At 42.5% G+C, this 54,512-nt stretch carries 42 protein-coding genes (1 of these 42 running past the window's edge); 22 read left to right on the top strand and 20 right to left on the bottom strand.

Translation table 11 applies throughout. The features are described from left to right. The 7 genes from ACS8FB_RS10970 to ACS8FB_RS10940 form a co-directional block, all read left to right on the top strand. Positions 1-3,437: pilus assembly protein (locus tag ACS8FB_RS10970; protein WP_459113002.1), on the top strand; the 3,437-nt coding region annotated here is incomplete at its 5' end. Position 3,438: 1 nt separating this feature from the next. Next, positions 3,439-3,945 carry a type IV pilin protein gene (locus ACS8FB_RS10965; protein ID WP_439262906.1) on the top strand — a complete coding sequence of 169 codons (507 nt, stop codon included), beginning with the start codon at positions 3,439-3,441 and terminating at the stop codon, positions 3,943-3,945. Next, positions 3,942-4,457, top strand: a complete 516-nt coding sequence (locus ACS8FB_RS10960) for a type IV pilin protein (RefSeq protein WP_439262904.1) — start codon at positions 3,942-3,944, stop codon at positions 4,455-4,457. The genes ACS8FB_RS10965 and ACS8FB_RS10960 overlap by 4 nt, the downstream gene beginning before the upstream one ends. Positions 4,458-4,989: 532 nt before the next feature. Further along, positions 4,990-5,436, top strand: coding sequence for a pilin (locus tag ACS8FB_RS10955; protein WP_439262902.1), 447 nt, complete (start codon positions 4,990-4,992; stop codon positions 5,434-5,436). A 132-nt stretch (positions 5,437-5,568) separates the two neighbouring features. Beyond that, positions 5,569-5,982 carry a pilin gene (locus ACS8FB_RS10950; protein ID WP_299189542.1) on the top strand — a complete coding sequence of 138 codons (414 nt, stop codon included), beginning with the start codon at positions 5,569-5,571 and terminating at the stop codon, positions 5,980-5,982. 69 nt (positions 5,983-6,051) lie between these two features. Further along, positions 6,052-6,840: a TfpX/TfpZ family type IV pilin accessory protein gene (gene tfpZ / locus ACS8FB_RS10945; RefSeq protein ID WP_439262900.1), complete on the top strand. Its 789-nt coding sequence runs from the start codon at positions 6,052-6,054 to the stop codon at positions 6,838-6,840. Between the two features lie 365 nt (positions 6,841-7,205). Next, positions 7,206-8,693, top strand: a complete 1,488-nt coding sequence (locus ACS8FB_RS10940; protein ID WP_439262898.1) for a fused MFS/spermidine synthase — start codon at positions 7,206-7,208, stop codon at positions 8,691-8,693. A gap of 64 nt (positions 8,694-8,757) precedes the next feature. On the opposite strand, the gene fdxA is transcribed toward ACS8FB_RS10940, so the two are convergent. Continuing rightward, complete coding sequence (gene fdxA / locus ACS8FB_RS10935) at positions 8,758-9,081, bottom strand: ferredoxin FdxA (protein ID WP_058368024.1); 324 nt, start codon at positions 9,079-9,081, stop codon at positions 8,758-8,760. Between the two features lie 96 nt (positions 9,082-9,177). Further along, positions 9,178-12,426, bottom strand: a complete 3,249-nt coding sequence (gene mutS, locus ACS8FB_RS10930) for a DNA mismatch repair protein MutS (RefSeq protein WP_439262896.1) — start codon at positions 12,424-12,426, stop codon at positions 9,178-9,180. 465 nt (positions 12,427-12,891) lie between these two features. Here mutS and secA point away from each other — a divergent pair, with 465 nt between their 5' ends. After that, positions 12,892-15,714: a preprotein translocase subunit SecA gene (secA, locus tag ACS8FB_RS10925; RefSeq protein ID WP_439262894.1), complete on the top strand. Its 2,823-nt coding sequence runs from the start codon at positions 12,892-12,894 to the stop codon at positions 15,712-15,714. 220 nt (positions 15,715-15,934) lie between these two features. Next, complete coding sequence (locus ACS8FB_RS10920; protein ID WP_439262892.1) at positions 15,935-16,468, top strand: hypothetical protein; 534 nt, start codon at positions 15,935-15,937, stop codon at positions 16,466-16,468. A gap of 123 nt (positions 16,469-16,591) precedes the next feature. Here ACS8FB_RS10920 and ACS8FB_RS10915 read toward each other — a convergent pair whose 3' ends face one another. The 5 genes from ACS8FB_RS10915 to ACS8FB_RS10895 all read right to left on the bottom strand — a co-directional run bounded on the left by ACS8FB_RS10915 (position 16,592) and on the right by ACS8FB_RS10895 (position 22,550). Further along, entirely contained in the window at positions 16,592-17,236 is a 645-nt protein-coding gene (locus ACS8FB_RS10915) for a YsnF/AvaK domain-containing protein (protein WP_439262891.1), read from the bottom strand. A 194-nt stretch (positions 17,237-17,430) separates the two neighbouring features. Beyond that, a complete protein-coding gene (locus tag ACS8FB_RS10910; RefSeq protein WP_439262889.1) occupies positions 17,431-18,279 on the bottom strand; it encodes a DUF2382 domain-containing protein in 849 nt (282 codons plus the stop codon). 533 nt (positions 18,280-18,812) lie between these two features. Beyond that, positions 18,813-19,994: a thiolase family protein gene (locus ACS8FB_RS10905; protein ID WP_439262887.1), complete on the bottom strand. Its 1,182-nt coding sequence runs from the start codon at positions 19,992-19,994 to the stop codon at positions 18,813-18,815. A gap of 163 nt (positions 19,995-20,157) precedes the next feature. Further along, positions 20,158-21,504 carry a homoserine dehydrogenase gene (locus ACS8FB_RS10900; protein ID WP_439262885.1) on the bottom strand — a complete coding sequence of 449 codons (1,347 nt, stop codon included), beginning with the start codon at positions 21,502-21,504 and terminating at the stop codon, positions 20,158-20,160. Positions 21,505-21,683: 179 nt separating this feature from the next. Next, positions 21,684-22,550 carry a DsbC family protein gene (locus tag ACS8FB_RS10895; RefSeq protein WP_439262884.1) on the bottom strand — a complete coding sequence of 289 codons (867 nt, stop codon included), beginning with the start codon at positions 22,548-22,550 and terminating at the stop codon, positions 21,684-21,686. Positions 22,551-22,956: 406 nt separating this feature from the next. Between ACS8FB_RS10895 and ACS8FB_RS10890 the strand changes: the two genes are divergently transcribed. Further along, a complete protein-coding gene (locus ACS8FB_RS10890; protein ID WP_299185740.1) occupies positions 22,957-23,877 on the top strand; it encodes a DUF808 domain-containing protein in 921 nt (306 codons plus the stop codon). A gap of 150 nt (positions 23,878-24,027) precedes the next feature. Here ACS8FB_RS10890 and ACS8FB_RS10885 read toward each other — a convergent pair whose 3' ends face one another. Beyond that, positions 24,028-28,014, bottom strand: coding sequence for an Rne/Rng family ribonuclease (locus ACS8FB_RS10885; protein WP_439262882.1), 3,987 nt, complete (start codon positions 28,012-28,014; stop codon positions 24,028-24,030). Positions 28,015-29,159: 1,145 nt separating this feature from the next. Between ACS8FB_RS10885 and ACS8FB_RS10880 the strand changes: the two genes are divergently transcribed. Together ACS8FB_RS10880 and ACS8FB_RS10875 are read left to right on the top strand one after the other, a co-directional pair. Further along, a complete protein-coding gene (locus ACS8FB_RS10880) occupies positions 29,160-30,185 on the top strand; it encodes an RluA family pseudouridine synthase (RefSeq protein ID WP_439262880.1) in 1,026 nt (341 codons plus the stop codon). Between the two features lie 86 nt (positions 30,186-30,271). Then, positions 30,272-30,940 carry an HAD family hydrolase gene (locus tag ACS8FB_RS10875; RefSeq protein ID WP_439262878.1) on the top strand — a complete coding sequence of 223 codons (669 nt, stop codon included), beginning with the start codon at positions 30,272-30,274 and terminating at the stop codon, positions 30,938-30,940. An 89-nt stretch (positions 30,941-31,029) separates the two neighbouring features. Here ACS8FB_RS10875 and yihA read toward each other — a convergent pair whose 3' ends face one another. Further along, on the bottom strand, positions 31,030-31,782 hold the full coding sequence (gene yihA, locus ACS8FB_RS10870) for a ribosome biogenesis GTP-binding protein YihA/YsxC (RefSeq protein WP_439262876.1): 753 nt from the start codon (positions 31,780-31,782) through the stop codon (positions 31,030-31,032). 388 nt (positions 31,783-32,170) lie between these two features. Here yihA and ACS8FB_RS10865 point away from each other — a divergent pair, with 388 nt between their 5' ends. From ACS8FB_RS10865 to ACS8FB_RS10850, 4 genes are all read left to right on the top strand, one after another. Next, positions 32,171-32,506 (top strand): c-type cytochrome, encoded by a 336-nt coding sequence (locus ACS8FB_RS10865; RefSeq protein ID WP_299218281.1) that lies wholly within the window; start codon positions 32,171-32,173, stop codon positions 32,504-32,506. 347 nt (positions 32,507-32,853) lie between these two features. Further along, a complete protein-coding gene (locus ACS8FB_RS10860; protein WP_439262873.1) occupies positions 32,854-33,522 on the top strand; it encodes a c-type cytochrome in 669 nt (222 codons plus the stop codon). Between the two features lie 161 nt (positions 33,523-33,683). Continuing rightward, entirely contained in the window at positions 33,684-34,826 is a 1,143-nt protein-coding gene (locus ACS8FB_RS10855; protein WP_439262871.1) for a hypothetical protein, read from the top strand. Continuing rightward, positions 34,814-35,182 carry an RnfH family protein gene (locus tag ACS8FB_RS10850; protein ID WP_439262869.1) on the top strand — a complete coding sequence of 123 codons (369 nt, stop codon included), beginning with the start codon at positions 34,814-34,816 and terminating at the stop codon, positions 35,180-35,182. The genes ACS8FB_RS10855 and ACS8FB_RS10850 overlap by 13 nt, the downstream gene beginning before the upstream one ends. Before the next feature lie 4 nt (positions 35,183-35,186). On the opposite strand, the gene ACS8FB_RS10845 is transcribed toward ACS8FB_RS10850, so the two are convergent. After that, positions 35,187-35,621 (bottom strand): outer membrane protein assembly factor BamE, encoded by a 435-nt coding sequence (locus tag ACS8FB_RS10845; RefSeq protein ID WP_439262867.1) that lies wholly within the window; start codon positions 35,619-35,621, stop codon positions 35,187-35,189. Positions 35,622-35,904: 283 nt separating this feature from the next. Between ACS8FB_RS10845 and fur the strand changes: the two genes are divergently transcribed. Further along, complete coding sequence (gene fur / locus ACS8FB_RS10840; RefSeq protein WP_068034202.1) at positions 35,905-36,339, top strand: ferric iron uptake transcriptional regulator; 435 nt, start codon at positions 35,905-35,907, stop codon at positions 36,337-36,339. Positions 36,340-36,431: 92 nt separating this feature from the next. On the opposite strand, the gene ACS8FB_RS10835 is transcribed toward fur, so the two are convergent. Continuing rightward, positions 36,432-37,553, bottom strand: a complete 1,122-nt coding sequence (locus ACS8FB_RS10835) for a PilT/PilU family type 4a pilus ATPase (protein ID WP_299218269.1) — start codon at positions 37,551-37,553, stop codon at positions 36,432-36,434. 84 nt (positions 37,554-37,637) lie between these two features. Then, positions 37,638-38,693, bottom strand: a complete 1,056-nt coding sequence (locus ACS8FB_RS10830) for a type IV pilus twitching motility protein PilT (RefSeq protein WP_299218267.1) — start codon at positions 38,691-38,693, stop codon at positions 37,638-37,640. A 331-nt stretch (positions 38,694-39,024) separates the two neighbouring features. Between ACS8FB_RS10830 and ACS8FB_RS10825 the strand changes: the two genes are divergently transcribed. Continuing rightward, the gene (locus ACS8FB_RS10825; protein WP_439262865.1) at positions 39,025-39,750 is read left to right on the top strand and encodes a YggS family pyridoxal phosphate-dependent enzyme; all 726 of its coding nucleotides are present in this window, start codon (positions 39,025-39,027) and stop codon (positions 39,748-39,750) included. An 81-nt stretch (positions 39,751-39,831) separates the two neighbouring features. Here ACS8FB_RS10825 and paeA read toward each other — a convergent pair whose 3' ends face one another. Both paeA and ACS8FB_RS10815 read right to left on the bottom strand, forming a co-directional pair. Continuing rightward, positions 39,832-41,106 (bottom strand): polyamine export protein PaeA, encoded by a 1,275-nt coding sequence (gene paeA / locus ACS8FB_RS10820; RefSeq protein ID WP_439262863.1) that lies wholly within the window; start codon positions 41,104-41,106, stop codon positions 39,832-39,834. 274 nt (positions 41,107-41,380) lie between these two features. Beyond that, positions 41,381-43,102 (bottom strand): NAD+ synthase, encoded by a 1,722-nt coding sequence (locus tag ACS8FB_RS10815; protein WP_439262861.1) that lies wholly within the window; start codon positions 43,100-43,102, stop codon positions 41,381-41,383. A 759-nt stretch (positions 43,103-43,861) separates the two neighbouring features. Here ACS8FB_RS10815 and ACS8FB_RS10810 point away from each other — a divergent pair. From ACS8FB_RS10810 to epmA, 3 genes are all read left to right on the top strand, one after another. Beyond that, positions 43,862-45,007, top strand: a complete 1,146-nt coding sequence (locus ACS8FB_RS10810; protein ID WP_439262859.1) for an AI-2E family transporter — start codon at positions 43,862-43,864, stop codon at positions 45,005-45,007. 104 nt (positions 45,008-45,111) lie between these two features. Further along, complete coding sequence (locus ACS8FB_RS10805) at positions 45,112-46,239, top strand: 4-phosphoerythronate dehydrogenase (RefSeq protein ID WP_439262921.1); 1,128 nt, start codon at positions 45,112-45,114, stop codon at positions 46,237-46,239. A gap of 55 nt (positions 46,240-46,294) precedes the next feature. Continuing rightward, positions 46,295-47,317, top strand: a complete 1,023-nt coding sequence (gene epmA / locus ACS8FB_RS10800; RefSeq protein WP_439262857.1) for an EF-P lysine aminoacylase EpmA — start codon at positions 46,295-46,297, stop codon at positions 47,315-47,317. A 193-nt stretch (positions 47,318-47,510) separates the two neighbouring features. On the opposite strand, the gene ACS8FB_RS10795 is transcribed toward epmA, so the two are convergent. The 6 genes from ACS8FB_RS10795 to ACS8FB_RS10770 form a co-directional block, all read right to left on the bottom strand. Further along, the gene (locus tag ACS8FB_RS10795) at positions 47,511-48,149 is read right to left on the bottom strand and encodes an NAD(P)H-binding protein (protein WP_439262855.1); all 639 of its coding nucleotides are present in this window, start codon (positions 48,147-48,149) and stop codon (positions 47,511-47,513) included. Positions 48,150-48,380: 231 nt separating this feature from the next. Beyond that, positions 48,381-48,830: a YaiI/YqxD family protein gene (locus tag ACS8FB_RS10790; protein ID WP_439262853.1), complete on the bottom strand. Its 450-nt coding sequence runs from the start codon at positions 48,828-48,830 to the stop codon at positions 48,381-48,383. After that, positions 48,830-50,233, bottom strand: a complete 1,404-nt coding sequence (locus ACS8FB_RS10785; RefSeq protein ID WP_439262852.1) for a 5-(carboxyamino)imidazole ribonucleotide synthase — start codon at positions 50,231-50,233, stop codon at positions 48,830-48,832. Before ACS8FB_RS10785 ends, ACS8FB_RS10790 begins: the two co-directional genes overlap by 1 nt. A 176-nt stretch (positions 50,234-50,409) precedes the next feature. Further along, the gene (gene purE, locus ACS8FB_RS10780; RefSeq protein ID WP_439262851.1) at positions 50,410-50,958 is read right to left on the bottom strand and encodes a 5-(carboxyamino)imidazole ribonucleotide mutase; all 549 of its coding nucleotides are present in this window, start codon (positions 50,956-50,958) and stop codon (positions 50,410-50,412) included. A gap of 109 nt (positions 50,959-51,067) precedes the next feature. Next, on the bottom strand, positions 51,068-52,012 hold the full coding sequence (locus ACS8FB_RS10775) for a metallophosphoesterase (RefSeq protein ID WP_439262850.1): 945 nt from the start codon (positions 52,010-52,012) through the stop codon (positions 51,068-51,070). Positions 52,013-52,209: 197 nt separating this feature from the next. Next, positions 52,210-52,818 (bottom strand): rhomboid family intramembrane serine protease, encoded by a 609-nt coding sequence (locus tag ACS8FB_RS10770; RefSeq protein WP_439262848.1) that lies wholly within the window; start codon positions 52,816-52,818, stop codon positions 52,210-52,212. 791 nt (positions 52,819-53,609) lie between these two features. Here ACS8FB_RS10770 and ACS8FB_RS10765 point away from each other — a divergent pair. Then, positions 53,610-54,512: the 5' portion of a hypothetical protein gene (locus ACS8FB_RS10765; protein WP_439262847.1), read on the top strand. Its footprint extends 609 nt past the window's final position; 903 of the gene's 1,512 nt are visible here — the first part of the coding sequence; its start codon is at positions 53,610-53,612; the stop codon falls past the right edge of the window.

Below are 54,512 nucleotides of genomic sequence, written 5' to 3'. Positions count from 1 at the left end.
ATAAAGATAAAGATAAAGATAAAGATAAAGATAAAGATAAAGATAAAGATAAAGATAAAGATAAAGATAAAGATAAATATGTATTGTATGGGTGTGAAGACAGAAGCTCGAATCTTACTACAAAACTAGGTTATACCTACTACCCCTGTAAGTCAGGCGAATACGATGATGAAAAGGAATATGATAAAGAAAGTGATATAGAGCTTGATAAGATTGGTATCTATAATGGTGACACCTATGTGACGTACGAAGAGAACGGTAGAACTTATTACCTTAAATTAGTGGAAGAGGATGGAAGCGGGAGTTCAATAGGTGGCTTCGACCAATCCTCTGATGATACAAAACTAAAGCCAGGACTATCAAAGTACGACTCTCCTATTAAGGGCGAAGCTAGCCAATGTGATGGCTATGGTGTTTACTTTCTAACTGATGGTGAGCCTAATACATCGACTAACGATACTATTAATTTGATGGAAAATAGCCTAGTTGGTAGTTCACTCACCATGGGCAACTCGTGCAATTCTAGTCTACCAAGTACAGGTACCTATAAGGCGGCTGCTAGATGGGAGTGTATCGGTGAATACTCTAAAGCATTGTATAACGAGAATAATTCCAAAAATACTCTTATTGCCACTGCAACAGTAGGTTTTGGCAACGTATTTAAACAACTAACAGAAAAAGGCAAGATTACCAGAACCATTACACGTCCGAGTGGCGCTGTTGAAACTGTACAGGTTTATCAATGTGATGCCAACGGTATCAGTCAGGATGCAAAAAATTTATGCAAGCTTGGCGAAAAAGGTGAAGGCTACGGTGAAGGTGGCTTTTATTACACAGAAGAGTCTGTAGATATCGCTAATAGTGTGCGCAAGTTTATTGAAGATGTGAGTAAGGCTGAGATTGATCCAATATCATCAGGGACAATGTCTGTACCTCTTGATAGTTTGGGAGGGTTGAAGTCTCGTCAGTATGCTTATCTACCTATCCTTGAGCCTGTTCCTAAGTCTCCACTATTATGGAATGGCAATCTAAAAAAATACAAAGTCAAAAATGGTACGTTAGTGGGCAGTAATAATGAATTTGTCTTTTCTGATAGTACAGGCTTGTTTGCAAAAAACACGCAAGATTTGTGGAACACGATCAATGATACCAACCGTCCTGATACACTAAAACCAGACAGAGGCGCCCCGCAAGTGGGCGGCGCTTATCAAAAAATATTCGAAAACGCAGTAGCGCCGTTGATAGGGGATAGGAACTTATTCGTTGATAATGGCAATAGTTTGATAAACTTAAAAGTCAGTCAAGATAAAAAGCCTTTGAACTTTAATCCGTTAGTTGGTTATAGCAATGCTCAAAAACTAACGCTGCTTCATTTTATGGGTTATAGCGAACCTACTAATACGACCGTGGTAGATGGTACGGCGCTAAAGTCTTCTCAGGACAAATGGTTGAAGAATACTGGCGGCGTACTGCATTCTATACCGCAGCTGATTACTCAAAAGGTAGAAGTTAAAGCTTCAGGTGAGTTTGATAATGATACTCGAAAAGACTACCTCATCTATGGCTCTATGGATGGGGCACTACATATGCTCGATGACAAGACGGGCAAAGAGGTGTTTACCTTTGTACCAAAACAAATCCTTGACCTACAACCAGACGCCCTGACAGGTATTGGAACCGCCAAAGATGGCAGCTATCCTTATGGTGTTGACGCCCCTTGGCTAACTTATGTCTCCTACACCACAAAGTCTACGACTACGGGTACAGGAGAGTCTGCAACCACCACCAACACTTATGAATCTGATCAGAGCTTCGCTTTAGGCGGTCTACGCATGGGTGGGTCAATGTATTATGCTTTGGATGTCACAGATGTCAGTAAACCCAAGATTATTTATGGGATTGGTTCTAATTATGCCAATCGTCTAAAGGGTGATACAACTGCTCTAGGTGGTACTAGAGATAATGTTACTAGCCCAGCTATCGGAGTTGGTACCTCTGCAGAGTTAAGAGCTTATGCACGTATGGGACAGACATGGGGTAAGCCTACACTTGGTTATGTAAAAAGCGGTGGCAAAAAGGTTATGGTCAGCTTTTTACCTGGTGGCTACGATGCCTGTTATGAAGATCCAACATTCAAATTAAATACGACGAATCTAACAGATATCCAATGCAGTAATAAAACGTCCGCTCAAGGCAACGCTGTGTATATGGTGCAGATGGGAGAGGTCAAGACCAAATCAAACAATGAAGAGACGGTAGATGCCTCTAAAAATAATGGCAAACTATTATGGTGGGCGAGCAATCAAGGTGCTTCAAGCGATAGTACCTCTCGCACTTCTTCATTGCAGTATTCTCGCTCTGCTGATTTAAAACACAGCGTCGTCACCCAAATCCGAGCGTTGGATCGTAACTATGATGGTCTCATCGATCATATTTACTATGCTGACTTGGGCGGGCAAGTTTGGCGTGTTGATATCAACAATGATGAAGATACCGATAACTTCAAAGTAGATCGAGTGGTAAAGGTATTAGATGTCAGCGACCAAGTGGCAGAGGGTGATGCGCCACCGCGTATCTATGAGCGTCCGTTGATTACTTTTTATAATGGTAAATATGCTTACAAAGAGGCTGATAATAACGGTGGTAACTATAGCGGTGTACAGGCCATGATAACGGTAGGTACAGGCGATCGCAGTAGTCCAGTAGAGGCGATAAGAAGTAAGCCCGATGCGCTTTATAACTTTATAGATAAAGACCTGACACGTAGTGATCTGTTTTATTATGGAACAAAGACAGCGCCAACGATAAGCTTACGCACACCCATTATTAAGGTTGCAGGAACGAGTAACAGAAACGACAAACTGCAAAAGCTCACGTTTTCTAGCTCAGACATCGGCACGGCAGGTATCAAGAGCAACATGGAAAATGGCGTGGTGCAAGGTTGGTATATGCCGTTTACCCATTGGTTAGGGGAAGAAGCGGGTGTCAATGACAAATATAAGATTAAGATGTTCAATGAGCCTGATGCTATCGGAGGCGTGTTGTTATCGTCGTCTTACAACCCTGACGAAGGTCAAGAGATTCAGGCCTGTAGTGCAGGCGTTAGAGGTGAGACCCAGCGTGAACGTACGTGTCTGCCTTATGGTAATTGCCTCGATGCCTATGGTACTGATGTATCGACCTCACGCGCATACTTCAACGCCGGCTCAGGTATCGTAGATAATATTATCAGTCAATATAATGATACGTCTGTCTTTAGTAGCTTAGTTAATCGCTGTGAAGGTGATGAGTGTGAGCCTGAGCTCATCTGTCCAGATGGTAATTGTGGTAACGACAATCCTCCTGTGTTTGATGAGTGCGTCGGACCTACCTGCGGGGTCAATAGTGGTATCAATACCGATAAACGTATCAATCCATTGAGCTGGATGGAACATTAAAATGCTAATGAGAGCCAACAGCGGTTTTACTCGGCAGATAGGCTTTACGTTAATAGAGCTTATGATCGTGGTCTCTATTATCGGCATACTAGCGGCCATCGCTGTACCCAGTTACCGCGCCTATGTCGTGCGTAATGCTGAGGCAGATACGCAGCGTAAGATGCTATCGCTCGCAACTGAGCTTGAGCAATGGCGCGCCAAAGCGCTAACTTATAAAGGCTTCGAACCAAAGGCAGATACGATCGCAAGTTCGACAGGTGCGATCAGCTGGCCTGCCAACAATCCTCGTTATACGATTCGCCTTGGACATATCGCAGGCAGTCCAGCAGCGTTTAGTCCCTTACATGAAGGTAGTGAGCGTGCTATGGGCTGGGTCATGATGGCGACACCTATCAATATGACAGGCGCAGATAACTTTATGCTAAGTAGCCAAGGCGTACGCTGCGCGAATAATATCGCATTTGATATTACAGATACCGATTGCGGAGCAGGGGAGACAACGTGGTGATATATTCATTGAACAAGCCAGCGAGCAAGACATACTTGTCACCGAACGAACACTTGCCCCAAAAAGGCTTTACCTTGATAGAGCTGATGATCGTCGTCGCTATTATCGGGGTACTAGCGGCCATTGCTTTTCCTAGCTATCAAGGCTATGTCGAGAGAACCAATCGAGCGGATATGATGAGCGAGATGCAGCAAATAGCCACCCGCATTGAGTCCAATAAAATAAACTATAAACGTTATGACAGAATACCGCTGTCCTCGGTGTTGTCAGGCACTGTCGCGGCTGATGGTAGTGCAAACTTCCCTATCGCTGGCACGGCACTATATACCGTTACCGTAACGCCAAACAGTTCAACGACCTTGGGTGATAGTGATTGGACGGTGACTGCAACGCCTGTGACTGGGCAGCGTATGGTAAATGACGGCAGGCTTACGCTTAATCATGAAGGTAATAAGTGCCGTATTGACACCAATAACGTAGCAACCTGCGGCACTGGTAAAGAATGGGACTAAAGCTTTACTATCTTCTTATCATTCTTGCTATCACTGTCTGACCCCTCCTGACACAAAATGTCATCTCTCCAATTTAGACCAGCTTACCTTTTTTGGAGAGTGACAATTTGCTGCAACAATTTAGTAACATTATTATAGAGATAAAAACGGTGACAAAAATTGTTACCGTTACTTAATACTTATTTACCTATTAGATCTATTTTAATTTAGCTTACTACTCGTTTTTTAGTAATCAGCAGTCTTGAATAGTTTTTATTATTTAATAATATTTGACGATATTTTTACCGTTGAATCGTTAAATAAAACCGCTTATCTTAAGCTCAGATAATGACACACCGAGTGTGAGAAAAATAATTAAATCTCAACCCCTCTTCTTTAAAAAGTTGGCACAGTACCTGCAACATTCCTGTTAAGAGTCATATTAAGACAGCATGCGCTATATGGTAGCGTGCATTTTATATCACTGACGGCAGGTATCTACGCCCAACCAATATATGGCGACGCTGTCAACTTATTATCTAAAGGAGTTCTTATGAACGCTACTACACAAAAAGGTTTTACCCTAATCGAGCTAATGATCGTTATCGCTATTATCGGTATCTTGGCTGCAATCGCGCTACCTGCTTATCAGACTTATACTAAAAAAGCTCGCTTCTCAGAAGTGGTATTGGCAGCATCTTCAGTAAAAGGTAAGGTTGATACTTGCTATCAGACACGTGGTCAATCAGTAGCTGCAAGTTTAGTTTCGACTGGAACCCCTCCTGGAGCATGTTCTACCGCTCTACTAGTAGGTGCAGACTTAACGGGTGCAGCAGCAGGTAATCAAGTAGCCAAAGTTGAATATGAAGATGGTGTGGTTACGGCTACTGGTCACGCTACGACTGTAGATGGCGCGACTTATATTCTCACAGCTGCTGACTCTTCTGGTTCATTAACTTGGACAGAAGGCGGCTCTTGCATTACTACTGGCCTATGCTAGACTAAAAACTGTATTTTCAGTTTAGTATGATTATAGCTACATCAAAAATGGCCCTGCATGCTAAGACATAGCAGGGCTGTTTTTTGTCTGAAATATATTGATGATTATCAAAACAGCTATGAGGAAATATCTATGAATACTCAGAAAGGATTTACCTTGATAGAGCTAATGATTGTTATCGCTATCATAGGTATTTTGGCTGCTATTGCTTTGCCATCGTATCAAGCCTATACCAAAAAAGCTAAATTTACCGAAGTTATATTGGCTGCTGCTACAGTAAAAAGTAATATTGAAGCCTGCTATCAAGGTAGAGGAAATCACACATTGACCAACTGCGACAGTATCGCTAAAGTCAGTATTAATGCGTCAGGCGTGACCAATGCTAATAATGTCAACTCAATTAGTATTACTCCTGTGACAGCACTAGTGACTGCCACTGGTGAAGCTAGCGTAGATAGTGCGACCTATACACTATTGCCAAATGCAAACAACGATACGTTGACTTGGAAAGCAGGCGGTACGTGTATCGCTGCTGGTCTATGCTAATGCTTATATTATCATCTTACCAGTAACTATATTTTGCTCATGTTTATATACCATTAGGAAGCTATTTAGATGTCACCACAACCCATCCGTATTTGGGCAGATTCCTTCAAAGCCGCTGCTATTCACCTGTCTTTGAGCTTCCTTATAGCGGGTGCTTTAGCGATTTTATTATTTAAGTTTTGGTATCCTGTACCATTGGCCGAAGCGACTGGTGTATTTGCCATATTTGCTATTGTATTCTTTGTAGACTTAATCATTGGACCTTTATTGACCCTGATAGTATATAAAAAAAACAAAAAATCATTAGTGTTTGACTTAGCTACGATTGCGATTATTCAGATAGCAGCACTTTCCTATGGTATTTACAGCCTATCGCAAGCAAGGCCTGTGTGGCTGACGTTTTACAATAATAGGTTTGAGACCGTCAAACTCAATGATATAGAAAAAAGTTATTTAGAGAACGCTCCTGAACAATACACTCGTTTTTCTTGGAGTGGACCTAAATGGGTCGCCGCCAAGCCTACAGGTACGTTTCAACAAATTAAAGACTTAAAATTTGGCAATAAATTAGGTGCTAAGATAGCGCATCAGCCTGCCTTATACTATCCAATCGAACAAGCCTATCCTGAAATAAAAACTAAGGCTTACGACTTAACTAAATTGGAAGCCGCCAATAATATAACAGAAATCGATAAGCACACTAGTTTATATCCTAATGTAGCAGGCTGGTTACCATTATGGGGGCAACAACAACATATGGTTGTCTTTATTGACGAAAAAGGCAAACCGCTCAAAATTGTTAATCTGCGTCCTTGGACAGAAGAGCAAATGAATACAGTACTGACATCCACTTTATAATACTGTAATTATTGAAAAACCACCTAATAGAATTGCTATCAGGTGTTTTTTTGGGTAATACAAAAACTTGTCAGTTATTTCTCAAGATACTGAATCTTACTTGCTACGTTAGCCCATTTATCAACAAATAGAATGCGTTTTTGACATTGTTAAAATATCACTTCATCTGGTCGTTATGATAATAAAGACTATTTAAATTGATCTTTCTTAACTCATATGCCTTACTTCAAAAAGCTAAACCTCACATTTGGCTTTTTTTATTTATAAATCATCATAGATAATCAACCACAGCTACCATCCCATCTAATAATAAGAATAGTGTAAAATCCTTGCATATACGCTCACCACATTAATGAGTCAGATTTATGCAAAAAAAAGTCTTAATGATATGTTTGGTCATTGCGCTACTTGAAGGGTTTGCTGGACTTGGTATCGAGATTTATGCCATTCGTATATCAGCGACTTATATCGGCTCATCCATCTCTATCACTGGGGTGATATTGGCGATGGTACTGATCGCTATCGCGGTCGGCTACTGGTATGGTGGGCGCTTATCACAAGCGGCGCGAACCCCAAGGCGAGCACTGTTGCAGGCCGGATACGTGTTGTCATTGTCCGCCATCTCCCATGCGATCGCCTGTATCATTCAGTTGCCCCTACTGGCAGCCATGACATCCAGTACCGACAGCCCTATCATCGCTGCCATCGGTGTCGGATTGCTGTTTGGGGTAGGGCTAGCATTCGGCTCGACTGCCATTCCTCTTATTACCCAGTTTTTGTCATTGAAATACAAAAATGACGACGGTGTTGACGCGGGCAAAAACGCTGGCACGATGGTAGCGATTACCACGGTAGGTAGCGTACTTGGCTCAACCGTGACGCCGATTTTTTTGTTGCCTTATATTGGGCTTATGAGTAGCTTGGCGCTATTTATAGCATCATTGGCATTTAGTGCATGGCTCTGTACCAAGCTTGCCATCCAAATAGAGAACGACGAGCCTATCAAGGCGTCTGATCATGTCACCAACTATTTGCTCTTTACCTCGGCACTAGTCATGACGGTGGCGTTTATTATGATGAACAGAGTGGATACTGGCTATCAAACCGCGACGGGGGCTTGGTTTATCAAAGATACGCTGGCGGGTAGAGACTTGGCAGTCACTATCACTGACAAGCCAGGACAGTCGACGAGTAGCTGCTGGGTATACGCCACCCAAAAAAACTGCCATTGGTATGGTGAGATTGCCGTAGAAGCCATTGGACAAACCAAGCCCGAAACCTTGGTGTTTTTGGGCGGGGCAGGTATGGGCACACCAAGTGAAGTGGCACATTACAATCCTGAAATGGCGCTTACCGTTATAGACATCGACAAAGACTTGCCAAAGATTATCGAAAAGCACTTTTTAAAAGCACCCATCGCGGCAAATATTGAGTTTATAGGTGATGATGCTCGAGGTTATTTGACCCGAAATAAACAAGCCCGTTATGATTTTATGCTCATTGATGCCTTTCAAGGTCAACATGTTGCGAGTAATCTGTACACGCTTGAAGCGTTGACACAATTCAAAGCCAACAGCAACGATATCATGGCAAACATCATTGGCATACCGCGAAAGGAGCATGGCTATACCCAAACCATTCTCAAAAACTGGCAAGAAGTATTTGGAGATACTGCCCACGTGCTGACCAAATACGGCAGCGTCAATCTACAAAATATCATGCTATGTAACTTTGCCTGTCCCGGTAGTCAAAAGCTGGCTCAAGCTGAATTTTTTAATGCGCAGCAACCGGTGCATACCGATGATTTGCCTAGGTTGGATAGGTATTATTATCGGTCTATAAAGAGTCTATAAAAAAACCATTTAACGTTATCACAGCGTTAAATGGTTTTTAGATTTAAAAAGCAGTATTAAAAATCTACTTCTCTAAATACTGAATCTTACCCTCGACACCGTCCCACTTTTCAGCGTCTGGCATAGGCGGCTTCATCTCCGTGATGTTTGGCCACTTTTGCGCCAGCTCCTCGTTCAGCTGGATGAATATTTCTTGCCCTTTAGGCACTTCATCTTCTGAGAAGATCGCATTGGCTGGGCATTCAGGCTCGCATAGTGCGCAGTCGATGCACTCATCAGGATCAATGACAAGGAAGTTTGGCCCTTCATAAAAGCAGTCCACAGGGCAGACTTCCACACAGTCAGTATGTTTACAAAGAATACAATTATCTGCAACGACGAAGGTCATATTGAGGTCTACCTGTTATTGATTCGGCTAATGCCTGAATAGAATAATGAAAATAATGCATATTTTAGCGCTTTTAAACGATTTTAACAAACCCCTTTAGCGACTGATGCGTTGTCTAAGATCGTACAATAAGTCATGAGCTTGCTTAGGCGTTAGACTGTCAGGATCAGTATTTATCAGCTCGTCATATAAGCTAAGCAATTGTTTTTGTTGTTTATTATCTGATAGATAACTCGCCTGTGCATTGGTTTCTACAGTCGCCTCAGTTATATCACTTTGATCGAATGGCTGGGCTTTATCATTTGCCGACTTAGCTAATTCATTTTTGTCATCAGTGCTTTTGGTCTGCTCAGACTTTAAGTTGTCGATAAGATAACGCTTGGCGTCACTTAGCACTTGCGTCGGTATGCCTGCCATCTTGGCAACATGCAACCCAAAGCTGGAGCTTGCCGCGCCCTCACGGATTTGATGTAGCAGTAATAGCTGCCCATCAACGTCGCTTGCCGCGACATGCACATTGCGAATCTTGTCGTTTTTATTTGTCAGCTCATCGTTTGATAGTTCGTTGTCTGCCTGCTTATTATTTGCCAGCTCGTTGTTTGCCTGCTTATTATTTGCTAGGGCAGTCAGCTCAAAATAATGAGTGGCAAACAAGGTCAAGCAACCAATCTCAAGTAGCCTGTTGACACAGGCGTGCGCGATAGCAAGGCCATCAGTGGTTGCCGTACCGCGTCCGACTTCGTCCATAAGCACCAGTGATTTATCCGTCGCCAAGTTTAAAATATTGGCCGTCTCAATCATCTCGACCATAAAGGTTGACTTGCCACCAGCCAGATCGTCAGCTGAACCAATACGGGTAAAGATACGGTCAATATCTCCGATAAGGGCATGTTCAGCCGGTACAAAGCTGCCGCAATGAGCGAGCAAGACGATCAGGGCAGTCTGGCGCATATAGGTTGATTTGCCGCCCATATTAGGGCCAGTAATGATTAATAAGCGTTCGGGATGCTCATCGCTGCCAAGCGCGCAGTCGTTGGCAACGAAATGACTAAGATGCTCAGTTGGGGCGTTTCGATGGTGCGTATTGGCTGGATTTAATGCCGCTTCGACGACGACGTGACGACCTTGACGGATATCAATGCTGGTTTGGTTTTGCGCTTGATCTGACAGTTGGCTTTGAGCCTGACTTTGAGTAGCGCCGTCAAAGTTTAGCTGGTTTTGCTGACTCTGTTGGTTTCGTTGGCTACCTTGTAAGCCAGCGTCTTTTTTTGCGTTTTTACTATTTATATCGTTATTTGATACGCCATTATGCATGACTGGACGTTGCCAGTTATGAGTCATAGCCAGCTGCGCCCAGTTACTCAGCACGTCTATCTGAGCGATGGCAGCGCTTAACTGTTGTAGTTCGGTCAGATGGTCGCCAAGCGTGGTCAGCAGTTGCTGATACAGCTGTTTTTCCCGCGCCAGTGCCAAGGTTTGTGCGCTTAGATATTCGGTTTCGACTGCCTTTAATTCATCAGTGATAAAGCGTTCAGCGTTTTTGAGGGTTTGGCGACGGACAAAGTGGCTGGGCGCATTTTGGGCCTGCATCTTGGGTAGCTCAAAATAAAAGCCGCTGACTTTGTTAAAGCCGACTTTTAGACTTGGTAGCTGACACTCTTGCCGCGTGCGTTCTGCCATCTCATCAAGGGTCGCTTGGATATTGTCATGCAAGTGGGTCAAGCGATCAAAGTCTGCATCATAACCCGCTGCAAGCATACCGCCATCACGAATATGAGCAGGGGGCTCTACGACAATAGCGCGCTCGATAAGGTCGGCGACCGCTTGTACGGCTGGCAGCTGAGCGGGTAGTTGCTGCATCAGCATTGGTAGTAATCCTGTGTGCTCAGGATGGATGCCCGCTTCGGTCAGTAGCGTCGTTAGCTGATTGCTACTGGCAATCCCATCGGCAAGCTTACGTAGGTCGCGCGGTTTGGCGCTCATCAGGCCGATACGACTGCTAATACGCTCGATATCACCAATGGCATTGAGGGTGTCGCGTAAGTGTGTGACTAAGTGTGTGATTAACATCGCATTTTTATTGGATGAATGGTTTTTTACTCTGTCTACGTCTATTAGGCTGGCTATCGCATCCAAACGCTGGTTGATACGGGTATGTAAGCGTAATGGACGCTTCATTTGCTGTACCAATAACCGTCGTCCCATGGGCGTTTTGCAATGATTAAGTACCGATATTAGAGACGTTCCATTAGCACTGACAGGGCTAAATAGCTCAAGATTTTGTTGGCTATTGGCATCGATAATCAGATAGTCGTCACTGTGTTCAACGATAAGCTGGTTGACCTGCGGCACTTGGCGCTGCTGCGTTTGGCGTGCATAATGTATCAGCGCAGCACAGCTAGATTGACTGAGGGGCGCATCACTAATACCCAAACCATCTAAGCGCTGTACGTCAAACTGCTGACACAGCGTTGCGGTCGCGTGCTCACGGTGGAAGTCATTGGCCGCCACTTCGATGATAGGGCAGTCGAGATGACTACGTAACCACAGTAGCCAGTCTTCACTGGTGGCTTCACTGATGATACACTCACTAGGGGCAAAGCGTGCCAAGACAGTGAGCATTTGCGCTTGTAGCGTTGCTATATCACTATTCTCTCCAGTTGCAACGCTTGTACTACTATCCACACTTAGGGTTTGAGTGGTGAGCGTCCCTGCCGTCAAGTCCAGTTGACTGATTGCAGCTTGGATAGGCAGTTTACGATCTTTTGCCTTTGGATTCGGTGTGGCGATGTCGATGGCGACGACAGTAGGCGTCTGATTGGGCGCGATAAGTGCATCATCGGTTATCGTCCCAGCAGTCAGCGTCTTGACCACTTCGCGGCGCATGATGGTGGGCGGCTTAGCCTTAGCGGCTTTAGTGCTACCTTTATTGTGTAGCGTATTATCTTTTTTGCTTTTTTCGCCGATGCTTGGATAAGAGTTGCTATCGGCTGCCTCATCGATTTGCTCACAGACCACCACCGTTTGCCCAGCGGCAATGAGCCGTGCCATGTAGCTATCTGCAGCATGAAAGGGTACACCTGCCATCGCGATAGTGTTGCCGGCTTTGTCAGTGCCGCGGCGCGTTAAAGTAATGTCCAATATCTGCGCGGCACGCTTGGCATCATCAAAAAACAGCTCATAAAAATCGCCCATTCGATAGAGCAACAAGGCATTTGGGTAGCGCGCTTTCATGGTCAGATACTGCACCATCATTGGCGTATGATGGGCCAAATCGTAGACAGCATCGCCTATGGTTAGGGTTTCGGTATTGGTATGGTTTGCATCAAGTGGTTTAGCAGACATTCATAATCTCTTATATTGCTTGGCTTAAATATTGCTGATAAAACGCATAGAGTTGGGTGCATGGTAGGTAGATAACAGCGCTTGGCGATAGCCAAATAAGTACCATTTTAACATGAGCTGCCACGTTTCCGCGCTGGCAAATATCCGCCAGTTGCCCTTGTATTCATCAGCGCCATAACCATATATAATGACGGCACATTTTATTGGCGATGCTTCATCAGATAGTACTGGGTCGGATGATGATAGGACGGCGATTAAAGCTTTGGCTACTATAGTCGATGTATTTTATAAGAGCATAGTGCTATTAAAACATGGGTTTTTAGTACGAAGACACGCTTGCAAGCAATGCACAACGACGATTTATATCTATCATAAGTGACTATTTACTTATCGTCACTTATCGATTTTGTGTTGTGCTGACTATATTTACGCTAATTATCGAATATTTCCATAGGTTAAAAAATTATGTTATCAAAGATTGTAGGCAGTGTGGTTGGCACCAAAAATGACCGCGAACTAAAACGTATGCGTAAGGTGGTCACCAAGATTAATGCCCAAGAGGCTGGCGTGCAAGCTCTGTCTGATGAACAATTACAACAAAAAACAGAAGCGTTCAAAGCGCGCTTTCAAAAAGGTGAGAGCTTAGATGCGCTATTGCCTGAAGCGTTTGCCGTCTGCCGTGAAGCGTCACTGCGGGTCAATGGCATGCGTCACTATGATGTGCAGCTGATCGGTGGTATCACCTTGCACGAAGGCAAAATCGCTGAGATGAAGACCGGTGAGGGTAAAACCTTGATGGCGACCTTGGCGATTTATCTAAATGCTATTAGTAGTAAAGGTGTCCACGTGGTCACGGTCAACGATTACTTGGCCGCTCGTGATGCGGACTTGAACCGTCCACTATTTAACTTTTTGGGACTGACGGTTGGAGTGATTTACTCACAGCAACCAGCACAAGAAAAGGTCGATGCTTATCAAGCGGACATCACCTACGGTACCAATAACGAATACGGTTTTGATTATCTGCGTGACAATATGGTCTTTAGTCTCAGCGAGAAAAAGCAGCGCCCGCTGAACTTTTGTATCATTGATGAGATTGACTCTATCTTAATCGATGAGGCGCGTACGCCTTTGATCATCTCAGGTCAAGCAGAAGATTCATCAAGGATGTATGCACTGATTAATACTATTATTCCGGTGCTTGTGCGCTCAAAAGATGAAGAAGCCAATAAGAATAATGAAGATGAAGATTTTTGGATTGATGAAAAAAACCGTCAAATCGAAATCAGCGAAAAAGGCTACGAAAAGATTGAGAGTTTCTTAATCGAAGTAGGCGAGCTTGGTGAAAACGAGAGTCTGTATAGTCCAAGCCGTTTACCATTATTAGCTCACGTACAAGCGGCTATTCGCGCCCATCACATATTTGTCAAAAACGTGCACTATATCGTCGATGAAGGCGAAGTGGTCATCGTTGATGAAAATACGGGTCGTACGATGCCAGGCCGTCGCTGGTCAGAAGGTCTGCATCAGGCGGTTGAAGCCAAAGAAAACGTTGAGATTCAAGCCGAAAACCAGACGCTTGCGACCACAACTTTCCAGAACTTTTTCCGTTTATACGACAAGCTATCAGGCATGACTGGTACGGCCGATACCGAAGCGGCAGAATTTAAGTCGACGTACGATTTGGAAGTGATTGTCATCCCAACCCATAAGCCTATTGCGCGGGTTGATATGGATGATCAGATTTTCTTAACCAAACTCGGCAAATATAAAGGCATTATTCGCGAGATTAAAGAGATACAAGATAAGGGCGCGCCCGTCCTAGTCGGTACCGCGACGATTGAAGCCAGTGAAGAGCTGTCTTATTTGCTGGATCAAGAAGGCGTGAAACATAACGTCCTAAATGCCAAGCAGCATGAGCGTGAAGCTGACATCATCGCGCAGGCGGGTAGCCCAAAATCCGTGACTATTGCAACCAACATGGCAGGCCGTGGTACCGATATCATCTTGGGTGGTAACTGGCAGTCATTTATTGAAGACATAGACTCAGTCAGTGCTGATGAGATGCAACGCCTAAAAGCCCAATGGCAAATCAAGCACGATCAAGTGGTCGCCGCGGGTGGTTTGCATATTATCGGCTCTGAGCGCCACGAGTCTCGTCGTATCGATAACCAGCTACGTGGCCGTGCCGGTCGTCAGGGTGACCCTGGTATGTCGCGCTTTTTCTTATCGCTTGAAGACGATCTCATGCGTATCTTTGCTGGTGATCGCGTGGTCAATATGATGCGTGCTATGGGTCTCAAAGAAGACGAAGCTATCGAACATAAGATGGTGTCAAAGTCGATTGAAAACGCTCAGGGTAAGGTTGAGAGCCGAGATTTCGATGCGCGTAAAAACTTGCTAAAGTATGATGACGTGGCCAATGAGCAGCGTAAAGTTATTTATGCTCAGCGTGATGATTTGCTCGATGATATGGATTTACTGGATGCCATCGAAGTGATGCATCATGAAGTCTATAATGCCATGATTAATCAATTTATCCCGCCAGGTTCTGTCGACGATCAGTGGAATGTTGATGGATTAGAAGATGAGCTTGAAGAAGAGTTCAAAGTCTACATGCCACTCAATGATTGGCTCGATGAAGACCGTCGTCTTGATGAAGAAGGCTTGCGAGCAAAAATTATCGAAACAGCACTAGCGCATTATCATGGTCGCCGTGAACAAATGGGTGAGCAAAGCGCCGCCCAGCTTGAGCGTCACTTTATGCTCCAAAGCCTTGATAAGCATTGGAAAGAGCATTTAACACAGATGGATCAGCTACGTAAAGGCATTCACTTGCGTGGCTATGCACAAAAGAACCCTGAGCAAGAATATAAGCGTGAGTCCTTTGAGCTGTTTCAGATGATGCTAGGTGCTATCAAATCAGAGACAGTGCAAGATCTATCACGTGTCCATATTCCAACTAAAGAAGAGTTAGAAGCACTAGAAGCGCAGCAACGTGCAGATGCTGAGCGCATGAAAATGCAGTTCGAGCATAACGATGTCGATAACTTATCAGGTGAACCGCAACCAACGCCGCGCCCTCAAAACCAAGGTGAACGGGCAAACGGTCAGGTGCGTGTCAATCTTGCTGGAGGCGTAGCAGCAGGCGTAAGTGCAGGAGTCAGTATTCCTGATAATGCAAGTGACGCTGAACCAAACCCGTATGCCGGTATGAATATCAGCCGTAACGCGCCTTGTCCTTGTGGTTCTAGTCTAAAATATAAACAATGCCATGGAAAAATCTAACACCAAAAATTATACCTAATTGCGTATTTTAATTACCTATCCCTGTTAGCAGCGATAGGTATTTTTATGCAAAAACATTGGCTACCTAACGTAGGCTATGGATAGGCCCGTATGATTATCAAATAAGAATTTTGATAATTTGTCATGACTGTTTACAAATTCAACATAGGCGAATATAGGCGGACACGCTATAGTATTTACCATAACAATCTGGGAGACAATGATGAATCTAGGACAATTAAAACAATTACGTATGACGGCTTTGATGACAGGTTTACTCGCTAGTGCGATTAGCATCAGTGCTTGTCAGCAGCAGCAAGAGCCAGAGCCGAGCCTAGAGGATAGCATCAACGCTGAAGAGTCAGTACCAATGTCAGCTGATCCAGCAGACCCTAGTGATACCGTCGTCGCGACTGAGGATGCTTCGTTAAATGAAGTGCAGGATGATACGATTGCCAATGTTAATACTGATCTGACTCAAATAACTTATTTGTGTACACCTGCTTTAAAAGTTGAAGCGACTTATAAAGATGAAACCAATCAAGTGGTTATCGGTACTGATATGGGTACAGTTACATTGATGCAAACCAATGAAGGCACCAACCCTGAAGTATTTGAAGTTGATACAGCTATGGATGGTGGTCAAGGCTTTACTCAGTGGCGCGTGGCACACGAAGAGCGTGCAACAGGCGTCATGCGTACAGCAGGCGAGGACGAAACGGATATCAGTACTTACGAGTGTAATAAGACCTAGGCATTAATAGCCGTATACTTTAATTCTGACATAAAAAAAGCAACGTTCACGTTGCTTTTTTTATATTCTAACTTTCAACTTTAACACGCTTATTTTTAATAAATAAGTTTGCTTCGGGTAGGACTAGTCTTTACGAACACGAGAAGTTTCGTGCTCTAAAAACCCTTCCTCGGTTACATCTAGTTCTTCATGTTGTAGCTCAACTTGGATACTGTCTGTATGCGTATGCGTGGTCTTATTGACTTCGATTTCTTGAATAGCATAAGTATCTTTTGTAATGGTTGCTACTTGACGTGATAAAACGATCTCGATAGGAGAATCGCCAACCTCTATTTGTTTACCATTGATAGTGACTACCGCCTTACTATCTAATGAGGGTTCAACATGGCGCAAAATGTCTTTTTCATCATAGTTACCTGATAGCAGATCTTGGCTTTCAGCATCGTTGTACTCAGTGCGAATTGTGACATACTCTTCTACTAGCTCAATTGGCACTTCAATAGACTTGGTACGGGTATGCTTAGTCACTGTCACTTTACCGACGTCTAGGCGCTCCTTGTTGATGACTGGACGCTCTTCTAGTAGTTCTAGACGGTTACTAATAGCACTGCTATCCGTAGTATGCGGCGCTGCCAGTTTATTCTCTCCTGCATGATCCTCTAGCTTTGCCGTAGACGCTGTTGGCGGTGTCGTGCCCGCTCGTTGGTTTTCGCTTTTGTTTGCACTGTATTTATTATGGGTCTCTTTTTCATGGTTAGTATTCATCATTACGTTCCTTATTATTGGCAAGTATTTTACTAGTATGATTAGATAACGATATATAAGCCTATTATTCATGGGAAAGACATAAAAAAAGGCCAGAGACAAACTCTGACCTTAATTCGCTAAGGATGATTACTTAGCTATATATTCACGCTACCTAATCGCAGTTATCATATTAGGATAAACGATAGATCAGAATATTACATACCACGTGCGCTACGTACATCTTCAGCAGTGATACCATCACGGTCTACGATGTTACCTTCACGGTCAACAACATTACCATCACGGTCAATATCTAGCTCTTCACGCTGAATAGTTTCTACAATAGTTTCAGTGTGACGCTCAGTGGTCTTACCGACATTAACTTCTTCTGAAACATAAGTCTCTTTGTTAACACGAGCACGTTCAGCTTCTAGTTCAACTTCGATAGTCTCGTTATCAGTCACGTCACCAATGCGACGCTCTGATGGACGATCTACAGTAGTACGTTGAATGTTAGCATGCTCTTCTTCAAGATCAACTTCCACGTTACGCTCTTCAGTCACAACATGCTTGCCGACTTTTACTAGGCCTGCAACGATACGATCTTTATTTACTGTCAGACGCTCTTCTAGTAGTTCTAGCGTGTTTGGTGCATCATAAGCATGGTCTGCAACTTCCATACGCTCTTCTGCTGGTACAGTGTCAGCTACAAATGCTTGACGATCTTTTTCGTACTGCTCTTTATAGCTATACTGATAGTCATGATCATACTCTTCCATGGCATCAGCTTGTGCTTTGGTTAAACTATCAAAGAATACATCATCACCAACAATACGCGCTAAACCCGCTGGTACTAAAACTTCTTTTGAGCTAAACCAGCCGCCTGCGTCAACGATTAGATAGCGAATACGGCCAGTAGTATCTTCTACTAGTGCGCCATCGATCTTACCGATTTTTTCTTCATTGACACCGTAAGCAGTTTTGCCTGTTGGGTCATAATAGTCATCACCAATAAGGTCACGATGAGTTGCTTGGATGTCTTGTAAGCGAATTAGTTGGCTCATTATTGTCTTCCTTTTATATGAGTAAATGGTTATTTATAAATAAAATAGTAGCGTCAAAAAATAACGCCAATGATAAATATGTCGTTGAATAAGTCAGAATACACCGACTCTTCCTCTACTTCATTATTTGCAGTTATAAGTAGTGAATTCAGTCAGTAACGATAAAGAATCATGCTTATCATTGTTGACTGACAACTAAACAGTGACTGCATCAACTTGTAACTATCGTAACATCGCGATTTTACTTGAGATATAGAAGCAAGGTAGCAAAATGTGCAACTGACGTAATTGCATGTAATAGGCTGTAAGTGTCATAACATCAATTGGGTATAAGTTAACGCATTTTTACACACATAAATATTAACCATATTGTTGTATGCCATGCACACAAAAAAAACCGTACTATTGATTAATAGTACGGTTATGGAGTTATCAGTATCAAAATGATAAGTATTACACAGTCATCTGACTAGATGCATTGTGACGACATATCCAATAGCGTCATAATAAAAGCTTTTGACAATGTCTTTTGATTAAGACAACTCAATAGCTACTGCTACCGCTTCACCGCCACCGATACATAAGGTTGCAATACCTTTTTTGCCACCAGTGCGCTGTAATGAGTTGATAAGCGTGATCAGGATACGAGCGCCTGAGCAACCTACAGGATGACCTAAAGCGCAAGCACCACCTTCGATATTGACTTTGGCATGGTCAATACTCACTGCATCCATAGTCGCCATGGTGACCATCGCAAAGGCTTCGTTGATCTCCCAAAGATCGACGTCTTCAACTGACCAATCTGCGTTAGCCAATACTTTTTCGATCGCACCAATCGGAGCAATGGTAAACTCACTTGGATGACGAGAGTTAGAGGCAGTCGCAATAATACGAGCTTGGTAGTCTAGACCTTCAGACTGCGCTTGTGACTCTTTCATCATCACGACAGCAGCAGCACCGTCTGAGATTGAGCTGGCATTAGCTGCAGTGATGGTGCCTTCTTTGGCGAACGCAGGACGTAGGTTAGGAATACGATCTGCATTAGAAAGACCTGGCTCTTCATCATCCTCGACCGTTTGTTCGCCTTTACGAGTCTCAAAAGTGACAGGCTCAATCTCGTTTTTAAAATGACCATCTTTGATCGCAGTCAACGCACGATTTAGTGATTCAATCGCAAACTCGTCCATTTGTTCACGCGTATAGCCTTTTTCATCGGCCATCTCTTGCGCAAACTGACCCATCAAGCGACCAGTCTCTGCATCTTCTAAACCATCTAAGAACATATGGTCTTTGACTTCTTTATGCCCCATGCGATAGCCACCACGTGCCCCTGGCATAATATATGGCGCATTAGTCATCGACTCCATACCACCAGCGACAGCCACATTAAAGCTACCTGCTTTGATACCATCATGCGCCTGCATAACCGCTTTTAGACCCGAACCACAAAGTTTGTTGATCGTCACGGCGCCAGTCTCATCAGGTAGACCTGCCTGACGCATGGCTTGACGAGCAGGGCCTTGACCCAATCCAGCGGTCAAGATACATCCCATAATGACTTCATCAATATTGTCACTGCTCACACCTGAACGTTCAACGGCTGCTTTGATAGCTGTCGCACCTAACTCTGTAGCACTGACATCTTTTAAAGCGCCTTGAAAACTGCCCATTGGCGTACGCGCACCATTAATAATTACAATTGCATCGTTCGACATCGTTATTCTGCCTCATTTACCTGTTTTAAATTAAAACTCAGCGCTTTAGATGAACACTGTGCCTCACTAATCGTTAATAAAGAATCATTATTATAATGTGCATTGTTAAGATAAAAATCAAGGTTTACTAAGATAACTCACTGGTCACTACTGATTTATATCATCAGGCCAACTCGTCTAAGCGAATACGGACGACTTTATCAGCAACCGCAGTCAATTTTTCGATCTTTTCAATCGCCAGATTCATCTGACTTTCAATGACTGGTAATGTCAAAATAATGACAGGTACTTGTCCAAGTTTGTGAGCAGGTTTTTGTAAAATAGCGTCGATATTGATACCAGCATCACTTAAGATGCGAGTGATATCCGCCAATACGCCTGGGTTGTCATAAGCGTGTACACGCAGATAATAGCCTGTTATCATCTGCTCGGCACGTAAGACAGGCGTATCACATAGCTCTTCCGGCATAAACGCCAAATGAGGCACATGATTACTGTGCTCGCTATGACTGTTACGATCGTTGGGGCCTAATACACGTACAAGATCCATGACATCTGCCATTACTGCTGAGGCGGTAGCGCCTGCGCCTGCGCCATCACCGCAATACAGCGTTTGTCCTAGAGGATGTGAGTTCACCAGTACCGCGTTTTTTACCCCATTCACATTGGCAAGTAAAGCGTCTTGCGGGATCAATGTTGGATGTACGCGTAGCTCAATGCCAGCGCTGCCTTGTGGATCATCTTTACTACTCCGGCGAACGGCAAAGCCTAAATGCTTGATACGATAGCCCAGCTCTTCAGCGTAGTTGACGTCTTGTAGCGTAATACCAGTGATACCTTCGCAATATACTTTGTCAAACTGTAATGGAATGCCAAAGGCGATAGAGGCGAGTAGAGCAAGCTTGTGAGCAGCATCAATACCTTCAACATCAAATGTCGGGTCTGCCTCAGCATAGCCAAGCTCTTGTGCTTCTGCCAAAACGTCTTTAAATGGACGCCCTTTATCACGCATCTCAGTCATGATGAAGTTACCAGTACCGTTAATGATACCAGCTAACCAATCTATTTTATTGGCGGCAAGTGCTTCGCGCATAACCTTGATAATAGGAATACCACCTGCCACTGCTGCCTCATAAGCCACGTGCACATGATTGGCCTCCGCCAACGCAAATATCTCATTACCATGCTCAGCAAGTAACGCCTTGTTGGCTGTAACGACGTGTTTACCATTCTTAATGGCATGCATAATAATGTCTTTGGCAAGAGTTGTACCACCAATGACTTCGATGACAATATCGACGTTGTCACTTGCAGCAATTGCCATCAAATCATCGTTTTGGACGATACTAGGGTCGATATCATCACGCTGACGACGTGTACCAACTTCGGTAATAATAATGTCGCGTCCACTACGACGTTTAAGCTCAGCTAAGTTATCATTGATTAGATTGACCACGCCAGTACCGACGGTACCTAGGCCAAGTATCGCTAGTTTGATCGATTTACTCACAGTATCCTCAGAAAATTAAATGATAGTAAATTATATAAGATGAAAACATGGCTCTTGTAACGTTAACTATTACCAATAAAGCCATTTTTATATAGCATCTCACCGTATCATACCGACAAGCAATTGTGACGTCTACCTAAGCTGACTGTTGCTAAAGCCGATGATATTATAGTAGGCGATTAGCTGGCATCGATCGCTGTCTGTGCCAATTGTTTAGCTGGTAGATAACCACCAATCTGCTGACCAGATTCAGTAAAGATGGCAGGCGTTCCGCGTACACCAAGGCGGGCGCCCAATTCTATTTGCTCTTTTACTGGACTCTCACAGCTAGGAGCCATGACATTGGCGCCTGATTTTGCCTGATTCATAGCCGCAACACGATCTTCACTACACCAAATGGCTTCCATTTTGGGAATACTTCCTTCGCTACGAGGCCAAGCTAGGTAACGAACCTCAATCCCTAGCGCATTGAGCTCATCCATTTCTGAATGCAATTTAGTGCAGTAAGGACAATCAGCATCGGTAAAAGAGTACACCACTGACTTGGTCTCGCCTTTAGCTGGATAAATGATCATGTCTTTTTTGTCTACAGCTTTGAGCGCCTCTTGCGCAGTGCGAGCAACTAACGCACCACTAATATCGACAGGTTCGCCTTGTCCGACAGAGATGATCTGACCTTGAATGATATGTTTGCCTGACTTATCAGTAAAAAATGCTGGCAACCCTTCAGCGGTTACCCAATAAATACCATCCATCTCTGTTGGTACTGCGGAGACAATTTTTTCGTCGATACCAGACGCTCCTAGGTTCGATTGCAATGCTGTAACGACCGATTGATCACTATCGGCAGCAGGTTTGGAGGTGCTGGTTGTACTACTTGCCTTTGTGCTACTTACCACATTGGTCTTGCTGGTAGTATCGGCAGTATTGTTTGAGCAGCCTGTCGCGACAGTAACTAGTAGCGCACTGATAATGGCGCCTGAGAGCTTACGACGAGTAGAGATGTTAGCAGGCTTTAGGCTAGTAGATACAGAAGGTAAGGACATACGGCATTTCCTATAAACGGACGCGCTTGATCATGATTGTAATAAAAACTCAGTATAAAGACAGACGATATAAGTCTCTTTATTTATCAGCAGTCAAATGAATAAATTCTAAGCTACAACACTCTGGCTATGATGACGAATCATCTCAATTATAAAGTAAGCAGTGAGTCATAACATAAATAGTGATAAAGTGCCATATACTAACATATTTTTATAAATGACAGTCAAAACCAAAACTTACTTAACTAATAATTTGGTAATGATCGAACAAAAAAGTAAAATAAGCTACATTCCTACTATTTCATATGTTGCAGTAGCTCAGTAGGCTACAGTAAACAAGACAAATCAACATGATCAATTTTAATACTTATTAACTATTTGAGCGATTTTACGCTAAGGAGAGAGCATGGCAGGTGCCAGTTTATTAACCCTACTTGATGATATCAGTGTGATATTAGATGATGTTTCAGTAATGACTAAGGTTGCGGCCAAAAAGACCGCTGGTGTATTGGGTGACGATCTTGCGCTAAACGCTGAACAGGTCACTGGTGTCAAAGCCAATCGCGAGTTGCCAGTTGTTTGGGCGGTAGCAAAAGGTTCCTTTGTTAATAAACTTATCTTGGTGCCAGCTGCGCTGCTTATCAGTGCCGTTTACCCACCATTGGTAACCTTTTTATTAATGTGCGGTGGTTTATTTTTGGTTTATGAAGGCGCTGAAAAAGTTATCCATAGATTTTGGCCACATGCTTTGCCGCATGACGAAGAACAAAGTGCGCGTCGCCTTGCCAATGCCGATGAAACAGTGGATTTGGTGGCATTTGAAAAAGAAAAAATCAAAGGCGCGATACGTACAGATTTTATTTTATCAGCAGAGATTATTGTCATCGCTTTGGGGTCAACGGCGAGTGCCACATTGTTAGAGCGTAGTCTGGTATTGTCTATTTTAGCGATTGCTATCACGGTTGGTATTTATGGTTTGGTTGCCGGTATTGTCAAAATAGATGACGCAGGCTTGCATTTAATGGAGCAAGAAAGCAGTTTTAAACAAAAGCTTGGCAAGGTGATGTTTGCAGCTGCACCAAAATTGATGAAGTTTCTATCTATCGCTGGCACGTTGGCGATGTTCTTAGTGGGCGGCGGTATTTTAGTGCACGGTATCAGTTTTTTACATCATGGAGTAGAGGATCTGGCGCACTTAACCGGCATTTTTGAAAGTGTGACGACAGCGCTGTTAAATGGTTTGATAGGCTTTATTATTGGTGCGGTAGTGGTCGCTATCTTTACTATGGTCAATAAGTTACGCGGTAACGGAGCTTCCGCTCATTAAAGCGTTATAGCACTAACACTATCTGATTACTATATAAACATTAAAAAGCCCCAAAGTTACTGGTAACTTTGGGGCTTTTTAAATTATAAGTATAAAATTGCTATAAAAGTTGCGTTATACCAATTATACAAATTATATCAGGGCTAATAATCAACTGTCGCTACTTGAATGGTCATTTTCAGACTTTTCAGCTTGCGTAGGCTTTATATGTTCAGACTTTGGCTTACGACTACGCGCTTTTGGCACCTTTGGCGTGGTCAAATTAAACATACCAGTCTGTGGCAGCAGCTGCTCAGCGACACTCTCGATCATGTTTTTATAACTGGCAATAGTCGTCTTTGATTTAGCTGCTTGGCTGTCCTCTTTTGTAGCATCGCTATGCTCAGCAGCTTTGCTATCATCAAGTAACGCCTGATCTGCTTTTAACAGCTGTTCACTCTCAACAGTGATGTCGTCAGCTTGTACTTCACTGGCCAATGCAGCGGCTGCGGTTTCATGAGCATCGACTTGATGGTCATCAGAAATGCTCAATATGGCCTGCTGTTCTTCAGCACGATAGTCAGGATGCTGCCCACGTGGATCATTACTAGCACGTTGACCAATAGCCTGAGGTGCGACCTCTGTCTTGCCTTGAGCAGTAGCAAATTGGCTCGCTGCTTGAGTCATGGCATCAAACTGGGTCAAGTAATCAGCATCTAAAGGCTGATAACCATAATTACTAAAGTCAAAAGCCTCATCTTGGCTATCGTCTGCATGACTAGTGTCAATGTTAGTCAGGTCAGTAGCGTCAGTATGCTGCGTATGTGCTTCAATCGCTTGAATAAAGCAGCTGATAACCCCTTTATCTGCCAAGCGGCTTTGTGCATCTGCTAACGTTGCGTGAATAAACTCACCAACTGTACCGCGAATGGTAGCAGGTGCAGAACTCGCCTGTGCATTAGTCTCAGCGACTGGTGTTGGCTGCTGACGTCGGACGACACGTGGGTCATTGCTTGCTTGACCAAACTTATCAGCAGTCACATAACGAGCGGCAAATAAGGCCTCGTGAGTAAACGTGAGGGCGTTATTACCTTTTGTATCCTCATTTGTACTGCTTCTCACATCAGCTTTATTACCATTTTTAGACTCATCGTTTTCAGCTGGCTGAGTATCAGCAGCAGATTGTATGCTGCTAGCTTTAGCTGCTTTTGGCTCTAAAGCTACTTTTTGAGCCGATGGCTGAGAGGTTGCCTTAGCATTAGCGACTTCTTCTTTACTCTCTTCAAATGATGATGTGCTATCAGATGAATTACCTTTTGACTCAGCGCTTTGAGCCTTGCTCTCAACTAAGCTTTCAGTAGGTTTAGCGCTACTCGCAGCGGATGATGAGCGATCTTCTGACTTAGATGTTGTCGTCTCAGATTTGTCTGGATGACGTTGTTTAGCAGCCTTGTCTTTGTCATCAACATTATGCTGACCAGCTTCTTGCGTATCCATAGCTTTAGACGACGATTGACTCGATTTACTGTCGTCCAAAGAAAGATGCACTACTTCTGAAGCCTTGCTTTTAGTCGGCGCTTCATTGACCTGTAATACTACTTCATTGGGGTCTTGGTCGCGCTGAGCATTCGCTTGTGGTTTACCTTTTGCCGCATTGGCAGTGGACTGCTGATTATTCTGCTTAGTATCATTGTCAACTGTTAAGGTTTGCCCGCGTTCAAGCTTACCACGTGAGTTGCGCTGGCTATGAGGCTTGCGTTTCGTACGTGACTGCTCGCTCGAGGTACTATCTTCTGTACGCTCGCTGGCATTTTGATTATTATTACGGTTGTCTTGGCGAGTGTTTCGACGATTGCCGTTACGATCGTTGCCACGCTTATTATCACGTTCGCGTCCATCTTGCGTATCAGATCGATTATTATCGTTGGTATCATCTGTACTATTATCTGCGCTATCGTTGTCATCGCGCTGATCTTTTCTTTGACGCGATTTAGAAGATTTTGATTTACGTGACTTGCGCTTTCTTCTATCGTCGCTGTGACTCTCTTTTTTGTCATCATCAAGCGCGCTTTGCTTTGACGATTGAGTGACACTTTGAGTATTGTTATCGTCTTGCTGACGTACATTTTGCGGATCATCACTTTGATTTGATGAATGCTGGCTGTTATCTAACGCTGTACGATCCACTTGCCCAAACGAACCTAAGCTTTGCGCCCCAGTATTGACTAATGTCTCAATAGCTTCAGCGGCATCACGACTACTAACACTGTTTGCAGTCTGTGCTTGCGGCGCCTGCGCAAACAGATTAGACAGCCAAGCAACAGCTTTTGGCTGCGTAGTAGAGACCTGCTGATTACTCTGTGTAGTATGACTTGTGGCAGCACGCGCTGAGGAGACTTGCGTACTTACTTGCGTATTGTCAGTATGCTGATGGTTGTCGGTATTTTTTGGTTCGTTATTTGAGCCATTGTTTCGATGGCTATTTTGGCCTACATTCGATGATGACGCGCGTCCGTTACTTTGATTGCTTGCACGATTGTCTGGGCTACTTTTGTTATCAGCTGATTTACGCGGCTGACGAGTAGGCTGCTGCTCAGGACGTTCTTTTTCTGATGTTTGCCAGTCAACGTCATAACCGAGGTCATTATGCTCTTGTTGCTGCGTATCAGTGATACGCTCATAGCTTGTCGGTGCAAAACCATCACGATTAAAATGCAATTTAAAATTGGGCGACTCTAGGTGAGCATGTGGCAGGATAGTGATACGTGTGCCGCTGTCTTGTTCAAGATAAACCAAGCTGTCGCGTTTTTCATTTAAAATAAATGCGGCAATGTCAGTTGGTACTTCTGCTTGTACTTCACCTTGACGTTCTTTTAAAGCGATTTGCTCGATTTGGCGCATGATAGACAATGATAAAGAGCGCAGATCACGAATCATACCGTTGCCATGACAGCGTGGGCAGATATAGCCAGTAGACTCTTCTAATGATGGGCGTAGACGTTGACGACTCATCTCCATCAAACCAAACTTAGATATCTCGCCGAACTGAACACGAGCACGGTCATATTTGGTCGCATCAACCAGGCGTTTTTCGACTTCTTTTTGGTGCTTATTGTCATTCATGTCAATGAAATCAATGACAATCAAGCCGCCCATATCGCGTAGACGTAATTGGCGAGCGATTTCATCAGCTGCTTCTAAGTTGGTATGGTAGGCAGTTTCAGCGACGTCTGAACCTTTAGTAGATTTGGCCGAGTTGATATCGATTGATACCAACGCTTCAGTTTGGTCAATGACGATCGAGCCGCCAGATGGCAGGCGTACTTCACGCTGGTAAGCGGTCTCGATCTGCTTTTCAATGCTAAAGCGTGCGAACATAGGCTCGTAGTCAGTATATTTGCGTAGTTTGTCCGCTTGTGTTGGCATCACTGCATCGATAAATCCTGCCGCTTCAATGTAAGCGTTTTCGTTATCAATCCAAATCTCAGCTATATCATCACGCAGATAATCACGTACCGCACGTGTCACCACACCTGCTTCTTGATGAACCAAGCGTGGTGATGGGTACTTTTTGTTTTGTTCTTGAATGGCTTGCCAAATATTGAGCAGATGATTTAGGTCGTGTTGCAGATCTTCTTGAGTTTTGCCAATACCTGCAGTACGAATGATGACACTCATACCTTTAGGCAAATCAAGATTGGCAAGCATACGCTTCATATCTTCGCGTAGTTTGCCGGAGATTTGACGCGAAATACCACCACCACGAGGGTTATTGGGCATCAGTACCAAATAACGACCAGCGAGCGAGACATAAGTGGAGAGAGCCGCGCCTTTGTTGCCGCGCTCTTCTTTTTCAACTTGGACGATCAGCTCATCGCCTTCTTTAATAAGCTTTTTGATATTTTCATCACGTGGGTTGCCACTTAAGTATTCGGTAGAGATTTCACGAATAGGCAAAAACCCTTGACGCTGTGAACCGTATTCAACGAATACGGCCTCAAGTGATGGCTCGACACGGGTGACATGGCCTTTATAAATGTTGGATTTTTTTTGCTCGCGGGTACGGTTTTCTAGATCAAAATCGTAGAGATGATTGCCTTTACACAAAGCGACACGAATTTCTTCGTTTTGAGTGGCGTTAATCAAAATGCGTTTCATACTATTATCCTATGAGTACACAGGACAATGACAAGAAGGGTTATTATATTGAGTGGTTCTGAATAAAAAATCTGCTATCAAGCGGCTTTAACGATAAAAAGCACCAACAGATTATTCAGGCTGCCAAATGGACAGCAAACAACATAAATATAATCAAAGTAAAGTGGCGATGATAAGTCATGCTAATACTAAAAATTAGTAGATGTAGGGCGAGCGTACTGCTCGGATAAATACAGGTATCGAATTAAAAGGTCATCGTCGCTGATCGTTGGTTCAAATTTAACGACTGTGTTTAAAGTGACTAAAATAATCGTTCTAAGTAATTTTGATACAGAGTGTAGGGCTGTAACATGATCTAATGCCAATCATCCTATACTGGTTTCAAGGCTAGTACCTAACACATTACTATGTTAGGTTTTACAAAGATTATTGACATATAAGGCGTACCTGGTTTACTTTGTAAGGGTATCCAAGCACTTACCACAAAGTCACAATTTATTCGCCGTTTTGTCTAAACTGTTAACACTAGCGAACGTCTTAATATCAGCTCAAATTAATTCAATGATTTTATCTATCTATTATTTTATAACATCTAACTGTCTTAGAAGAATCTTAAGTTAAAAGTGCCACTGCACTGTTATTCAGCGGGGCGTACTTGGCAAACAGAATAGGTAACCGGCTTACAAGCTCGGTAGGCTATACATTGTTTGTATGACAATCGTTTTATCTGTTTGACCGCCAATATTCAGGCAGCTGTAAACTCTTAACATCGGATTAACATTACTTACCCAGCTGCACCAACCCAATGATTAAAAAATCAAGTCATGGCCGTGTGTTAATGAGTAGTTGTGTTCTATTACCGCTTGATAATTTAGCATGTTTGCCATTATCACCGAAGCGATTAATTTGGTATAAATACCTTTTATTGGACATCACGCCAGACGTTACTGAGCAGGATGTCCTGAAAGTAGATGATGCGTGCAAAAATCGCCAGATCAACTCATTACTAGCCAGTAATAATGATAACAATAAGTTGTTTAAGACAATAACGATTATTGTCTTAGTCTCTGCTTAATTGGCGCTCAACATGGTAAACTATAACAAATCTTTGTGTAAATACCTAACTAAAAATGACAAATTCCAAAATGACTGACGATGCACCTACCCATGAAGCTCCAGCAATATTCAATAGCAAGACGCGCCCACAAAGCGCTGATGATGAAATTAGCAACTTTGGAAAGGTTAACTACCTTGAAGTTACTCGCCATCAGCATGACCAGCGTTTAGATAACTTTTTATTAAACCGCTTAAAAGGGCTGCCAAAATCTCATATTTATAAAATGATACGGTCAGATGAAGTTCGAGTGAACAATAAGCGCTGCAAAGCACATGATAGAGTAGAGCGCGACGATGTCGTACGTATCGCACCTATTCAGTTGGCAACCCGCGAAAAACCCATCATTAGTACTGAGTTTGCGAAGAGCCTATTAGCGCGCGTAGTGTATGAAGATGATGGGCTGTTGGTACTCAATAAGCCGTCTGGTATCGCAGTACATGGCGGTAGTGGACTTGATTTTGGTGTTATCGAGGCCATGCGTGAGGTGACTGGTAAAAAGTACCTAGAGCTGATTCATCGTATTGATAAAGATACCTCAGGCCTGCTTATGATTTCTAAGAAGCGCTCAACACTTAAAGTGCTGCAGCAGCACCTAGTTGACAAAACCATTCAAAAGCACTATCTATGTCTGGCAAAAGGGCAGCCTGCTCTGAATGAGCAACGTATTGATGCCCCACTGTTACGTTACACGCTTGCTAATGGTGAGCGCCGTGTCAAAGTGGATAGCAGTACCTCACAAAATCAGGACCTGCAATCTAAAGACAGCCAAACGGATATCATCGTACATAGCCGTTTTATACTGGCAGGTCAGCCAGTCAGCTTGATTGAAGCCAAACCATTGACAGGACGCACGCACCAAATCCGTGTACATTTGGCCCATATCGGTCATGCGATCTTGGGTGATGACAAGTATAATGTACATGATAAATCAGGCGTTCATCGCTTGTGCTTGCACGCATGGCGACTAGATATTCCAGGCTATAAAATCATTACCGCCCCGTTACCAGATGATATGGCAGACTGGTTGCCGGAGCAAACTGCATTGCCAGAATAAACTTAACCCTCCCCTATATTAATGTATTGACTACTAATGTATTGACATCGAATTTTTGGTTTATTGCCGTGCGCTAAGGTAAATTTATGAGTAAACAGTCTAATCATCGCTTAGCAGATAAGACGTTGGTTATCTTTGATTGGGATGGTACTTTGATGGATTCGATCGGTTTAATCGTTGAGTCCATGCATGTTGCTGGAGAGGCGCATGGTTTTTGCACCACTAATCAAGCAGTCAAAGATATTATCGGATTGAGTTTAATGAATGGTATTGAGATTTTATATCCGCAAGCGAATGAGTCACAAAAGCTTGCTATTCAACAAAGTTATGCTGACTACTACATTCCTAACAGTCACCGTACACCGTTTTTTACTCCTATAGAAGGCATGTTACAAACGTTGCAGCAGCAAGGCCGCAAATTGGCTGTAGCGACGGGTAAGAAAAGACGAGGTCTTGATAGGGTGCTTACCGCATCTGCTAGCCAGCACTACTTTGAGATAACTCGTTGTGCTGATGAGTCAGGCTCCAAGCCCAACCCGCAGATGCTGACAGATATCTTAGAGCATACGCAGCACAGTATATCTAAAGCTGTATTTATCGGTGATAGTATTTATGATATTCAAATGGCGAACAAGCTTGGTATGACCAGTATTGCTGTAGATTATGGTACGGCAACCAATAAAGAGCTCGCCGCTCAGCAGCCGACTTATCAAGTTGATACACCCCAAGCTTTAACAGAGCTACTATGTGGTTAAAATAAGAGACGTAATGAACAAAAAAAGGGTTTATCACTAATTATGATAAACCCTTTTTTAATTTATGCAGATGATGGTTATTCAGCATCTTACTGACTATCTTGTGATTTAACATCTTGTGGTTCAGCGTCTAGCTGAGTAGCAGGAAGCGACTGAAGATTTGACTCAACCAGCTTGTCATCATCAAGTTTGTAATCGTACCATTTGCCCATCACGCCTGCCAGCTCATCAAGGCCTTCTTTTCTTAATGCAGAAAACAGCTGAATAGTACAGTTTAACCCCAGTTTTTTTAGGGCTTGACGAGTATTAAGTAAGGCATTTTTTGATGCCCCATATTTGAGTTTGTCCGCCTTAGTCAATAAGATATGGACAGGCAACTCGCCATCTTTAGCCCAATGTAGCATCTGCTCATCAAAGAACTTAAGAGGATGGCGAATATCTGTCATCAGCACTAAACCTGCAAGACTTGAGCGTGATACCAGATACTCTTCTAACTCTACCTGCCATTCTTTTTTCATCTCAAGCGGGACAGCTGCATAACCATAGCCTGGTAAGTCAACCAAGCGTCTGTTGGTATCACCAATGCTGAAAAAGTTTATCATTTGTGTACGTCCCGGCGTTTTAGACGAGCGGGCAAGCTGACGCTGGTTGGTTAACGCATTGATAGCCGAGGACTTACCCGCATTTGAGCGTCCTGCAAAAGCGACTTCTAGTCCGATATCTGGCGGACAAAGACGAAAAGTAGGCGCCGACGTCATAAATTCAGTTTGCTGGATACGCTGGCGGGCTTTGGTATTAAACACCGCATGTTCAGCGGCAACATCTTTAAACGGGGTACTCATAAATGACTCATTAACAATCAAAAAATTAAAACGAAGTTTGAAATAACATCACAGAACAAGTCAAAAAAAGATAAGCGGCTAGCTGTCACATCGATAATACAAAACTTAGAATGACTTTTAATACCAATAAGCAGCCAGATAAAGGATGAGTGTTACGATGATCTATTTGGTATATTGCTTATCTCTGCCGTTCTATATATGACAGCATAACACTAAAGTGAATAGCAGCTTAGCAAAATTATCATACAACGCTTAAGCGTTACTAACATTAAACGAGATAATACTACTTTGACTCGACATATATCGTTACAATATAAGATATTATCAGTTAACAAGTTTATGTATCGAATAATTGTAGACATGATTATTCTGTTAAAGAGGATATCATATGCGTTTATTAAATATTAGTAGCATTAAAATAGGCCAAGCCTTGAGTAGTAGTATGGTGGCACTTGTCATCAGCATTGCTATGACGAGTAGTCATGCAGCAACTGATATCTCCAAAATCTACAATGACTCATGCGCGGCTTGCCATGACAGTGGGGCATTAAATGCCATCAAGAAAGGTGATAGCGCTCAGTGGCAACGCCTTATAGAACGAAAAGGTATGCCTGCACTGATTGATTCTGTAAAGGGTGGCATGATTCAAATGCCAGCGGGCGGATTATGTGATAGCTGTAGTGATGATGATTATCGCAAATTGATTGAATATATGAGTAAGTAGCGAGAAACTTAGCTGTCAATTCTACTTTATAGACCTTTGAGTATCCTAATGATACCTATAAGATTTTATAAAACAGGCAGATGATTTACAAAATATGTTGTATGCTTAGTTTTAGATAAAAAAACGTTAGTTACTATGATTAAGTAGGCAAATTCTTTAAAGTCTTGCTATAATAATTGCAAATAAACCCTGATGTTAGTAAGTGCTTTCGGGCTGCTTGTTATGAACACCGCAAATTTCATGATTAATTTAGTCAAGCTATAGACGTGCTTGTGTGATTTGGTGAGTGCTCTGTTAATACAATCAATCGAGATAATACTTACGGCGAGTTAGTAGGATCTGTATCAATGAAAAAGTTAATCGCTGCCGCCAGCTTATGTGTTGCAAGTTTCAGCGTACAAGCTGCTATTATTGTTCCTGAATATGACGCTAATGCAGGTAAACAAATTGCAGAAACGGTCTGTGCCGCTTGTCATGGTGTTGATGGAGTGAGTGTCGTGCCAGCTCAGCCAAATCTTGGCGGTCAAAATGTAAAGTACTTATATAAGCAATTGGTCAATTTTAAATCTGGATACCGCAAAAACGGCATTATGCAGTCGCAGGTTGCTAATTTGTCGCAGCAAGATATGGCTAACGTATCAGGATACTATGCTGAGCAGTCACCTTGGGGCGTGGGCTTTGGTAATCCTGCAACCAATCAAGAAGCAACCAAGCTTTATTTAGGTGGCGATAAGTCACGCGGTGTGATTGGTTGTGCAGGCTGTCATGGTCCAGATGCAGCTGGTAATGATTGGGCCGCATTTCCTAAACTAGGTGGTCAGCACGCAGAATATATCGCTACTCAGTTAAAACTGTTCCGTGCAGCGGGCCGCGTGGACGATATCGCAAGCGACGATCAAAAACGTGTCAACGATGCAGCCAAAGAAGGCGAGATGGGTATGATGCAGACGGTAGCAGCGAGACTGTCAGATCGTGATATTCGTATCTTGTCGGATTATGTAAGTGCTATTCATTAATTGATGCCTATTTGATTATTAAACCCCGTTTTCGGGGTTTTTTTATAGGTGCCTGTCCCTATATTGTATAAAGAAATACAGCTTCCTTAATGGGTCTGTATACTTAATGGGTCTGTATAATTGCCTATTGTTATTCACTTTAGATCGTTTGGATTGAGATTATGATGGTCCGCTATGCTTCTTATTTTATGGCAGCACTGTTGCCACTACTGCTTTTTCGCTGGTTTGCACCTACTTCAATTGGTGAAATAGACTTTTGGTTGTTGTGGCTATTTGCGATGGTATTGGTTTCATTGCCAGTGATTTATGCAGAGATTGCTTTGGCTTATCGTAGTATTGAAGCACCCTTAGCAGGCATGCAAAAACTAACCCGCGAAGCTGATGCTAGTCCGTTATGGCGTAGTTTTGGTTGGTTGACAGCGATAGTAGCGATTGCGATTGCTGCACTTATAATATCTGGAGCAAGTAGCGGTCTTTTATCTGCGCTGACAGAGCTGAATAGCGCTCCTAGCTTGCCAGTTTTTGCGGTTGCTGGTGGTTTAATGGTGATTGCAGTATTGTTAAGCTTGCTTGGGGTCGCGCCTCTGCCTATAGGTCTAGGTCTGATGGTTGTAGGCTTAGTGATGGGCCTGACCAATGGCCTCCCGCAAGTTGAATTCGCCATGACGAACATTAACTTAACCGAATGGGCACGAGCGGTTGCACTTGCGTTGGTCAGTGTAGGAGCAGGTACTGGACTATACTGGTTTGGTCAGCATCTAGTGACGAAGCAGATAGTAACTGCAGTAGAGCCAGATGGTCTCAATGTAACCAAGTCACATTCGACTAAGGCTCCTCATACCTATCGTGCTGCCAAACTGGTGCTACCCATCTGGATACTGCAGCTAGTCATTGGTATCATTGCATTATTCAGTAGTGGCTTAGCACTACCGCCCATTGGGCAACTGCTATACCATGCAGGCGTATTATTTGTAGCAAGCTATTTGTTATATTATAGCGCCCAGCAGCTAGCGCATAAATTTGGCCTAGTGGTCGGCTTGGTTATAACATTGATTGTAGGTTTGTTACTAGTCACAATAGTACCGACAGCTTGGCTAGTGGGTCTATTGGTTATAGTGAGTAGTATTGCAGTGCTAGTGCTGTCTATATTTGCCGGCTGGCATATGAAAATCAGTCACTTGCGTAAGTCTTTAAACTTTGGCAGTGAAGCATCGTACAACCTATGGCGCGTGGCCATTCGTCTCATTGTACCGTTAGCACTGATTTTAGCATTAGTAGGTTGGATACTGCTATGGCTGAGTTGATAGAGAATACGTCTAAACGCTCTCATAAGCCAGCCATGATGACAGTGCAACTGGCCTATGCTGAAGATGTAAAGCGCCAACATTATCTGACATTACAAGTCGTTGAAGGTACGACTCTATATGAAGCACTAGAACAAGCTGGATGGTTAATTCAGTTTCCTAACTTGGCCGTATGGTGCGAACAAGTAGCAAGTATGATAACGCCTACTGCCAAGCGCTGGCATGTAGGAATTTATGCACAAAAACAGCCTATAAGCTACATATTACAACCGCTAGATCGCATCGAGGTATACCGTAGCTTAAGCGCTGATCCCATGTCTCAGCGCAAAAATCGTGATAAAAAAAAGCAAATATAAATGGTTAAGACTGAGGTAGGGTTTCTATACCTTCGATACGAGTGACAATACCATTGGCATCAAAATAGACAATCAAATGCTGGCTGGCATTTTTGACATCTGTGATACCTTTGCGCTCACCTTCTGTGCCTGCCTGGTAGTCGTAGATATAATCCCAACGATTGGGTGCTAATGTGTCTTTGATAGCAGGGCTCCCTAGTATGTACAATACTTGGTTTTGATTCATGCCTACTTGTAGTTTTTGAGCTTGAGTTTGAGTGATTGGTGTACCTTGTGGTAGATCAATTCTATAAACGTTAAATAATGAGCAACCAGATAAGGCAACAGTAATGCCAAGGGTTGCAGTAATCATAATTTTGCGCAGATTGGCTGAGTAATGAGATGACTGACGGCCAAGGGGAGAACGATTTAATAGCTTTATCATGGTAAGATGGCTCATAAAAATGGGTTAGGCGCGGCTAAATGCATATTGGGCAAGTCTTGCCGGCAATCTTGAACAAATGATACGTCATTTACTTGCAATTGCCTACCACTTACGACATTATTTACCAAATGCTACCTGATATACTCAGTAATTTATAGTGTCAATTCATAAGCTTATAACTACAATATATTTTATTTTTAGCATCATTTTTAAAGTGAGGGCATAGCCTAGCTACTAATTCACTATAGCTATTTTTCAATTTTTATTTGTTAAGACTTTAATAGTCAGAAGGGATATTATGGCTTCTTTTACCAATCAGGACTTACGTAAAGCAGGATTAAAAGTAACTTTACCGCGTATTAAAATTTTAGAGCTACTTGAGAGAGCAGAGCTGCATCATATGAGTGCAGAAGAGGTATACAAGGCGCTTATTGAGCAAGGCGAAGATGTAGGATTGGCGACAGTTTACCGAGTATTGACGCAGTTCGAGCAAGCAGGTATTGTTGAACGTCATAACTTTGAAAACAATTTGTCAGTGTTCGAAATCACTCAAGAAGAGCATCATGATCATCTGGTTTGTGATGTTTGTGGCAAGATTATTGAGTTTCATAACGAAGTCATTGAAGAAGAGCAGTTAAAAGTGGCAGCGGAGCATGGCTTTAAACTGTCTGGGCACTCACTGGTGTTATATGGTATTTGTAACAATCAAGAATGTAAAGACAGTGCAAAATAATCAATAGACTTAACCAAAACAAAAAACCGCCTTCAATTTGAAAGCGGTTTTTTATTTGCATGCTTGGTTTTCTTGATTTCAATAAATTGCAATTAGCCAATATTTAAAGACAAGCTGCTGGCATTTTCTTCAATGTCTTTACTGCCATTTTTACTGTTTAGTTTGATTTTTAAGCGCAAGTCATTTGGAGAGTCCGCATGTTTAATCGCATCTTGGTAAGTAATGTCACCATTTTCGTATAAGTCGAACAATGCTTGATCAAAGGTTTGCATGCCACTATCACGTGAGCGCGTCATTACTTCTTTGATTTCGTGTAGTTCACCCTTACGGATATAGTCACTAATCAGCTGTGAGTTGAGCAACACCTCAATTGCTGCACGGTAGCCTTTGCCATCTGGCGTTTGGATAAGCTGCTGCGCAACAATAGCTTGTAAGTTGAGCGAGAGATCCATGAACAACTGATTGTGACGATCAGCTTCAAAGAAATGGATAATACGATCGATCGCTTGGTTGGCATTATTTGCGTGCAATGTTGCAAAAACCAAATGTCCTGTTTCAGCATATTGGATCGCATAGTCCATCACTTCACGGTTACGAATTTCACCAATAAGGATAACATCAGGCGCTTGGCGCAAGGTGTTTTTTAGCCCAGCTTCAAATGATAAAGTATCGACACCAACTTCACGCTGCGTGACGATACAGCCTTTGTGCTGATGTACAAACTCAATGGGATCTTCGATAGTAATAATATGACCATGAGAGTTTTGGTTACGATGACCGATCATAGAAGCAAGCGTGGTTGATTTGCCTGTCCCTGTAGCACCGACTAATAAGATGATACCACGCTTTTTCATCGCCAACTCTTTTAGCGAAGGAGGCAGGCGCAGCTCTTCAACCGTTGGAATTTTGTTTTCGATTTTTCGTAAAACCATGCCTGCCATATCACGCTGCATAAAAGCACTGACCCGAAAGCGTGCCAGCTGCGATTTATCTGAGATGGCAAACTGACATTCATTGGTGTCTTCAAACTCTTTTTGCTGATTGTAGGTCATAAGACTTTTGACCAAAAGCAAAGTTTGCTCACCCGTTAATGGCGCTTGTCCTACAGGACAAATAGTACCGTTTATTTTCATAGAAGGCGCAACGCCAGCTGTAATAAACAAGTCAGAGCCGTTCTTCTTAACCATGAGTTGCAGTAGTTTATCGAAGTCCATATCATATCCAAATTAAAAGTGAGTTATTAAAAAATAAGTTAAAGGTACTAAATATAATGTAAGAATAAGAGGGTCAAATCAGTGTTATATAAATGCTTCAGGCTGTTTTGCATAAGGACGAGCGACGTCTTTGCTAATAGTGCCTTTGCTGACTAAGTTTTTGAGAGTTTGGTCGAGCGTAATCATGCCGTCACCAGCACCAGTCTGAATAGCAGAATACATCTGGGCAATCTTGTTTTCGCGTATGAGATTGCGAATGGCAGGTGTACCGAGCATGATTTCGTGAGCAGCTACACGTCCACCTGTTTGCTTTGGTAGTAGCGTCTGTGAAATAACGGCTTGCAGCGATTCAGATAACATTGCACGAATCATATCTTTTTCAGCAGCCGGAAAAACATCGATCACACGGTCAATTGTCTTCGCGGCAGAGCTGGTATGCAAAGTGCCAAACACCAAGTGACCAGTTTCAGCAGCGGTCAAAGCCAAACGAATGGTTTCAAGGTCACGTAGCTCACCAACCAAGATAACGTCTGGATCCTCTCGTAGTGCAGAGCGTAGAGCAGGCTCAAAACCTAACGTATCACGATGGACTTCACGCTGGTTGATAAGGCTCTTTTTGGATGCATGAACGAATTCGATAGGGTCTTCGATAGTCAAAATATGCTCTTTACGTGTATCATTGATATAGTCGATCATTGCCGCTAAGGTAGTAGATTTACCAGAACCAGTCGGCCCTGTTACCAGTACTACACCACGTTTAAAGTTCGAAACTTGTTTAAATACATCACCCATTCCTAAGTCCTCTAAAGTAAGAACTTCTGAAGGGATGGTACGAAAGACAGCACCAGCACCGCGGTTTTGATTAAAAGCATTTACCCGAAAGCGCGCTAGGTTTGGAATCTCAAACGAGAAGTCAGTCTCAAAAAACTCCTCAAAGTCGGCACGCTGTTTATCATTCATGATGTCATAAATCAGCTGATGCACAGTTTGATGACTCATAACCGGCATATTAATACGCGTAATTTCGCCATCTGCTCGAATAACGGCGGGCATGCCAGCTGATAGATGCAAATCTGATGCTTTATGTTTAACAGTAAATCGCAGTAGGTCTTCGATGCTTAAGTTGCTTTTTTCAGCCATGGTCGAGCGTTCCTATCTAGCAGTACAGTAAAAATGAGCAATAAAGAGTTTCTGTGTTGAAATTACTTTAAAGTTTGATAGAGCTATTAGGAGACTAATAACACTAGCTTTACTTTATTTACAGCTCATACCTACTTTAGTAGTGCAAGTGAGCTAAAGTAACAAATTAATAACAATAATAGTCAATTTCTATCATAAAAGAAACAGATTAAATGTAAATAATGACGATTAACGGTATAATTTTCTTAGAAAATTTTTGCCAAGCATTATATGTTCAAGGTTTTATAAACCAAGTTTTGGATGACAGAAAAGATAATAAGAAGGATACAATATGAATGAGCATCGTTTAATCGCCAACTGGCAACAGGTTAACGAACAAGTAACTCAAGCCTGTTTGCAGGCTAATGATTTAATAACGGAGCAGGAAAGAGCTACTAGATCAGCGTCAGACGTCATATTGCTTGCAGTTTCGAAAACCAAACCTGCTGATATGATCGCTATATTGGCTCGGCAAGGACAACGGGATTTTGGTGAGAACTATCTGCAAGAAGCCATTGAAAAAATCAAGACACTACAAGGTCAGCCTGAAGCTGCCTCTATCGTATGGCATTATATTGGGCATGTTCAGCGTAACAAGACTCGTGACATTGCCGAAAACTTTGATTGGGTACAAACGCTTGAGCGTGACATCATTGCAAAACGTCTGAACGATCAGCGTCCAACAGATATGCCGCCACTGAATGTGCTTATACAGCTTAATATAGATGATGAGGAGAGTAAGTCAGGTTGTCGCCCTGAGGATTTATCCGACCTACTAGCAGCTATCAAAGGCTATGAGCGCCTACAATTACGCGGTTTAATGATTATTCCTGCTAAGTCTAATACAGATGCGTTTAAACGCACCAAGATGTTATTTGAAAAGATAAAGCAAGAACATCCGGATTTAGAAGCTTGGGATACGCTTAGTATGGGTATGAGTAATGATATGGCAGCCGCTATTGCTAACGGCTCTACGATGGTAAGGGTTGGCACAGCGATATTTGGTGCACGAGATTGATTAGGTTACTTACTGTTCTCACTATTTGTCTTTGAGATCATCGACAGACCTCTCCAAGAAAGAGCTGTTTTTGCAGAATGTCTAGGCAGTTTCTTCAAGTTTGGTCACTAGCATCTGATTGATTTTTAATTTCTCAGTATCTAGTATTTCAAACCGATAGTTGGCATATTCGATGGTATCCGTTTTTTTGGGTATTTTTCGCAGCATATACATCATAAAACCACTGATGGTTTCATAGTTTTGATTGCGCGGTAAGTTTACGATATCTAAAGCACGAACCACATCTTCGATAGGCGTCATACCGTCGATCAGCCAAGAGTTATCAGTACGCTGGACAATAGGCTGATCTTCTAATGTAACAAGCTCACCCATGACAATGCTCATCACGTCTTTAAGCGTTATGACACCCACGACCATTGCATACTCATTGACGATGACGGCAAAGTCCGCACCAGTGGATTTGAACATCTCTAGCACTTCAAACAAAGACAAGGTGTCAGGCACGAATAGGGCCGGCTTTAATAGCGCTTTATCGGTTAAACTAACCTTTTGCTGATTAAGGACTAACGCTAAAAAGCTACGAGACTCTACATAACCAACGATATGCTCTAAGTCATCATCATTGCACACCAAAAACTTATTATGGGGTTGCTCGATCATGGTCTCGACCACTTTGTCGGTACTTGTTTTGGTATCAAAGTAAACAATATGTTCGCGCGGATTCATCACTGAGGTGACTGTCCGCTCTTGCATCTCAAAGATATTTTCTATCAAATGATGTTCTTGCTTTTTTAACACCCCAGCTTCGGCCCCAGCATCCATAACGGCATAAATATCTTCTGGCGTCATATCATCTTGACGTGCTGTTGATATACCCAACACCTCAAAAATAACATTTGCCGCACCATCAAATACCCAGATGATGGGTTTGAACACAAAAATTAAAAGCATCATTGGCCGTACGAGTCGCACGGCTATAATCTCAGTACTAGACATTGCCAAACGTCTGGGCATCAGGTCAGCCAGCAAAGAGAACAAGCTTGTAATCAAGACAAAAGAGACAATCGATGCTATAGCTTCATTGTTAAATAAAAGATGTAGATAAGGACTGATAGCTGATTCGCCCACTGCACCAGCTGAAATAGCGACAGCGTTTAAAACCACTTGTACTACTGTGATAAAGCTACCAGGATTGTCCTGCATATGTAGGACATCAAGTGCTCGGACTTCTCCTTCTTTTGCCATAATTTGTAGTTTAATTTTGCGACCAGCGGCGATGGCAATCTCGGCAGCAGAAACAAAAGCGCTTAGGGCAAGCAACAAAAGAAGGCAGATACTAGCGGTTAGCAAACTCATGAAGTACTCAAAGAAAGGTAGAAGAATAGAAAGGTTTGAAAGTAAATAAAAAGGCAGCACCGCAAGTTATGATAACTATGATTTATACATTGATAGAATAGTTACCGAATACGTATTTGTACTTGTATAAAATATTTAATAACCATGCTAAAACTATCATACTAAGGAATTAAGGTACTGCTAATAAAAAAAGCTGGACAAGAAGTGCCCAGCTAATAATAAACATAATAATATAAAGGTATGATCAAAACCAAACAGTAAAACCAATAAACTTTTAGCTATTAATCGACCATTTGTTGACTAACGGATAGCGACGTTCACGCCCAAAGGCTCTTTGACTAATCTTCGTACCAATCGGTGACTGACGACGTTTATATTCGCTATTGTCCACCATTTTGATGGTTTTGGCCACCATATCGGCATCAAAACCTTTATCGACAATCGCTTGATAACCCATATCTTCATCGATATACAAGGTTAAAATACCATCTAATACCTCATAATCAGGTAGGCTGTCTTGATCTTTTTGATCAGGACGTAGCTCAGCTGATGGCGGGCGAGTAATGACCCGCTCAGGAATCACAGGCGTATCCTCTAAGCGATTACGATAGCTTGCCAAGTTATAAACCTGTGATTTATAAACGTCTTTTAGCACATCGAAGCCACCAGCCATATCACCATATAAAGTAGAGTAGCCGACTGCTAGCTCAGACTTGTTGCCAGTCGTAATGACCAAATGTCCAAATTTATTAGACAATGCCATCAAGATAACACCGCGCGCACGTGCTTGGATATTTTCTTCAGTGGTGTCAGCAGGTGACTTGTTGAATAATGGCGCTAACGTATGGCGAATACCTTCGACGGCATCAAAGATAGGGCAGACAGTATAAGAGACATTTAGACGACGCGCTTGTGCTTGAGCATCTTCTAAGCTTATCTTTGAAGTGAACTCATAAGGCATCATGACAGCATAGACTTTATCTGCACCCAAAGCATCTACAGCGATACACAAGGTCAAGGCCGAATCGATACCACCTGATAAACCAACCAGTACGCCACCAAATCCTGAATGATTGACATAATCACGTAGCCCAACGACTAACGCTTGGTACATCTCTGACTCACGGCTCAGCGTTAGTGGCGCTTTTTCTTGAGTGTTGAATGCATTGCTATCAACATTTAAAGTCGCTAGCATTAATTGATCTAAAAAGCGTGGAGCTTCATGAGCGATAGAGCCATCGGCTTGCGCGACAATAGAACCACCATCGAATACTAAATCGTCTTGACCACCTACTGCATTCACATAGACAATGGGTACTCTGTGTTCACGGCTACGCTGAGTCAGCATGGTCTTACGCATATCTTGCTTACCCGTCTCAAACGGAGAAGCATTAAGACTGACAATGATGTCGACGCCTTGCTGTTTAAGATCTGCAATGGGTGATTTTTCCCATAAATCTTCGCAGATAAGTAGTCCGATGGTGATGCCTTTATAATCAAATAACACTTGATTGCGGCCTTTATCGAAGTAACGGCGTTCATCAAACACCCCATAATTGGGCAAAAATTGTTTATGATAAAAACCTTTTTGATGGCCGTTATGCAAGATAGCGGCTGAGTTAAAGGTGCCATGATGGTCAACATGTGGATAGCCGACGATCATCACAATATCTTGAATATCACTTAGAGCCGATAGTGCGCTTTTGATGCGCCCAGACAAACTTGGACGAAGCAGTAAATCCTGCGGTGGATAGCCCAATAAAGCCAGTTCTGGGAAGACAATAACATCAGCGCCCTGATCACGCGCTTGGATGGCAAGTTGACGCATTTTGTCAGCATTGGCAGAGATATCCCCTACCAAAAAATGTGATTGGGCTAAAGCGAAGGTAACCTCATTTGGCGCTACATTGTTTGCAGACCTATCGTTTGAAGGTGAACTCGTTGTATTAGCAGAGTTGTCTGCCGTAAGATTAGAGTTATCAGTGTCTTTTGACATTGTTGTTATTCCTATAAGTATATCAACGAAAATTGGTGGGCTATTGTGAACCCAAAATAAAAGTATCTATAGAACGGTGCTAGCAGTTATAGCCTGCTCAGGCATCACGTTTTAATTATTAGACTGTATGCTAATATTTTTAGGTAAACAGTATCAATCAATACTAATAATCGCCTGCATACGATCGGCGATATTGACATTTGCACAGAATATTGTCCGAAAAATCTACATAGTATTGTTAAAATCAAATTAATAGCTTTAGTATAACATCAATTGTATAACCTACGAGAACGCAGCAGTGATTTACCCCTATAGATGACTACTCAGTTGTCTAAGTATTATTGTAATAAGTATTAATTTTTCTGTATCACATAAACGTCAATTTTTTGCTAAATAAAAGTGAAATTGTAAGTAAAAATTACAACACATCATTGTTTATTTATAGAACGTTATTGCATAATGATTGCCAATATTTAAGTTTTTTTACCAAGTTGACAATATTGAGTCAGTTAGGTCAATCAATAAATTATTTGTTGTTGTATATAAGTTATTGAGCCGTGAATAGGATATAGTTGACAGCATAAAGAACAAAAATAAAAGTTCAAAGACTCTCAAATTTATCAAACAGATTTATTATATAGCTCTGTTATACATGGATATAGTTTGTAGACATCATCTATAAGCGGATGTCTATTCATTTATAAATTTTGCAGTAAAAAGCTCGCTAATTTCTTACTGTCAATGCTTGGTTCAAAAGTTATGATTGAAAACTGGACAAAAGAAGTCGTCATTCAACGCCTGCTCGCTATTACCTTACTGATAATGTTATTTATTCTGTGCTTTCAGGTAGTGCAGTTTTTTATTGTACCAGCTTTATGGGCAGCGATATTAGCCTACGTGACTTTTCCAATCTATACCTTTTTTCATGAAAAAGTCAGACTTAGTCCGGATTTTAGTGCTGGTATTATGACGGTCAGTATCTCGTTGATTATCGGAGTGCCACTGGTGATAGGGGTGTTTATTTTGCAACAAGAGGCGCTTAGTCTCTATAGCAACTTAATCTACCGTGTGAAGGTAGGCTACCTTGATGTACCCGATTATTTTAAAGAATTACCCATTATCGGTCAGCAGATAAAAGATATTTTGTGGCAAATTAACAAAAACCCTGAAGGGACACTTGAGGCGTTTCGCGCTTGGATTCAATCGCATTTATACTATGGCAAAGTAGCCCTAGATGTGGTACTCAGTACTTTAGCCAAGCTTGGTATGGCGCTAATGACGCTGTTTTTCTTTTATCGGGATGGGACCAGTTTGATACGTCAGATTCGTCAGGCACTACGCAACGTCATTGGCAATCGAATCGACGGTTATATTGATTCGGTTGGTACAACCACACGCGCGGTGGTATACGGTATCGGTCTGACTGCATTGGCACAAGCGCTGCTTGCCGGTATTGGCTATTATTTCTCAGGATCACCCAGCCCTATTTTACTGACCATCGTAACCTTTATGATTGCGTTAATACCGTTTGGTACGCCGTTTGCGTGGGGCGCGGTGGCGTTTTGGCTATTGAGTCAAGGGCATACGACAGAAGGCATTGGTCTGGCATTGTGGGGTATTTTAGTCATTAGTTGGGTGGACAATTTGATACGTCCGATTGTAATTAGTGGTGCGACTAAAATTCCTTTTATTATTATTTTTATTGGTGTGTTGGGTGGTCTTACCGCGTTTGGTTTTGTCGGTCTATTTATCGGACCAGTAGTGCTGGCCATTGGACTTGCTGTATGGCGTGAATGGATCTCTCAGCATAGAGATGAGATTTTTGCGCCAAAAGAGGTGACGCTAGTAGATAATCAGATGTTGTTAGATTTTGATGATCTGATAAAAAAGAAAACAAAAAGCTGAGTTATTCGTTAGGCAGTATTGCTGTCTAATAGCGTATGTCCATATTATCTATCCACCATTAATCGAGGCGCTCATTTATGTCTAATGTTATAAGCTCTGATTCTATGACATCTAAAATCAATCATAAGCTTACCATCATCGCTGATAGCAATATCGCTGGTCTTGAAGATTTTTTTAATGAAAATACGTTGGGCCAAAATACTTATCAAATGGTCAATGTTATCAAAGTCGCTGGACGAGATATCAACGCGCAGTTAGTTGCCGAGCTGCAACCAGATGTATTATTAATACGTTCTGTGACGCCAGTAGATGCAACTTTATTAGCAGACAACCACAGTGTTAAGTTTATCGGCTCAGCGACGATTGGTACTGATCATGTAGACCAAAGCTATTTAGTAGAGCGCAATATTACTTTTGCGAATGCGGCTGGTTGTAGCAAGCATTCAGTAGCGCAATATGTATTGACGGCTATCTTAACCTTACGTCCAGAGTATTGGCAGCAGACATCGACGCCACTAACATTGGGTATTATTGGACTGGGTAATATTGGTAGCATACTTGCGCAATACGCTACTGATCTTGGCTGGCAAGTATTGGGTTATGATCCGCTACTGCCCACATCGAACATCAACAATGCGAGCTTTGAGCAGCTCATTAGCCAAAGTGACGTTATTAGCTTACATGTACCGCTGACTGACAAAAAAGATAATGATAATCCCAGTGGTAGTGATTATCCAACGGGGCACTTAATTAATAAAACTGCGCTAGATGCTATGCCGTCGAAAACTTTACTCATTAATAGTGCACGTGGACCAGTTATTGATGCAGCAGCATTACAAGCCGACATCGAGAGTAATGAGCGTCAAGTAGTGCTCGATGTGTTTGAGCATGAGCCGCAAGTATCTGAGCAGTTATTATCAAAGCTGGCTATCGCCACACCGCATATCGCTGGTTATACCTTGGAAGGTAAGCTGCGCGGTACACAAATGGTTTATGATGCGTTGTGTGAAGCATTTGCGGTCACGCCTACGCAGGCGATGCAGCAGCTATTACCAGTCAATATGTATCTATGGTCTGAGCTTAAAGCCTATCCAGATAGGCTAGTAAAGTTTTACGACATCATGCAAGATGATAGAGAGCTGCGCGAAAAAGTAACTAATGGACAGGTGAGTGGCGCGGACTTTGACCAGCTGCGTCGTGATTATCATTTGCGCCGTGAGTGGCAGTTTTAAATCCTGGAAATATTAAATTCAAAAACACATTGTTTATAAACCATGTTGGATAGTAATGAATCAGTCAAGCAATACCTCTACTCATACTTCTAAGCCTACCTATGCCCCAACTATGACACTTGCAATGGCGCAAAAGCGTGCAAAACTGCTTAGTGATATTCGCCAGTTTTTTGCAACGCGTCAAGTGCTCGAGGTACAGACGCCACTGCTATCGCAAGCAGGTAATACTGATACTTTTTTGCAATCAGTGGCTGCGCAAGTCACTTATCAAGATAGGCCACGTACTTATTATCTACATACCTCCCCTGAGTTTGCGATGAAGCGTCTTCTTGCCAGCTGGCAGGTGCCTATTTATCAGATTTGCTCTGTATTTCGTAATAATGAGATAGGGACGCGGCATAATATTGAATTTACCATGCTTGAATGGTATCAGCCGTACTATAATTTGACAGATTTGGCTGACGAACTGGGTCAATTATTAGAGGCGTTATATGGCTATCCGGTAGTCATGAATCACTATCGTTATGTTGACGCATTTATGGACTTTGTGGGAATCCATCCTTTGACAGCCAGTATAGAAGCACTGGAAGCGGTCGCAGAAGATAAAGGTTTGGCAGGTTTAGATTTCGATACTGATATAGATAATAAAGAGGATAGTCGGCAAGGGTGGTTAGATTTACTCTTCAGTCATGCTGTCGAGCCAAATCTGGGACACGAATTACCGACGATAATTATCGACTATCCACCTGCAACGGCGGCACTCGCAAAAACCGATTTAGACAAGGATGGCAATCTAGTTGCCAAACGCTTTGAGCTATATATCAATGGGATTGAGATTGCCAATGCCTATGATGAACTGGCAGACGGTGCAGCATTAAAGCAGCGTTTTGAACAAGACAATCTATTGCGTCAACGTCATAGCTTACCGCCAATGCCTATAGATGAGCATCTACTGACTGCTTGCGATGACTTGCCAGCTTGTAGCGGTATCGCGTTAGGTCTGGATAGACTACTAATGGTGATAACAGGAGCAACTAGCTTAGAAGAGGTTATTACTTTTCCAAGCGACTTGGCTTAGCAGTAATTCGCCTTGCTGCTAATTAGCCTAGATACTAGTTTGGCTTGCTACTAAGTTGATATGTCACAATTCTCTTCGCTACTCTAGCTTTTAAGAAGAAAGTTACCTTATAAAGCGTTCTAAAATTAAAGCGAGCAAACCTTTCGGCTTACTCGCTTTTTTATCGTTTTAACTCTTGTAGCGCTACGCTCTATTATAATTTTGCAATAGCGTCACTGATAGCAGTATCACCATTCTGCATACTAAAAACTTGCTTGTTTGTATTATCTGCATTTAATACCGCAACTAACGTAGCAGCAACGTCTACAATCGCATTTTCACCAGCTTCAGTACTGTTTACAGCGATTTTACCAGTACCTGCACGCTCTTTTAAAGCACCAGCCTGCACGATAGTGTAGTCGAGTGTACTATTATTGACTAACCACTGATCCGCGTAATGCTTGGCAATGTAATAGTCTTTTAAGTCAGCGATGGCAGGATTGTCCCATTTGCTGGTATCCAGTGAAAATACCGTACTTAACATGATATAACGTTTAATACCTTTGTCTTGCGCCGCTTGCATGGTCTTGACTGCACCATGCAAATCAACTTCTAACACACCCTTGCCGCCAGAACCTGCTACAAAATATACTGCCTCGATATCATCAGCAATTTGGTTTTGGATAGCGTCTTTTTCTGCGGTAATATCCAAATCTAACTGCGTGTAATTATCATCATTAAATAACTTCTCATCTTGACGGGTAGTACCGACCACTTGATGGTTATCGGATAATAATTGCTCAACCAGATCACTACCAACGCGACCACTTGCGCCTATGACTAGAATTTTCATAATCTTCCCTATTTTTGTTCGTATTGTCGTTATGCTATAAATCTTTATGATAAAAGTACTTTGTATTCAAAGACTTCTTATTAAAAATAAGTATTAAAAGTAATTATTAAAAACTGTATATAAGGTAACAAGAATAGGTAGCACACTTCGTTATGAAGCGTGCCAGTTGCATAGTGTTTGGTTATAGAGTGTATAAGGTTTGCAAGGGAAGTGAGATTAAGAATTGAAAAGTTAACGTACCAATTTGTTTAGACCATCGGCAAATGCTTTTTTGTCGCGATCGCCATAAGGTTTTTGTCCGCTCATTTCTTGCAGCTCTAGTACGCCAGTGCCGCGCATAGTATCCATGAAGTCACGCATATTGAGCTTTTGCTTGATGTTGTTTTTATCATAGACCATACCGCGGGTTGTCAAAACCATGCCACCTTTGTCCAAAATATCATTAGCTAAAGGGATATCGCTAGTAATAGCCAAATCGCCTGGCTGTATTTGTTCTACGATATAGTCATCAGCTTTATCAAACCCTGATGGCACCACTGTCATGACGAGCAGCGGTGACTTACGCAGTTTGATTGGCTGATTGGCGACGAATATCGCCACCGTTTGTGTACGCTCAGCAGTTTTGATAATTAAGTCTTTAGCAATCAATGGTACCGAATCAGCATCCACCCAAATTTGCATTATCTTTTAGCCTTTTCTGTCTTTGTCTTAACGTCAGGCGCACTATCCATTTGGCTGTCTTTATTTGCTAAATCAGCATTTTCGATGTCAGAGTTTTCGATGTCAGTGCTTTTGATGGCCGTTTCGTTTTCTTCATCAAGCTCTGTGGCATCTTGATTATCTGGCTCATTTTGCTGTTTTTGACTTTCTTGGATAGGCGTATACTCTTTATCTAAGCCAACCTTATTAGGTAAAACTGCCACCAATTTAGCCATTGAAGGTTCTAAATCGGTTACATCGTTAGGCATCAGAGTGATGTGGGCGATTTTACGATCTTCACGCTCCATCTTGTGATAGCTATGATAATGCGCGCCATCGATAGCCAGCACCGCACTGATATCAGGATACTGTCCTAGTACGTTGACCATAATCGCAGGATGGACGTTATCTGTATCGCCTAATGGTAAGTTAACGACTGCGCGGACATGGTTTTCAAATTGACTAGTGATAGCGCCTTCAATGCTCCAGTGCCCAGAGTTATGTACGCGTGGTGCAATTTCATTGGCAAGTAAATAATCATGACCACGCGCGTCTTTGGCAACGAATAATTCTAGTGCCATCACTCCGACATAACCTAAATGGTTCATGACAGTAGTAATGGCTTCTTTTGCTTGGCTAAAAATATGACTGGTGCCAACAGCAGGTGCTTGGGTCTTGGCCAAAATGCCATGGTGATGATGGTTTTCAACCAAGTCATAACAGCGCACACTGCCGTCTTGGGCGCGTGCTGCGATGATAGAGACTTCACGGCTAAAGTTAACAAAGCCCTCTGCAATGAGAGGCGCTGGGGTTGGCGTTAAACTGCCTTTACCGCTGACTGCCTCTTTAAGATCTTGCCAAGCGGCTTTGATATCGCTGTCTTGCTTGATGACATATTGACCTTTACCGTCATAACCACCGCGACTGGTTTTGAGGACAATAGGCAAGCCTGATTTCTCACAAGCCTGTTTTAATTCAGCCTGCGTACTTACCGCCATAAAAGGTACCGTAGCGATATCAAGATCATTAAACATCTGCTTTTCTTTCAAGCGATCTTGAGCGATATCAAGGGCAATCGGTGGTGGAAACATACCTTGTTTTTTACCCACCGCTGCAAGGCTTGCCAACTTCTCGACGGTCGCTGTGGGCGTATTTTCAAACTCTAACGTAAATACATCGGCTGCAGCAATGAAATCGTCTAACTGCTGGCTACTGTATACCTTCCCGTAAAGACTGGCAGGGCAATCATGGTTGTCTTCTAAAAACACACATTGATAGCCGAGTGGCAGAGCAGCTTGCGCGAGCATCATGCCGAGCTGACCACCGCCTAAGATACCGATGGTATGGATAGTTTGAGTAACAGGATAAGCATTGGCTGTGGTCATGAGGGGCTCTTTGGATTAAAAATGGAATAAAACTAATCGTTTAAAATAGGAAAAGGTGCAACATATGCACCTTGTATTCAGTAAAACCTATCTGAAATTAAATATCAAGTGGAGAACCATTAAATTTAACTCATCTCAATGAAGAAAATGAGGAATCATGGTTATACAAATATTGTTTAACGGTTAATAATACCAGGCGTAGGACTGGCTAAGATGGTCTCAGTTTGAGTGTGTCGTAAATAATCAAGTTTGGCAGCGATGGTACTATCATGCAAAGCCAGTACTTGAATCGCAAGTAAGGCTGCATTATAAGCGCCAGCAGTACCGATTGCTAAGGTCCCAACCGCCACGCCTTTAGGCATTTGTACGATAGAGAGTAAGCTATCCCAACCGCTTAGCATCGATGATTTCACTGGTACACCGAATACAGGAAGCGGCGTCTGACTGGCGCACATACCTGGTAGATGCGCAGCCCCGCCTGCACCAGCAATAATAACTTGTAAGCCTTTGTCTTTGGCGCCTTTTGCATAATCAAATAGTCTATCAGGCGTACGATGGGCAGAGACAACTTCGCAATCAAAAGCAATATCAAAGTCGGCCAGTAGCTGTGCGGCACAATTCATGGTTGCCCAATCAGACTGCGAACCCATGATGATACCCACTTTTGGCTGGCCAGTAGGAGAGGAGACAGGCTTGGGGTTTTCGGTCGCCAATACGGTGCTCATAATGTAATACCCTCAAAACGACCATCATACAAAAATTATGCTATCGCCGTAAAGCCATGTTTTAGTGATAATACTGACATTATACTCATATGTGATAAATGAGTCTGACTTAGCGATGGTGATATTGTACAAAGTTGGCAGACTGTAGAGGTAGTGGCTGTGTGGTATCGAGCTGATAACAAGTCAGATAGCCACTATCAATCGCTGCTGAATAGTCCGTACAAACGACTTTTGAGCTCAGGGGCTCAGGCTCGCCTGCTAGCCAATAATGCCCAACGAATACAGGCTTATGAGTTTTTAGAGCAAAGTCGATATTCTCAGCTAACGCATCCATTGGAATCTGCGCTAGTGCTGATGCAGGCGCGCGAGCAATCTCATGAAGCGTACGTGATTGTAAGTTGTCGAGCCACCACCGTACCCGCACACGCGAGCGTTTAGTGCCTTCTTTATCGATCATAACAATACCATCTGGTAATGGGGTCTCCACACCTTTTAACACACGTTCTAACGCATCGAATGGCGAAGTATGTTCTTTTGAAGTCACTGCAAGCGCATAAGGGGTCAAGCAGTTGTCGGCTGTAAGTAAGGGTTTGAGCATGTCCATACTGTCCACGTCCCAGCAAGCATGGACAAAGCAGGCATCATCAGTCTCAATCCACAAGGGAATCTCATAAAAGCGCTGTAGCCAATAATGATGTAATTCTGATCCAAACGGCACTTCAGCTAAAAACGCTTCGTGCTGACGCGTATGAACATCATTATGTGAGCGCAAATAGCGTTCAGGGTCGTTAGGATCACGCGTTGCAAACGCAATTGCATTATATTCGTGATTGCCCATGACGATATCAGCGACGCCAGCATCTAGCATAGCAAAAGCAATCTCAAGGGTCGCTACTTGCTGAGGACCACGATCAATTAAATCACCAATAAAGAGCGCATGATGACCATCTGGCGGCACAAAATATTGCCCATTATGGACATAACCTAATTGCTCAAGCAGCCCGATTAGTTTGTCAGCATAACCGTGAATATCACCAATAACATCTATAATCATAAGTCGGTATCAAAATCTAAAAGTAAATGAAATTAAACCATATACTATAGTCAATTCGCTATAAAAACGATATAGCGAGACTGGCGTAAATTTTTCGTAGCCTCTGTCAGCGTAGACACAGCAAGCGAGAAAAATTTATACCAGTTGCGCTTTACGTTACAACGTATCGATTTTATTTGGTATCGATTTTAGATAAGCTAAAAGCTAGGAGAAAGTAAAGCGTTAACAAAGTGTGGCAGTACCTGTGGCTCAAGAATGATGGTCGCAATCACACCGAACGCACCGCCCCACATATGAGCCATATGATTGATATTGGAGCCACCACGTTTGTCAGCGTAGATACTATAGGCAACATAAGCAACAGCAAACAGTATCGCAGGAATCGGCACAATAGCAAACAGATAGATGGACTCCCATGGCGCCAACAGAATAAAAGCAAACAATACCGCTGATACGCCACCTGATGCACCTAAGCTTAAATAACTGGCGTTTTTCTTATTTTGCAGATAGCTTGGTATCATTGCAATGATAATGGCCAACAAATAAAAAGCCACAAACCCATATCCACCCAAAAATGGCTGATAAAGCCCTTCTATAGCGCGACCAAAAAAATACAAAGTAAACATATTAAACAGTAAATGCATACTATCAGCATGGATAAAGCCATGACTGACAAAGCGATACCATTGACCATTACTTACCGCTGGTGGGTAAAAAATTAATCGATTAAACAGCGTTTTATTTTGCCATGCTAATAAACTTACGATGACTGTGACTATAATGATAAGTGTCGTGTGATTAAACAAAGAGTAATCCTTAGGCCAAGCCTGATAAACAAAGACGTTGCAAGCTTAGTTGCTACAGCTCAAGGTGCTTTTAGAGATTAATATACGTCAAAAATTACGTTTTGGTACGATAGATTAGATGCATATTATCAGTATCTATCATAGATACAGCGACCAATGGGTCAGATTATAAAGTTAAAAGACGGCCATAGGTTGAATGAATTTACATACGTATACAAATTATACTGAATAGGTAATTAATTTAACGTACATAAATCATATTTTTAAATCGACCGCAGGAGCGACATTAGGGTTTATTTATAGGTTTTTACTATCGACTTTTAAAATTAGTTTTGCTTAAAAGTATAATATCGATATAACCATTCAATGAAAAAAGCTATTTTGGTTTTTTTAAAATCTAATAACTAAAATTATGATTAACTAAATAATCAATAGCGCATATTATAGCCATATTTACAAAAGCTACTTTTATTACCTTTACTATATAGTCGATACCGAATAAAACCGATACGTTGTAACGTGATGCACAACTGATATAAATTTTTCTTGATTGCTGTGTCTACGCTGACAGACCCTGTAAAAAATTTATACCAGTCTTGCTGTATCGTTTTTATAGCAAATTAACTATAGTCAGTTCAAAATAAAATCGTTAACTTAATAATCACATACAAACAAGATAAGTATTTTCTGCGCGCTACTATGACTAAGAATACGGCCATTTCATCTCAGTTGTATTACATCGGTTTTGACGTGAATCCCCTATATATTATCTCGCTTCAAAGGCAATATTTATGACTATCATTGATCAGCTTGACCAAACGGTAACGACAGCGGTGTTAGGTAATAATAATAACGTGGCGCATGTTAGTTTACTTGAACAGTTTTATGCCATTTTTATTGCACGTTTAGCTCAGCCTGATGTATATACGCAGTTGTTACATGCTGATCAAGACATATCAGTACCAGCAACTTTGAGCCCTGAGATCTCAAGCATCACGATGTTTGAGCAGCTATGGCAAAAGGCAAGCCTGCGTCAATGGTTAATTGATGAATTGGCGACAAGCCATCATGTTGATACACAGACCACCGAAAAGCTACTAAACAATGCTGCATCGCTGACCTATCAAGAGCTGAATGTGTTAGCCGATGGTCAGTTTTTACCTGTTTTTTTACAGACGCAGCAACTGTCAGTTAGGCCTTATTTGCCAGTATGGGCAGAGAAGGTCATATCGCCAAAGGATGCAGACAACGACGCTATAAACTTAGATAAACAACCCCCTTTAATCGATACGACAGATACTATTTATGCTAATCCATCTGACTATCGTGACTCAGACACTTCTGAGAGTCGTTTAAAAGGCCGTACTCGTAACCCGAGGAATAATCTGATAGTAAAGGTCTTGCTATTGATTGGCGCACTGCTCGCCATCGGGCTAGCATGGGTATTCGTCATCAAGCCTAATTATCTAACCGCTGCACCTGTAGGGCCAGTTGCTGATATACCTGTCAAAGCTGAGCCGACAACTGAGCCTGCCGTAGAAGATTTATCACCAGTGGAGCTATTGGTTGTGATAGATGACAGTGGGAATATATATACTTGTACCGCGACTGTAGGGGATACAGTGTTACAAAATGCGCTGAATCAAGCCTTACACGTCAGCTTTGGAGAGCAAGCAAATTCTTGTATGCTAGAA

This window comes from Psychrobacter sp. 1U1 (assembly GCF_051847535.1).
Taxonomy (GTDB): domain Bacteria; phylum Pseudomonadota; class Gammaproteobacteria; order Pseudomonadales; family Moraxellaceae; genus Psychrobacter; species Psychrobacter saeujeotis.
This window is presented reverse-complemented; position numbering and strand designations above follow the sequence as displayed.

Bases quoted from the DNA above. Each gene is read 5' to 3' on its own strand.
- ACS8FB_RS10965 (WP_439262906.1), top strand. From the start codon at position 3,439: ATGCTAATGAGAGCCAACAGCGGTTTTACTCGGCAGATAGGCTTTACG.
- ACS8FB_RS10955 (WP_439262902.1), top strand. From the start codon at position 4,990: ATGAACGCTACTACACAAAAAGGTTTTACCCTAATCGAGCTAATGATC.
- ACS8FB_RS10950 (WP_299189542.1), top strand. From the start codon at position 5,569: ATGAATACTCAGAAAGGATTTACCTTGATAGAGCTAATGATTGTTATC.
- tfpZ (WP_439262900.1), top strand. From the start codon at position 6,052: ATGTCACCACAACCCATCCGTATTTGGGCAGATTCCTTCAAAGCCGCT.
- ACS8FB_RS10940 (WP_439262898.1), top strand. From the start codon at position 7,206: ATGCAAAAAAAAGTCTTAATGATATGTTTGGTCATTGCGCTACTTGAA.
- fdxA (WP_058368024.1), bottom strand. From the start codon at position 9,081: ATGACCTTCGTCGTTGCAGATAATTGTATTCTTTGTAAACATACTGAC.
- mutS (WP_439262896.1), bottom strand. From the start codon at position 12,426: ATGTCTGCTAAACCACTTGATGCAAACCATACCAATACCGAAACCCTA.
- secA (WP_439262894.1), top strand. From the start codon at position 12,892: ATGTTATCAAAGATTGTAGGCAGTGTGGTTGGCACCAAAAATGACCGC.
- ACS8FB_RS10920 (WP_439262892.1), top strand. From the start codon at position 15,935: ATGATGAATCTAGGACAATTAAAACAATTACGTATGACGGCTTTGATG.
- ACS8FB_RS10915 (WP_439262891.1), bottom strand. From the start codon at position 17,236: ATGATGAATACTAACCATGAAAAAGAGACCCATAATAAATACAGTGCA.
- ACS8FB_RS10910 (WP_439262889.1), bottom strand. From the start codon at position 18,279: ATGAGCCAACTAATTCGCTTACAAGACATCCAAGCAACTCATCGTGAC.
- ACS8FB_RS10905 (WP_439262887.1), bottom strand. From the start codon at position 19,994: ATGTCGAACGATGCAATTGTAATTATTAATGGTGCGCGTACGCCAATG.
- ACS8FB_RS10895 (WP_439262884.1), bottom strand. From the start codon at position 22,550: ATGTCCTTACCTTCTGTATCTACTAGCCTAAAGCCTGCTAACATCTCT.
- ACS8FB_RS10890 (WP_299185740.1), top strand. From the start codon at position 22,957: ATGGCAGGTGCCAGTTTATTAACCCTACTTGATGATATCAGTGTGATA.
- ACS8FB_RS10885 (WP_439262882.1), bottom strand. From the start codon at position 28,014: ATGAAACGCATTTTGATTAACGCCACTCAAAACGAAGAAATTCGTGTC.
- ACS8FB_RS10880 (WP_439262880.1), top strand. From the start codon at position 29,160: ATGACTGACGATGCACCTACCCATGAAGCTCCAGCAATATTCAATAGC.
- ACS8FB_RS10875 (WP_439262878.1), top strand. From the start codon at position 30,272: ATGAGTAAACAGTCTAATCATCGCTTAGCAGATAAGACGTTGGTTATC.
- yihA (WP_439262876.1), bottom strand. From the start codon at position 31,782: ATGAGTACCCCGTTTAAAGATGTTGCCGCTGAACATGCGGTGTTTAAT.
- ACS8FB_RS10865 (WP_299218281.1), top strand. From the start codon at position 32,171: ATGCGTTTATTAAATATTAGTAGCATTAAAATAGGCCAAGCCTTGAGT.
- ACS8FB_RS10860 (WP_439262873.1), top strand. From the start codon at position 32,854: ATGAAAAAGTTAATCGCTGCCGCCAGCTTATGTGTTGCAAGTTTCAGC.
- ACS8FB_RS10855 (WP_439262871.1), top strand. From the start codon at position 33,684: ATGATGGTCCGCTATGCTTCTTATTTTATGGCAGCACTGTTGCCACTA.
- ACS8FB_RS10850 (WP_439262869.1), top strand. From the start codon at position 34,814: ATGGCTGAGTTGATAGAGAATACGTCTAAACGCTCTCATAAGCCAGCC.
- ACS8FB_RS10845 (WP_439262867.1), bottom strand. From the start codon at position 35,621: ATGAGCCATCTTACCATGATAAAGCTATTAAATCGTTCTCCCCTTGGC.
- fur (WP_068034202.1), top strand. From the start codon at position 35,905: ATGGCTTCTTTTACCAATCAGGACTTACGTAAAGCAGGATTAAAAGTA.
- ACS8FB_RS10835 (WP_299218269.1), bottom strand. From the start codon at position 37,553: ATGGACTTCGATAAACTACTGCAACTCATGGTTAAGAAGAACGGCTCT.
- ACS8FB_RS10830 (WP_299218267.1), bottom strand. From the start codon at position 38,693: ATGGCTGAAAAAAGCAACTTAAGCATCGAAGACCTACTGCGATTTACT.
- ACS8FB_RS10825 (WP_439262865.1), top strand. From the start codon at position 39,025: ATGAATGAGCATCGTTTAATCGCCAACTGGCAACAGGTTAACGAACAA.
- paeA (WP_439262863.1), bottom strand. From the start codon at position 41,106: ATGAGTTTGCTAACCGCTAGTATCTGCCTTCTTTTGTTGCTTGCCCTA.
- ACS8FB_RS10815 (WP_439262861.1), bottom strand. From the start codon at position 43,102: ATGTCAAAAGACACTGATAACTCTAATCTTACGGCAGACAACTCTGCT.
- ACS8FB_RS10810 (WP_439262859.1), top strand. From the start codon at position 43,862: ATGATTGAAAACTGGACAAAAGAAGTCGTCATTCAACGCCTGCTCGCT.
- ACS8FB_RS10805 (WP_439262921.1), top strand. From the start codon at position 45,112: ATGACATCTAAAATCAATCATAAGCTTACCATCATCGCTGATAGCAAT.
- epmA (WP_439262857.1), top strand. From the start codon at position 46,295: ATGAATCAGTCAAGCAATACCTCTACTCATACTTCTAAGCCTACCTAT.
- ACS8FB_RS10795 (WP_439262855.1), bottom strand. From the start codon at position 48,149: ATGAAAATTCTAGTCATAGGCGCAAGTGGTCGCGTTGGTAGTGATCTG.
- ACS8FB_RS10790 (WP_439262853.1), bottom strand. From the start codon at position 48,830: ATGCAAATTTGGGTGGATGCTGATTCGGTACCATTGATTGCTAAAGAC.
- ACS8FB_RS10785 (WP_439262852.1), bottom strand. From the start codon at position 50,233: ATGACCACAGCCAATGCTTATCCTGTTACTCAAACTATCCATACCATC.
- purE (WP_439262851.1), bottom strand. From the start codon at position 50,958: ATGAGCACCGTATTGGCGACCGAAAACCCCAAGCCTGTCTCCTCTCCT.
- ACS8FB_RS10775 (WP_439262850.1), bottom strand. From the start codon at position 52,012: ATGATTATAGATGTTATTGGTGATATTCACGGTTATGCTGACAAACTA.